Raw genomic sequence first — 56,693 nt, 5'->3', positions numbered from 1 at the left:
GCAGGTCGGCATCCGCACGACGATCACCAAGGTCTCGGACGAGAGCTACTTCAAGGACCACATCGCCGCCGGCGACTACGACCTCGCCCTGTACTCCTGGCCGTCCTCCGCCTTCCCGGCCACGGACGCCCGGCCCGTCTACGCCAAGCCGGTCCCGGCGGCGGACGGCTCGGTGAACGTCGAGCAGAACTACACGCGGGTCGGTACGGACCAGGTCGACCAGCTCTTCGACGAGGCCGCGACCACACTGGACGAGGACGAGGCACGCGACCTGATCAGAAAGGCCGACTCCCGCATCTGGGCCGCCGCCGGCTCGATCCCGCTCTACCAGCGCCCGCAGCTGATGGGGGCCCGGAAGAACCTGGTCAACGCGGGGGCGTTCGGATTCCAGACGCCGGTCTACGAGGACATGGGCTTCCTGAAGAAGGGGGCGAAGGTCTCGGCGAGCCCGTCCGGTCACTGAGACCCCGTGGCCCTGGGGAAGCCGCTTCCCTCGGGGCCACGTAACATGGGGTGAGGCCGTGGCATGTCAAGCCCGGCAGGGCCCGCGTCACACGGACGTACCTAGAGGGCCTTCCTCACACTCCGGGAGTACGTCGCAATATGGCCACGCGCCACGACATCCGCAACGTCGCCATCGTCGCCCACGTCGACCACGGCAAGACGACCATCGTCGACGGCATGCTGAAGCAGGCCGGTGCCTTCGCCGCCCACCAGCTCGACCAGGTCGACGACCGCGTCATGGACTCGAACGACCTGGAGCGTGAGAAGGGCATCACGATCCTCGCCAAGAACACGGCGGTGAAGTACCACCCCAAGGACGGCGGGGACCCGATCACGATCAACATCATCGACACCCCCGGCCACGCCGACTTCGGCGGCGAGGTCGAGCGCGGTCTGTCGATGGTCGACGGTGTCGTGCTGCTCGTCGACGCCTCCGAGGGCCCGCTGCCGCAGACCCGCTTCGTGCTGCGCAAGGCGCTGCAGCAGCGCCTGCCCGTCATCCTGTGCATCAACAAGACGGACCGCCCGGACTCCCGCATCGACGAGGTCGTCAACGAGACCTACGACCTCTTCCTCGACCTGGACGCGGACGAGGAGCAGATCGAGTTCCCGATCGTCTACGCCTGCGGCCGTGACGGCATCGCCTCGCTGACCAAGCCGGACGACGGCACGGTCCCGGCCGACAGCGACAGCCTGGAGCCGTTCTTCTCCACGATCCTGGAGCACATCCCGGCCCCGACGTACGACGAGGACGCGCCGCTCCAGGCCCACGTCACCAACCTCGACGCCGACAACTTCCTCGGCCGTATCGCGCTGCTCCGCGTCGAGCAGGGCGAGCTGCGCAAGGGCCAGACCGTCGCCTGGATCAAGCGCGACGGGTCCATCAGCAACGTCCGCATCTCCGAGCTGATGATGACCGAGGCCCTCACCCGCAAGCCCGCCGAGGTGGCCGGCCCCGGTGACATCTGCGCGGTCGCCGGTATCCCGGACATCATGATCGGCGAGACCCTGGCCGACACCGAGAACCCGGTCCCGCTGCCGCTGATCACGGTCGACGAGCCGGCGATCTCCATGGTCATCGGTACGAACACCTCGCCGCTGGTCGGCCGGGGCGGCACCGGCAAGGGCGCCGACGCGAAGTCGGCCGTCAAGGACCGCAAGGTCACCGCCCGCCAGGTGAAGGACCGCCTGGACCGCGAGCTGATCGGTAACGTCTCGCTGCGCGTCCTGGAGACCGAGCGTCCGGACGCCTGGGAGGTCCAGGGCCGTGGTGAGCTGGCGCTCGCCATCCTGGTCGAGACCATGCGCCGGGAGGGCTACGAGCTGACCGTCGGCAAGCCCCAGGTCGTCACCAAGGAAGTCGACGGCAAGGTCTACGAGCCGGTCGAGCGCATGACGATCGACGTGCCCGAGGAGCACATGGGCGCCGTCACGCAGCTCATGGGCGTCCGCAAGGGCCGGATGGACAACATGTCCAACCACGGCTCGGGCTGGGTCCGCATGGAGTTCGTGGTGCCCTCGCGCGGTCTCATCGGCTTCCGTACCGAGTTCCTGACCCAGACCCGCGGCACCGGCATCGGCCACTCCATCCACGAGGGCCACGAGCCCTGGTTCGGCACGCTGCAGACCCGCAACAACGGCTCCCTGGTCGCCGACCGCGCCGGTGCCGTCACCGCGTTCGCGATGACGAACCTCCAGGAGCGCGGCGTGCTCTTCGTGGAGCCGGGCACCGAGGTGTACGAGGGCATGATCGTCGGTGAGAACTCCCGCTCCGACGACATGGACGTCAACATCACCAAGGAGAAGAAGCTCACCAACATGCGGTCGTCCACGGCCGATGTGGCCGAGTCGATCGTGCCGCCGCGCAAGCTCTCGCTGGAGCAGTCGCTGGAGTTCTGCCGCGACGACGAGTGCGTCGAGGTGACCCCGGAGGCCGTTCGCATCCGCAAGGTCAACCTCGACCAGCGTGAGCGGGCCCGCGCCGCGAGCCGCGCCAAGCACGGCTGATCCACGGCCTGTTGAGCCCGGGTGCCCCCCATGGTGGGGGCATCCGGGCTTTTTGCAACCCGTTTTCGGGAGTCGTTTGTCCGACATGCGGAGATCGCTGCCCGATAGCCATGTAACAAGTCCGTTTCGCGCATTCTTCCAGCGAACAGTTTGTCCAGATTTTGGAAGGAGTAGGCGTGAGCTGTGACTGAATTGAGATCTACGGGCAGTGGTCGGTGGTCGACCCATGGCAGATAGTTAGCCGCGTAGCGCTCGGGTCAATGGGTCTCGCGCTGTGGGGACAGCGCCGACTCACGAGCACCAGGGGGTGTCTGACCCTCCGTCAGGGGTGTCGGAGGGAAGACGGAAACCCTCTCTTGTTGGTGAACACGTGAAGTCATGAGGAGGGAACCCCCAGCAACTACGCGCGTCCGACTGCGGTCACGCGCGTCCTTGGAGTACGCGGGCACCTCTCACACTCATACCTGTGAACGGACAAACCGTGACAAGTCCTATCGACATAGAGGGCGGCGGGGCTTCGGCCGTCGTCGACGGCGAACCAGGGCCGGAGACGAGGAGCGAGGCCGTCAAACTCGCAGGCCGGTCCCCCGGCCAGCTGATGTGGCTGCGCTTCAAGCGCGACCGCACGGGCGTGATCTGCGCGGTGGTGGTGATCGGCTACTTCGTCGTCGCCCTGCTCGCACCGCTGCTCGCGAAGCTGCCGGGCACCGATCCGTACACCCTGTACGGCCAGGACCCCACCTACGCCGACAAGCCCCTCCTCGATGAATTCGGGCTTCCGCTCGGCTACTTGGGGGGAGTCTCGGGCGACCACTGGTTCGGCGTCGAGCCGCAGTACGGCCGCGACCTCTACGCCATGCTGCTGTACGGCATGCGCACCTCGCTGTACATGGCGCTCGGCATCACCGTCCTCATCATGGTCACCGGTGTCGTGATCGGCCTGATCGGCGGGTACTTCGGCGGTCGTACGGACTACTGGATCGGCCGTGGCACCGACTTCTTCCTCTCCTTCCCGCAACAGCTGTTCTTCATCGCCTTCATGCCCGTCGTGACGTCGTTCTTCGTGGATCCGCGCGAGGCGACGCCGACCTACTTCCGCGCCCTGGCCATGCTCATCGTGCTGTGGCTGCTGGGCTGGATGGGCATGGCCCGGCTGGTGCGGTCCACCGTACTGTCCCTGCGCGAACGGGAGTTCGTGGAGGCGGCGAAGGTCTCGGGCGCCTCGCCGTGGCGGATCGTGCGCAAGGAGATCCTGCCCAACGTCGTCACCCCGATCCTGGTGCAGTTCACGTACCAACTGCCCAACACCATCCTCAGCATCGCCTTCCTGTCCTTCGCCGGCGTCGGCTTCGTCGAGCCCACGCCCGACTGGGGACGCCTCTTCGCCGCCGGCGCCCGGTACGCCGAGCAGGACCCGGCCTTCATGTTCTTCCCCGGGGTGGCGCTGGTGATCTTCGTCCTGTGCTTCAACCTCCTCGGGGACTCCGTACGGGACGCGTTCGACCCCAAGTCCGGGCGCTAGACCGTCCGTTGGGTGGGGGGTGGCTGCCGCCCCCGCCGGCCCGCCCGGCCGGCGCCCGGCAGATCTCACGGATAACAACCGACAGGTAGGTGGATTCGCCTCATGATGTCTCATCGCGCCCGCGGAGCCCGCGCCGTAGTGATCGCCCTCGCGGCCGGCTCCCTGGTTCTCACGGCCTGCTCGAAGAACGAGGGCGGCAAATCCGGCAAGGACTCCAAGAAGGACCAGAAGGAAGCGGCGGTCCAGTCGAAGGCGGTCACCTATGTCGACGCCGCGGGATCGACCGGCCCCGCCAAGGACGTGCCCGGCGCCAAGCCCGGCGGCACGATCACGGTCTACCAGGAGCAGGGCCTGTCCCACCTGGACCCCGGCCAGATCTACGTCTCCGACGCCGGCCAGGTCGCCAACCTGCTCTTCCGCAGACTGACCCAGTTCCAGGAGGACGACAAGGGCAACGTGTCGGTCGTCGGTGACCTCGCCACCGACTCCGGCAAGGCCTCCGACGGCGGCAAGACCTGGACCTTCACACTGAAGGACGGCATCAAGGACGAGAGCGGCAACGCCATCACCTCGGCCGACATCCGGCACACCGTCGAGCGTCAGTACGCGAAGTTCATCTTCGACGGCCCGACCTATCTGCAGACCTGGCTGAGCGGCGCCGACTACCGCAAGGCCCTGCCCGGCGGCGGCTTCGACGGCAAGCACCTGCCGGCCTCGGTCCTGGACACCCCGGACGACAAGACGGTGGTCTTCCACTTCGACCAGCCGCGTCCGGACCTGCCGCAGACCCTCGCCATGGCCGGCTACGCCGTCGTCCCGGCGAAGGGCGACACCAAGGAGAAGTACGAGAAGAAGCCGGTCGCCACCGGCCCGTACAAGATCGCCGAGAACAAGGTCGGCAAGAACCTGAAGCTGGTGAAGAACACCAACTGGGACCCGAAGACCGACTCCGTGCGCCACCAGTACGTCGACGGTTTCGACATCCAGTTCGGCGTCACCGAGTCCACCCAGACCAAGCGCCTGATCGCGGACGAGGGCGACAACAAGAACGCCATCCAGCTCACCGGCGGCGTCGAGGCCACCCAGATCCAGGACGTCCTGGGCAACCCGGACGCCAGCAAGCGCACGGTCAAGGGCTACCAGCCGTACGTCATGACGCTGACCTTCAACCTCGACCGGGTCAAGGACAAGAAGGTGCGCGAGGCCGTCACCTACGCGGTCAACTCCAAGTCGCTGATCGCCGGCGAGGGCGGCGCCTACGGCGGTGACGTCGCGCCGAACTACTTCGCGCCGACGCTGCCCGGCTACGAGCCGGCCTACGACCCCTACGGCCGGCTGAAGACCCCGCAGGGCAACATCGCCAAGGCCAAGGAGATCCTCAAGAGCGTCCCGGCCGCCGAGAAGAAGGTCGTCTTCGCCTACGCCAACAGCGAGCAGGGCCAGCGGCGCAAGGTCGCCATCGAGGACGCGCTGACCAAGGTCGGTTTCGACGTCGTCGCCAAGGAGGTCGACGCGGCGAGCTACTACGAGCAGGTCGGCAAGCTCAAGAACCCGTACGACATGTACATAACCGGCTGGGGCCAGGACTGGCCGTCCCCGGGCACGGTCGTCACGCCGATCTACGACGGCTCGCAGGTCTTCGACGGCTCCTCGAACTACTCGCACGTCAAGGACCCGAAGGTCGACGCCCTCATCAAGACGGCGCTGACCCAGCAGCCGGCCGAGGCCGCCAAGACCTGGAAGGAAGCCCAGCACTACCTGCTGGAGAACGTCATCCCGGCGGCTCCGCTGTGGTACACGAAGCAGTTCCAGATCTCCGGCTCCAACGTGGGCGGTACCCGCTACGGCTCGGTGTCCAGCCTCGTCGACATCACCCGGCTGTACCTGAAGTCGTGACCCGCGGCCGATGACGGGGGCGCGCTCCACAACGAGCGCGCCCCCCGAGTCCGAGCGCACCCCACCCACCGTCTCCGCAGAGGAGCAGCCAGCCCGCCATGCTTCAGTTCATCATCCGGCGCACGGTCGGCGCCTTCGTCACGCTCTTCCTCATCGGGGCGGCGACGTTCTTCCTGTTCGTGGCCGCACCCTCCGACTACGCCTCCCTCGCCTGCGGCAAGGACTGCTCGGGTCAGCGGCTGGCGGACATCCGGGAAGCCCTCGGCCTCAACCTGCCCCTGGCCCAGCAGTTCTGGGACTTCATGTCCGGCATCGTGACGGGCCGCGACTTCCCGACCGGCCACTGCTCGGCCCCCTGCCTGGGCGTGTCGTTCTACTCGGGGGACATGGTCTGGAGCACCATCCTGGACCGTTTCCCGCTGACCCTCACCCTGACCGCGGGTGGTGCGATCGTCTTCCTCGTCCTCGGGGTCGGCGCGGGCATGCTCGCCGCCTACCGGCGCGGGACGATGGTGGACAAGGTCGCCACCGGCGCGTCCATGGTGCTGAGTTCCTTCCAGATCTACTTCCTCGGCCCCATCGTGCTGACGATCCTCGTCTACAGCACCGGCCTGATGGAGGACCCCAAGTACGTGCCCCTCACCCAGGACCCGGTCGGCTGGTTCGTCGGGATGTCGATCCCGGTCTGTGTGATGGCCACGATCTTCACCGCGCAGTACACCCGTATGGCGCGCTCGTCGATGATCGAGCAGCTCGCCGAGGACCATGTGCGCACCGCCCGGGCCAAGGGCATGTCACGCAAGTACGTCTTCCTGCGCTACGCCTGGCGCGGCTCGCTCATCCCGATCGTCACCGTGCTCGGCATCGACGTCAGCTCCATGCTGGGCGGGGCCGTCGTCACCGAACTGACCTTCTCCCTCCAGGGGATCGGCCGGCTCGCCGTGGACGGCGCGGTCAACAAGGACCTGCCGCTGACGATGGGGGTCATGCTGTTCGGTGCCTTCTTCATCCTGGTCATCAACATCCTGACGGACATCACCTACGCGTGGATCGACCCCCGCATCCGGCTCTCCTGATCCGGCTCTCCTAGGAAGAACCAACCATCGTGACCACAGTGACCAAGGCCGAGGGCGCACCGGCCCCGACCGGGCCGGAGGGATTCCTCTCGGTGCGCGATCTCCAGGTGACGTTCTCCACCGAGGACGGCCCCGTCAAGGCCGTCGACGGACTCTCCTTCGACCTGCACCGCGGGAGGACCCTCGGCATCGTGGGCGAGTCGGGTTCGGGAAAGTCGGTCACCAACCTGACGATCCTCGGGCTGCACGACCCGTTGTTCACCACGATCGACGGCGAGATCGTCCTCGACGGCAAGGAACTCATCACCGCCACCGAGAAGGAGCTGGAGCGGCTGCGCGGCAACCGGGTGGCGATGATCTTCCAGGATCCGCTCACCGCGCTGTCGCCCTTCTACACGATCGGCCGGCAGATCGCCGAGCCGTTCATGAAGCACACGGGCGCCTCGAAGCGGGCCGCCTGGGAGCGTGCCGTGGAGATGCTCGCCAAGGTCGGCATCCCCAACCCCAAGGAGCGCGCCCGGGACTACCCGCACCAGTTCTCCGGCGGTATGCGCCAGCGCGCGATGATCGCCATGGCGCTGGTCTGCGATCCGGACCTGCTGATCGCCGACGAGCCGACCACGGCGCTGGACGTGACCGTGCAGGCGCAGATCCTGGACCTGCTCAAGGACCTCCAGCGGGAGTTCGGCACGGCGATCGTCTTCATCACCCACGATCTCGGTGTCATCGCCGACATGGCCGACGACATCATGGTCATGTACGCGGGCCGGGCGGTGGAACGCGGAACCGTCGACGACGTCCTGCGCTCCCCCCGGCACCCGTACACCTGGGGCCTGCTGAACTCCATGCCGCGGCTGGACTCCGACCTCGGCACCCCGCTGTCCCCGATCCCGGGCACTCCGCCCTCGCTGCTGACCCCGCCGACCGGCTGCCGCTTCCATCCCCGGTGCACCTTCCGGGACCGGGTCGGCGGCGACCGCTGCGTCACCGAGCGCCCCCTGCTGGCGCCGGACCGCTCCTCGGCGTGCCATCTCAGCGCGGAGCAGAAACGAACCATCTTCGTCGAAGAGATCAGGCCCCGGCTGGGCTAGGAGGACACCGTCATGAAAGAGGACCTGGTCCTCCCCGCCACCCGCGCGACCGGTGACGACGCGGCGCCCGAGCCGCTGCTCAAGGTCTCGGGGCTGGTCAAGCACTTCCCGGTCAAGGGCGGCTTCCCCATCCGCCGTACGGTCGGCGCGGTCCAGGCCGTCGACGGCCTCGACCTGACCGTGCACGCGGGGGAGAGCTTCGGCCTGGTCGGCGAGTCGGGCTGCGGCAAGTCGACCACCGGCCGGCTCATCACCCGCCTGCTGGAGCCGACCCGCGGCACGATCACCTACCGCGGCCGGGACATCAGCCACGCGAACCGCAAGCAACTCGCCCCGATCCGCTCCGAGATCCAGATGATCTTCCAGGACCCGTACTCGTCGCTGAACCCGCGGCAGACGGTCGGCAAGATCATCTCCGGCCCCATGGAGATCAACGGCATCAACCCGGAGGGCGGCCGGGAGAAACGCGTCCGCGAACTCCTCGACATCGTCGGCCTGAACCCCGAGCACTACAACCGCTTCCCGCACGAGTTCTCCGGCGGCCAGCGCCAGCGCATCGGCGTGGCCCGCGCGCTCGCCCTGGAACCGAAGCTGATCGTCGCCGACGAGCCGGTCTCCGCCCTGGACGTCTCCATCCAGGCCCAGGTCGTCAACCTGCTCCAGCAGGTCCAGAAGGAACTCGGCATCGCGTTCCTCTTCATCGCCCACGACCTGGCGGTGGTCCGCCACTTCTCCCAGCGCGTGGCGGTCATGTACCTGGGCAAGATCATCGAGGTCGGCGACCGCGACTCCATCTACACCCGCCCCCGCCACCCCTACACCCACGCCCTGCTGTCCGCCGTCCCCGAGGTGACCCTCGCGGAGGAGGAGACTCCCGCCCGCGAGCGCATCCGCCTCGCCGGCGACGTACCGTCCCCCATCTCCCCACCTTCCGGCTGCCGCTTCCGCACCCGCTGCTGGAAGGCACAGGACAAGTGCGCGGCGGAGGAGCCCCCACTGATCCAGCTCTCCGGCAACCGCGCCGACCACCTGACGGCCTGCCACTTCCCGGAGGACCCGACCACGGAGGCCCGCGACGAGGACATCGTCCTGGACCCGGCACTGACGGCACTGGAGGAAGCGGCGGCGACGGACACGGAGGCCGCGCGGGAAGGATGACGGACCTACGGCGACGGACGTGAGACCCGGCCCGGCCGGCCGCCCGACGGGAGGACGGCCCCGGGCCGGACGCGTTCCGCCTGTGCTTCGCGCCGACGCTCGTACACCGTCACCCGCCGGCCGCGGACCCGCCGGTCCGCCACCGCGGTGAAGTACTGCCGCAGGACCGCGGTCTTGGCCTTGTCCCGGTCCGCCGACACCCGCGGCGCCACCTCCGGTACATCGCTGACCAGCAGGATCCTCCGCTGAGCCAGCATCGCGGCCCGTATCCGGTCCGGACCGGCCTCCTCGCCCTTCAGCGTCCCGGACTCCACGGGATCCCGCACCAACGCGATGTCCCGCAGGCCGGCGAAGTCGTCGGGGGAGACCTGGGCGGTGTCGCGCCGGTCCGCCGGCAGGAAGACCACCGCGTCCCCGGCCCGCTTCAGCTTCCGGACGTCCCCGGCCACCGCCAGGACGTCGTCGACGCGGCTGGCCGGGGACCGCACGGCCAGCGACTGCGGCAACAGTGCCGCCAGCGCCAGCGCGGTCGCCAGCGGAACGATCCATGCCGAGGCGCGCGGGAACCGAGGGCGCGCCGCTCGCACCGCCGCCCCCAGGACCGCGCCGATCAGCAGGGCGAGGCCCAGCATGCTGAACAGGACGTAGCGGCTCTGGTACAGGGGGTGGACCAGGGAGATGCCGATGAGGGCGAGCTGCGGCACCGCGAGCAGCGGCAGTCCGACGGCCGCCGCCGACAGCCGGCCCGCCCGCGGCCGGTCCAGCAGGGCCCCGGCGCCGCCGAGCACCAGCAGCACCGCCGGACCGATCACCATGTGCCAGGTGAGCGGCGGGATCCAGGCCACCTGGTGGGACTGGGTCCGGCTGAACAGGATCAACGGCAGGGCGCCGACGACCGCGGCCGTCGCGGCCACCGCCCAGCGCGCCCGTATCGCCCGGCCGGCCTTCGTCCACACCAGGGTCACCAGGTGCGCGGGCAGGATGAGCAGCGACAGCCAGTTCAGCAGCGCGCACACCAGGACGGCGCCCCCGTACGCCACCCAGCGCACGGTACGGCCCCCTCCCTGGAGCACGGTGACGAGGAGCAGGGTGGAGATCCCGGCGCCCGCGGCCACGAGTGCGTACGGGCGGCCGTCCTGGAGCGAGAACTGCACAGCGGGAAGGAGCCCGAACGCCAGGCCCGCACCGAGGCCGGCCCGGACACCGCCCAGCCGGCGGCCGACGACCGCGACACAGGCCGCCGCCACCGCCATGGCCAGTACGGAGGGCAGCCTCAGGGTCGTGATGCTCGCTCCGAGGCACGAGAACAGGGCGTGCATCAGCAGGTAGTAGAGCCCGTGCACGGCGTCGACCTGCCCCAGCATGTGCCACAGCTCGGGGACCGACCGCCGGGCCGCCATCCAGGTCGCGGCCTCGTCCCGCCACATACTCCGCTGCCGGGACAGGCCCCACAGTCCGAGACCGAGGGTCCAGCAGAACGGGATCAGCCATACGGGCAGGCGGAACTGGCGGACGGATACGCGTAAGGGCATGGCGAAGTGGGGGACCTTGAGGTGAGGGGGTGCGCGGGAACGGGCGTGCTGAACATGACGGCCCTTCAAGGCTTCGCACGCAGGTCCCCAAAACCTACGCCACGACCACAATCGTCAACCAGCGATCACTTGCATGATCACCATCACGCCCCGCGTGCGGAACCTCCGCCCCGCCTAGGCCTTCCGCGCCACCGTGATGATCTCGGGGGAGGTGACTCCGAGCGGCCCCCGCGCCCAGTCCCCGTACTGTTCGGCGACCGTCAGGCCGGCCTCTTCGAGGAAGCCCTCCAGCGTCCCGGCGTCCAGGAAGCGCAGGACGCTGTGGTTGACCCGGGGGGCGGGCCAGGCGGGGCCGGCGTAGGTCTCCGTGAAGTGGATCCGGCCGTGGTCCAGGCCCGTGCCCTGCACCTCGTGCCACACCCGCACGGGGGTGCCGTCGGCGGTGGTGATCTCGTGGACCCGGTCCGGGGTCCAGCGTTCCCAGGCGCGGGCGGCGGGGTTGCGGGTCTCGAAGACGAAACGGCCGCCGTCGCGGAGCGCCGAGCGGGCGGCGTGCAGACAGGTCCGGATGTCGTCGTCCGTCAGCAGCTCCTGGAAGGCGTGGCCGGTCATGACGACGAGGTCGAAGTCCTGCTGCCATTGCCGGACCCGTACGTCGCCGAGGACCCACTCGACGTCCGGGCGTGCCCGCCGCGCCTGGACGAGCATCGCGGCGGCCGGATCGAGGCCCATCAGCCGCCCCTGATGCCCCTCGGCCCGGGCCCGTCGCAGTAACTGACCGGTGCCGCAGCCGATGTCCAGCACGGACCCGGCCTCCCGCAGCAGGCCGAGGTAGAAGTCGTCACCCGGTCCCCAGGGGTTGAGGCTGTCGTACAGCGCGGCGAGCGAGAGATCGGCAAAGACGTGATCCACCACCGCGGCAGTCTGACACACGATGCTGAACGGGGTGTCAGGAACAGCGCATCAAAGAGTGAAGGCCCGCGCCGGGGTGGGCGCGGGCCCTCGTCCCCTGGACCGGACGTTCATGGGCTCGGGTCAATGGGCCGGTGAAAGTCCGCTCCACAAGGGGGCGGCTGACGGAAAGGGGTGTGTCAGGCCGCCGCCTCGGGGTCCTTGGAGAGGCGCGGAGCGGGGACGGTGTCGGCCGTCTCCGGGTAGTGGCAGGCGGTCAGGTGACCCGGCCTGTTGCCCTCGGCCTGCACCAGCGGCGGTGCCTCCGTCGCGCACTTCTCGGTCGCCTTCCAGCAGCGGGTGCGGAAGCGGCAGCCGGAGGGCGGGTTGATCGGCGACGGCACGTCACCGGTCAGGCGGATGCGCTCCCGCGGCTCCTCGTCCACCGTGGCCTCGGGCACGGCGGACAGCAGGGCCCGCGTGTAGGGGTGGCGCGGGTTGCCGTACAGATCCTCGCGGTCGGCGATCTCGACGATCTTACCCAGGTACATGACCGCGACGCGCTGGGAGAAGTGCCGCACGATCGCCAGGTCGTGGGCGATGAAGACGAACGCGATGCCGAGGTCCCGCTGCACCTGCTGGAGCAGGTTCACGACCTGGGCCTGGATCGAGACGTCCAGGGCCGAGACCGGCTCGTCGGCGACGATCAGCTTCGGTTCCAGGGCGAGCGCGCGGGCCACGCCGATGCGCTGGCGCTGGCCGCCGGAGAACTCGTGCGGGAAGCGGTTGAAGTGCTCCGGGTTGAGACCGACGATCTCCAGCAGCTCGCGGACGCGCTTCTCGCGGCCCCCGGCCGGGTTGATGTCGTTGATCTCCATCGGACCGGAGATGATCTTGCCGACCGTCTGCCGCGGGTTCAGCGAGGCGTACGGGTCCTGGAAGATCATCTGGATCTCGGAGCGGATCGGCGCCAGCTCCTTGCGGCCGGCATGCGTGATGTCCTGGCCGCGGTAGGTGACCTTGCCGCCGGTCGGCTCCAGCAGGCGCGTGATCAGCCGGCCGGTGGTCGACTTGCCACAGCCCGACTCGCCGACCAGGCCGAGGCTCTCGCCCTCGGCGACCTGGAAGTCCAGGCCGTCGACGGCCTGGACGGCGCCGACCGTCCGCCGGATGGGGAAGCCGCCCTTGATCGGGAAGTGCTTGGTGAGCCCGGAGACGTCCAGGAGGGGGGTGGTGCTGCTCATGGTGGTGAAGTCCCGTCTGATTCCGTCAGTGGGTGCGGGCGGCGGCGTAGTCGGTGAACAACTCGCGCTTCTGCTCCGGCGTCAGATGGCAGGCCGCGGCCCGCCCGTCCACGATCTCCAGCGCCGGCCGCTCGCCGGAGCACCGACCGCCGGACACCTTGTCGGCGAACGCGCAGCGGGGGTGGAAGCGGCAGCCGGACGGCGGGTTGAGCAGCGAGGGCGGCGAGCCGGGGATCGGCGACAGCGGTACGTCGACCGGCCCGTCCAGCGCCGGCATCGAACCGAGCAGACCCAGCGTGTACGGGTGCTGCGGAGTCTGCAGCACCTCCTTCTTGGTGCCGCGCTCCACGCACCGGCCGCCGTACATCACCAGCACGTCGTCCGCGATGTCCGCGATGACGCCCAGGTCGTGCGTGATGAAGATGATCGCGGTGCCGAACTCCTGCTGGAGGTCCTTCAGGAGGTCCATGATCTGCGCCTGGACCGTCACGTCGAGGGCCGTGGTCGGCTCGTCGGCGATCAGCAGCTCGGGGTCGCAGACCAGCGCCATGGCGATCATCGCGCGCTGGCGCATACCGCCGGAGAACTGGTGCGGGTAGTCGTCCACGCGGACGTCCGGCTGCGGGATGCCGACCCGGCGCAGCATCTCGACGGCGCGGGCCCGGGCCTCCTTCTTGGAGCAGCCGGTGTGCTTCCGGTACGTCTCGCCGATCTGCGCGCCGATGGTGTGGTACGGCGACAGCGAGGCCAGCGCGTCCTGGAAGATCATCGACATCTTGTTGCCGCGGAGCCGCTCCAGCTCCTTCTCGGTGGCGGTGATCAGCTCCTTGTCGTCGAGCAGGATCTCGCCGTCGAGGGCGGTGTTGCGCGGGTCGTGCAGGCCGAGGATCGCCATGTTGGTGACGGACTTGCCCGAGCCGGACTCACCGACGATGCCGAGGGTCTTGCCCTTCTCCAGCTCGAAGGAGAGGCCGTCGACGGCCTTGACGATGCCGTCCTCGGTGGAGAAGTGCACCTTGAGGTCGCGCACGGAGAGGAAGGGGGTGCTCATGGGTCTCTCTCCTTATGCGAGGCGCACGCGCGGGTCGATCAGGGCGTAGACGGCGTCCACGATGATGTTGAAGACGACGATCGCGCCGGCGGCGACCAGGACGACGCCGAGCAGCACCGGCAGGTCGTTGTTCTGGACCGCCTTCACCGAGAGCATGCCGAGGCCCTGGAGGCTGAAGGTCGACTCGGTGATGATCGCGCCGCCGAGCAGCACACCGAGGTCGAGGCCGAAGATGGTGATGATCGGGCCCATGGCACCGCGCCAGGCGAACCGGAAGAACACCGTGCGGCGGGACAGGCCCTTGGCGCGGGCTGTGCGGACGTAGTCCTGGGTGAGTGTCTCCACCATCTGCGAGCGCGTCATACGCGTGTAGTTGGCGGTGAAGATCAGCGACAGCACCAGCCACGGCACCAGCAGGCCGGAGAACCACTTGGCCGGGTTGTCCGTGAAGGGCGTATAGCTGGCCCGGTCCAGCAGGTGCAGCTGGTCGACCAGGAGGTAGGTGGCGAAGACGCCGACGACGTAGATCTGCATCGAGGACGCGACCAGCGAGGCGGAGCTGGCGATCTTGTCCAGCGCCTTGCCCTGCTTGACGGCGGCCAGCATGCCGGTGCCGACACCGAAGAGCAGGAAGACCACGGCAGCACCCAGGGAGAGGGAGATCGTGGTGGGGAAGCGGTCCAGGATGGTGTCCAGCACCGGCTCGCGGCTCTGGAACGAGAAGCCCAGGCACGGCGCGTCACAGTGTCCGAACGAGCTGTAGTCCCGCCCCACGAACAGGCCCTTGAGCCATTCCCAGTACTGCACGGGGAGCGGGTCGTTGATCGCCAGGTTCTTCTTCACCAGCGCCAGGGTCTCTGGGGTGCAGACCTTACCGCAGGCGATGCGGGCGGGGTCGCGCGGAGCGGCGTAGAACAGGACGAACACCAGGGCGCTGATGATCAGCAGGATCACAGCGGCGCCGAGGATCCGGCGGACGAGGAAGCGGAACATGGCAGTTGGGATTTCCTGACGGATGCCGTAGGGGGGTCAGACGGCGGGGCGGCACCGGGCCGCCCCGCCTAGGGGGCCGTACGTCAGGCCTTGACGAAGGTCTTGTACAGCAGGGTCGCGGAGAAGTTCGGGTCGAACTGTGCGCCACCGACCTTGTTGCCGAAGACGTAGAAGCGACGCTGGTACGTCTCCGGGATCAGCGGAGCGACCTCCTCCATGATCCGCTTGTCCAGCGCGGCCCACTCCTTGCCGGCCTTCTGCTGGTCGGGGATGACCGCGTTCTTCTTGATGGCCTCGTTCAGCCAGTCGACGTTGGTCTGCGACACGTTGTTCTTGCCGTTGCCGATGGCGTCGCCGTCGAGGAGCGGCTGGATCATCGTGAAGGCGGTCGGCCAGTCCGGGGACCAGCCGCCCCACATCACGTCGTAGCTGTTGTCAACCTGCTGGACCTGGTCGTAGTACGCCGTGGACTCGAGCGGCTTGATGACCGGGGTGAAGCCGGCGGCCTTCAGCGCGTTCTCGATGACGACCTTGGTCTTGTTGTAGGTCGGGTCGTTCGGGAAGGCGTAGACGATCTTCTGGCCCTCCTTGCCGGCCTCCTTCAGCAGCTTCTTCGCGGCCTCGGGGTCGCCCTGCGGCTTCTTCAGCTTGTTGTACACATCGGTCTTCTCGTAGCCGATGATGTCGGGGCTGAGGACCGAGGTCGCGAAGTCACCGGCGGACGGGCCGCCGTAGATCTGCCGGATCTGCTGCAGCGGCCAGGCGTGGATGAGGGCCTGACGGACCTTGAGGTCCGTGACGCGCTTGGTGTTGATCCAGTAGAAGTAGCTGCCGGTGAGCAGGCCGTTGAAGCTGCGCTTCTTCAGGTCGGGGTCGGTGAGGACCTTCTGGATGCGCTCGGCCGGGACGCCCTTGTAGATGGAGACACCGTAGGCGTCGTTGCCCTGGGAGGCGATCAGGCGGTCGACCGAGTCCAGCGTCTCGACACCGAAGGTGAACTCGAAGCCGTCCGGGTAGGCGTTGCGGATCGAGTCGGTCTTCGGGTCCCAGTTCTTGTTCCGGATCAGCACCATCGACTTGTCGGTGGTGTGGGCCTTGATCTTGTACGGGCCGGAGGAGACCGGCTTCTTGTCGTACTTCTCCTTGGTGTCCTGCTTCACCGGCACGGGGGCGTAGGAGTGCATCGCCAGGGTGAAGTTGAAGTCCGGCTTGGACTCGGCCAGCTTGAAGGTGATCGTCCGCTTCGCCTTGTCGGTGACGATCGAGTCGAGGTGCTTGCCCTTGTACGGGCCCTCGTACCCGTCACGCCACTTGCCGCCCTTGCCGGTCAGCGCGCGCTGGGCGTAGTCGGCACCCTCGGTGATGAACGGCGCCCAGGAACGCTCGAAGCCGTGGCGGACGTCCTCGACGGTCAGCTCGCTGCCGTCCTCCCACTTCAGACCCTCCTTCAGCGTGAAGGTCCAGGTCTTGTTGTCGTCGGAGGCCTTGCCGGTGTCGGTGGCCAGGTCGCCGACCAGCTTCTGCTTGCCGGACGCGTCGATCTTGTAGCCGGTCAGGCAGCGGTGCAGCAGCAGCGCGACGGTGGAGTTGTACGCGTAGTAGATGCGCTGCGGGTCGAGGTGCGAGAAGTCGTCCGGGGCCAGGCCGTAGATCGTGCCGCCCGTCTTCGCGCCGGGGATCTCCGGGGCCGGGCCGGTGGAGTCGGCCTCGGTGCCGACGGTGACCTTGGCGCCGGTGTACTCCGTGGCGCCGGCGCTCGGGGTGCCGCCGTTGCCGCCGCTGTCACCGCTGCTGCACGCGGACAGCACCGTCGAGCCGGCGGCCGCGACAGAGGTGGCGATCAAGAAGTTTCTGCGGGAAAAGGACATGGCTGGCCTGTTCTGCTGGAGGAACGAAGTGGTGCTGGACCCCGGCCGGGCCCCGTCGCCGTGGCCGGGGATGGAGCGTCAGCGCTTGGTCTTGGGGTCCAGAGCGTCGCGGACCGAGTCGCCGAGGAGGTTGAAGGCGACGACGAAGATCACCATGGACAGGCCCGGGAAGAGCATGAAGGTGATGTCGTCCTGGTAGACCTTGGCGCCGTTCTGGATCATCACGCCCCAGTCGGGGGTGGGATCCGTGAGACCGACGCCGACGAAGGCGAGGCCCGCTTCCGCAGTGACGTACGTGGGGAGCAGAAGCGTGGACTGGATCAGGATCGGCGTCCACAGGTTGGGCAGCAGTTCCTTGAAGATGATCCGGGCACGGGAGGCGCCGGTGACCTTGGCCGCCTCGACGAACTCCCGCTCGCGCAGGGCGAGGACCTCGCCGCGCAGCAGACGGGCGATGGAGGCCCAGCCGAAGGCCGTCATCACGAGGATGAGGCTGGTGACGGTCAGCCAGACCGGGGTGTTCTCCTCGGGCGAGACGAAGATCGCCAGGACCACCGGCCAGAAGGCGATGAAGAAGAGGGTCTGCGGGAACGCCAGCAGGATGTCGATCACCCGGCCGACGAAGTAGTCCGTCTTGCCACCCAGGTAGCCGGCTGTGATGCCGATGACCACGCCCAGCAGGGTGGTCAGCAGGGCGGCCACGGTCGCGATCAGCAGGGAGTTGCGGATGCCGTAGAGCAGGAACGTGAAGACGTCCCGTCCGAGCTGCGGCTCGATGCCGAACCAGAAGTCGGAGCTGATGCCGCCGTTGGGCTTGACCGGGTAGTTGAACTCGTTCAGCAGGCCCGGGATGTTCATGCCGTAGGTGGTGTACGGGTCCTTGCCGTACAGCTTGGCTATGAGCGGCGCCAGGATGCCGATGGCGAAGAAGAAGATCACCACAAAGGCGGATATGACGCCCGTCCGGTCCCGCTTGAAGCGGGTCCAGGCCAGCCGTCCCGGAGAGCGGCTTTCGCTGCCCTTGGGGGTGCCGGGCTTCGCCGATGCGGCGCTGTCTTCGTCGGTCACCTCGAGTGGGGTGGCCGGGGAAGGGGTTGCGGGGGTCATGATGCTCCGTGCCTTGTGGGTCAAGGCTCCGCAGGGCGCTCCCCTACGGGCTACGCCGGACTTTTTCAACGCAATTCATTCAAGGTCAATAAATTCTCGACCGCCTTGGTTGTCTCTTTACCTTCTTTACTCGCTCTTGATCAATCCGTAGCTACGCGGGTAGCGCGCCGTAATCAATCCGTGCTTCACATCGGACCAATTGGGCGAAACGGGCAAGGAGTTCGATATGCGGACGGTGGAGTGTCGAAATGCGTACATCGCCACGTCCCAATCCAACGTTTCGGCATCGTTGTCCGAAGATCTATTGCGCCGGACACCCAAGATCATCCGGGTGCCGGCCGGACTGTGCCTGCATTCGGATGACGTGTCCCTCTAAAGGCGGCTCAATCGGGCAGCGCGGATGAGCTGTGCGCGGTATGTGTCGATATCGACCGAACATCGCTCAAGGCTCACGGAGGAGGCACGCCATGCGTGGACCCACGCCCGCCCGATGGGCCGCCGGTGCGACGGCGATGGCGCTCGCGGCCACCGGCTGCGGGGGCGTCGGCTCAGCCGGCGGCAACGGCGGCGCCGTGCTCAGCTCCTCCTGGGGAGATCCGCAGAACCCGCTGGAGCCGGCCAACACCAATGAGGTGCAGGGCGGCAAGGTCCTCGACATGATCTTCCGGGGCCTGAAGAAGTACGACCCGAGGACCGGCAAGGCCCAGGACTGGCTGGCCCGGTCCATCGAGACCAGGGACTCGCGGAACTTCACCGTCCGGATCAAGCGCGGCTGGACCTTCTCCAACGGCGAGAAGGTGACCGCCCGCTCCTTCGTGGACGCCTGGAACTACGGGGCGAGCCTGAGGAACAACCAGAAGAACGCCTACTTCTTCGGCTACATCGAGGGGTACGACAAGGTCCACCCCGACAGCGGCGCACAGAGCGCCGACACCCTGTCCGGACTGAAGGTGCTCGACGACCACACCTTCACCGTCCGGCTGAACCAGAAGTTCTCCGGCTTCCCCGACACCCTCGGCTACGCGGCCTTCGCCCCGCTGCCCCGGGCGTTCTTCACCGACCACGCGGCCTGGGTGCGCAGGCCGGTCGGCAACGGCCCCTACACCATCGAGTCCTATACGAAGGGCTCGCAGATGTACCTGCGGAAGTGGGACGGCTACCCCGGTCCGGACAAGGCGCGGAACGACGGAGTGACCCTCCTCGTCTACACCGACAGCAACACCGCCTACACCGACCTGCTGGCCGGCAACCTCGACCTCGTCGACGACATCCCCGCCGCACAGCTGAAGAACGTCAAGGGCGACCTGGGCGACCGCTACATCAACACCCCCGCGGGCATCATCCAGACCCTCGCCTTCCCCTACTACGACAAGGCCTGGGACAAGCCCGGCTCGGCGAAGGTCCGCACCGGCCTGTCCATGGCGATCAACCGCAGGCAGATCACCCAGACGATCTTCCGGAAGACCCGGACCCCGGCCACCGACTGGACCTCCCCGGTCCTCGGCACGGACGGCGGCTTCAAGGCCGGCCTGTGCGGCAGGGCGTGCGACTACGACCCCGCCCGGGCGAAGAAGCTGATCGAGGAGGGCGGCGGGATCCCCGGCGGCCGGCTCACCATCACGTACAACGCCGACACCGGCTCGCACCGGCAGTGGATCGACGCGGTGTGCAACTCCATCAACAACGCGCTCGGCGACGACAGGGCCTGCGTCGGCAACCCGGTCGGCACCTTCGCCGACTTCCGCAACCAGCTCGGACAGCACAAGATGACCGGTCCGTTCCGGGCGGGCTGGCAGATGGACTACCCGCTCATCCAGAACTTTCTCCAGCCGCTCTACTACACGGGCGCCTCCTCCAACGACGGCAAGTGGTCCGACAAGGAGTTCGACCGGCTCGTCGACCGGGCCAACGCCGAGACGGACACCGCCAAGGCGATCGCAGGCTTCCAGCAGGCCGAGAAGGTCGTGCGGGACAACATGGCCGCCATCCCGCTCTGGTACCAGAACGGCAACGCCGGCTACTCCGAGCGGCTGTCCCACGTGGCGCTCAACCCCTTCAGCGTCCCCGTCTACAACGAGATCAAGGTCGGCTGAGCCGGCATGGGGCGCTACGTCCTGCGGCGGCTCCTCCAGATGGTCCCCGTGTTCGTCGGGGCCACGCTGCTGATCTTCCTGATGGTGAACGTGATGGGCGATCCCGTCGCCGGCCTGTGCGGGGAGCGGGCCTGCGACCCGGCGACGGCCGCCCAGCTGAAGCGGGAGTTCGGCCTCGACAAGCCGCTGTGGCAGCAATACCTCACCTACATGGGGAAGGTCTTCACCGGCGACTTCGGTACGGCCTTCAACGGGCAGCCGGTCACCGAGTTGATGGCGACGGCGTTCCCGGTCACCGTCCGGCTGACCGTCGTGGCCGTCCTCTTCGAGATCGCCGTCGGCATCACGCTGGGTGTCGTGACCGGGCTGCGGCGCGGCCGGCCCGTCGACACCGGGGTGCTGCTGGCCACCCTGGTGGTGATCTCCGTCCCGACCTTCGTCACCGGTCTGCTGCTGCAACTGCTGCTCGGCATCAAGTGGCAGTGGATCCGGCCCTCGGTCCGCGGCGGCACGTTCGACGAGCTGATCGTCCCCGGCCTGGTCCTCGCCTCCGTCTCGCTCGCCTACGTCACCCGGCTGACCCGGACCTCCATCGCGGAGAACAAACGGTCCGACTACGTCCGCACGGCCATCGCCAAGGGCCTGCCCCGGCACCGGGTCGTCACCCGGCACCTGCTGCGCAACTCCCTCATCCCCGTGGTCACCTTCATCGGCACCGACATCGGCGCGCTGATGGGCGGCGCCATCGTCACCGAGCGGATCTTCAACATCCACGGCGTCGGCTACCAGCTCTACCAGGGCATCCTGCGCCAGAACACCCAGACGGTCGTCGGCTTCGTGACCGTCCTCGTCCTCGTCTTCCTGGTCGCCAACCTCCTCGTCGACCTGCTGTACGCCGTACTCGACCCGAGGATCCGCTATGCCTGAGCAGCCGTACGAGCCCGAGCGCGCGATCGCCGGCACCGGCATGGGCGGCGCGATGGACCTCGGCGCGAGCGAGGCGGTCACGCTGGAGCCGACACCGGCCGGACCCGGCGTCCCGCGCCCGGTGGACCGACCCCGCTCGCTGTGGTCCGACGCCTGGCGGGACCTGCGCCGCAACCCGGTCTTCCTGCTCTCCGCGCTGGTCATCCTCTTCCTGGTCCTCATCTCCCTGTGGCCCTCGGCGATCGCCTCCGGCAGCCCCCTGACGTGCGATCTGGCCAAGGCCCAGGACGGCTCGGCACCGGGCGCCCCGTTCGGGTACGACGGCCAGGGCTGCAACGTCTACACACGCACCGTCTACGGCGCCCGTACGTCCGTCACGGTCGGCCTGTGCGCCACGCTCGGGGTGGCCCTGCTCGGGTCGGTGCTCGGCGGACTCGCGGGCTACTTCGGCGGGATCTGGGACTCGGTGCTGTCCCGGGTCACCGACATCTTCTTCGCCATCCCGGTCGTCCTCGGCGGTCTCGTCCTCCTCTCCGTGGTGACCAGCAATACGGTCTGGCCGGTCATCGGGTTCATGGTGCTGCTCGGCTGGCCGCAGATCTCCCGGATCGCGCGCGGCTCGGTCATCACCGCCAAGCAGAACGACTACGTCCAGGCCGCCCGCGCCCTCGGCGCCTCCGACGCCCGCATCCTGCTGAGGCACATCGCCCCGAACGCCGTGGCACCGGTGATCGTCGTCGCGACCATCGCGCTCGGCACCTACATCGCCCTGGAGGCGACCCTGTCCTACCTCGGCGTCGGCCTCAAACCGCCCAGCGTCTCCTGGGGCATCGACATCTCCGCCGCCTCCCCCTACGTCCGTAACGCCCCGCACGCCCTGCTGTGGCCCTCGGGCGCCCTGGCCATCACGGTCCTGGCCTTCATCATGCTCGGCGACGCGGTCCGCGACGCCCTCGACCCGAAGCTGAGGTGATGGTGCCGTGCTGCTCGAAGTGCGGGATCTGCACGTGGAGTTCCGGAGCCGGGACGGGGTCGCGCACGTCGTCGACGGGGTCGGCTACAGCGTGGACGCGGGGGAGACGCTCGCCGTGCTCGGTGAGTCCGGGTCGGGCAAGTCCGTCACCGCGCAGGCCGTGATGGGGATCCTGGACATGCCGCCGGGGCGGATCACCGGCGGGGAGATCCTGTTCCGGGGGCAGGACCTGCTGAAGCTGAAGGGGGAGGAGCGGCGGAGGATCCGGGGCGCCGGAATGGCGATGATCTTCCAGGACGCGCTGTCCGCCCTCAACCCCGTCATGACCGTCGGCGACCAGCTGGGGGAGATGTTCGTCGTCCACCGGGGGATGTCCAGGAAGGCCGCGCGGGCCAGGGCCGTCGAGCTGATGGAGCGGGTACGCATCCCGGCCGCGGCCCAGCGGGTGCGGGACTACCCCCACCAGTTCTCCGGCGGTATGCGCCAGCGCATCATGATCGCCATGGCGCTGGCCCTGGAACCGGCGCTCATCATCGCCGACGAGCCGACCACCGCCCTGGACGTCACCGTCCAGGCCCAGGTCATGGACCTGCTCGCGGAGTTGCGGCGCGAGTACCGCATGGGGCTCATCCTCATCACCCACGACCTGGGTGTCGTCGCGGACGTCGCCGACCGGATCGCGGTGATGTACGCGGGGAAGATCGTCGAGTCCGCGCCCGTGCACGACATCTACAAGAGCCCTGCCCACCCCTACACCCGCGGCCTGCTGGACTCCGTCCCCCGCCTGGACCGGAAGGGGCGGGAGCTGTACGCCATCAAGGGCCTCCCGCCGAACCTCATGCGCGTCCCGCCGGGCTGCTCCTTCCACCCCCGCTGCCCGATGGCCCAGGACGTGTGCCGCACCGACGAACCCCCGCTGTACGAGGTGTCCGACCGCCGGGGCAGCGCCTGCCACTTCTGGCGGGAGTGCCTCGATGGCTGAGCCCCTCCTCGAGGTGAGCGGCCTCGTCAAGCACTACCCGCTGACCCGTGGCGTCCTCTTCAAGAAGCAGATCGGATCGGTGAAGGCGGTCGACGGCGTCGACTTCACCCTCGGCCGCGGCGAGACCCTGGGCATCGTGGGCGAGTCCGGCTGCGGCAAGTCGACGGTCGCGAAGCTGCTCTGCAACCTGGAGCGCCCGACGGCCGGCGCGATCCGGTTCAAGGGCGAGGACATCACCCGGCTGTCCGGCCGGGCCCTGAAGGCCGTGCGCCGCAACATCCAGATGGTCTTCCAGGACCCGTACACCTCGCTCAACCCCCGGATGACGGTCGGCGACATCGTCGGGGAGCCGTACGACATCCACCCCGAGGCGGCCCCGAAGGGCGACCGGCGCCGCCGGGTGCGAGAGCTGCTGGACGTGGTCGGCCTCGACCCCGAGTACGTCAACCGCTACCCCCACCAGTTCTCCGGCGGCCAGCGGCAGCGCATCGGCATCGCCCGGGGACTGGCGCTGCGCCCCGAGATCATCGTCGCCGACGAACCGGTCTCCGCGCTGGACGTCTCCGTCCAGGCCCAGGTGATCAACCTGCTGGCCCGGCTCCAGTCGGAGTTCGACCTGTCGTACGTCTTCATCGCGCACGACCTGTCCGTCGTCCGGCACATCGCGGACCGGGTCGGGGTCATGTACCTGGGCCGGATCGTGGAGATCGGACGGGACACCGAGATCTACGACCACCCGACCCACCCCTACACGCAGGCCCTGCTCTCCGCCGTGCCGGTGCCCGACCCCGAGGCCCGGGAACGCCGCGAGCGGATCATCCTCGCCGGGGACGTGCCCTCGCCGACGAACATCCCCTCCGGCTGCCGGTTCCGCACCCGCTGCTGGAAGGCGCAGCAGCGCTGCGTCGTGGAGGTCCCGGCGCTGGCGGTCCCCGAGGTCTTCCGGGGTACGTCCGGTCCCGCGGCCCACGCCTCGGCGTGCCACTTCGCGGAGGAGGCCGTGGTGCTCGGGCGCCCCGCGCCGGGCGCACCGGCCGAGGAGCCGCGGCCGAACGGCAACGGGCCGGGATGACATGGCGCATCCCGGCCCGCTTCACGGCACCCGCACGGCCGTACGCTGATCAGCGTCCCGTGTCCGTATATCGGTACCGCTTCCGTGGAGTTGCCTGTTTGTTAACGCACTTCACGGGCGTCCGGCCGGGTGAGGGAGCGCCGGAGGAAGTCCAGCTGGAGCAGGAGCAGGTTCTCGGCGACCGTCTCCTGCGGGGTCATGTGGGTGACCCCGGACAGCGGCAGCACCTCGTGCGGGCGGCCGGCGGCCAGCAGGGCGGAGGAGAGGCGCAGGGAGTGGGCGACGACCACGTTGTCGTCCGCAAGGCCGTGGACGACCATCATCGGGCGGTGCGGCTCGGCCGGGTCGACCAGGCCCGCGTCGCCGACCACCGAGTTGCGGCGGTAGACCTCCGGCTGCTCGCCCGGGTCGCCGAGGTAGCGCTCCTGGTAGTGGGTGTCGTACAGCCGCAGGTCGGTGACGGGCGCGCCGACCACCGCCGCGTGGAAGACGTCCGGGCGGCGCAGCACGGCCAGCGCCGCGAGATAGCCGCCGAAGGACCAGCCCCGGATCGCCACCCGGTCCAGGTCCAGCGGGTAGCGCTCGGCGAGCGCGTGCAGCGCGTCGACCTGGTCCTGGAGCACCACGGCCGCCAGGTCGTCCCGGATCGCCTTCTCCCAGGCCGGCGAGTGGCCCGGGGTGCCCCGGCCGTCGGCGACGATCACCGCGAAGCCCTGGTCGGCGAACCACTGGGAGGTGAGGTGGGCGTTGTGCGCGGCCACCACCCGCTGGCCGTGCGGACCGCCGTAGGGGTCCAGGAGTACCGGCAGGGGAGTGTCACCGGGGTAGTCCCGTGGCATAAGCACGGCGCACGGAATTCGGCGTGCGCCCCCCTGGGTGAGCGTCACGCGCGGGGACAGACCAGGATCTTCCGCGTGCGACCGGACAGTGGTCGCGGGTTTTCCGTCGCACAGCACCTGGGCCCGGGCGCCCGGCCGGTCCAGCGCGGCGGAGACGAGGACGGTCACGCCCCCGGAGCGCACCGCCGTGTGCACGCCCGGCTCCTGCGACAGGCGTTCCATGCCGAGTTCGTTCACCCGGTACACATGGACTTCGCCAATTTCCGGCGCCTCGGCCTCCGTGCCCGCCGAGGCGGAAACGAGTACGTCGTCCGAACCCACGTCCAGGACCGCGCGGATGTGCAACTGACCGCTGGTCAGGGGCCGTTCGCCGACCGTCAGGACCCGTGCGCCACCCTCGTCCGCGATCCGGACAAGCTGCCCGGAGGGGCTCCAGCAGGGCACACCGGCGAACAGTTCCAGCCAAGTTGGATCTTCATCGGCGTGCACCATCCGGGTGGCCCCCGTGTCCGGGTCCACCGCCAGGTACAGCTGGCTGCGCTGATCCCGCGCCTGCACGAGGAGCAGTGGCGCACCCCCCTCTGACCAGTGCACACGCGCCAGATAGGGGTAGCGCGCCCGGTCCCAGGCCACCTCCGTGCGCGTCCCGTCCAGGCCGCAGACGTACAGCCGTACGTCCGCGTTCGGCGTACCCGCCGCCGGATAGCGGATGTTGAGTGGCTCACGCTCCGGGTGGGCGGGATCCGCGATCCACCACTGCCGTACCGGCGTGTCGTCCACGCGCGCCACGAGCAGCCGGTCCGACCCCGGCGCCCACCAGAACCCCCGCGAACGCCCCATCTCCTCGGCCGCGATGAACTCCGCGAGACCGTAGGTGATCTCCGCCGACTCCGGCTCGGCCAGCGCCCGGTCGCCCTCCGCCTCGGCGCCCACCACGCGCAGCGCGCCCTGGGCGACGTACGCGATGTGCCGCCCGTCGGGGGACGGGCGGGGGTCGATCACCGGCCCGGGGACGTGGAGTTCACGCGCCGTGCCGGCCCGCAGCTCCGCCGTGAAGAGCCGCCCTGACAAGGCGAAAGACGCCAACTCCACGGCGCTGTCGGTGGCGTAGCCGACGATGCCGGCGGCGCCCTCGCGGCTGCGCTCCCGGCGCGCCCGCTCCTCGGCCGACAGCTCTTCGGAGGCGCCTTGGAGGAGCACGCGCGGATCGGCGGCCAGGCGCTCGGTGCCGTCCGGAAGATCCAGTACCCACAGGGAGTTGGCCCGGTCGGTGCCGGAGCCGGAACGCAGGAACGCGACACGCGAACCGTCGGGTGCCACGGTGAACGCACGCGGCGCGCCGAGCGTGAACCGCTGGGTCCGGGCGTGCCGACGGGGGAAGGAGTCAGCCTCGGTCGTCATACCCCGACCATATTGGCCATGCGCCCCCTTGTGCGGCCGTGCGCCGACCGATGCGCGAGTACGGATAGTTATGATCACTACCGCAGAGTGGGTATGAACCTGCTGGCGTCTGCATGGATTTGCTCAACTGATCTAGAACCCGCGTCCCTGGGATCTTTGGAGGTGAGCCGCCGTGGCACTCTCGATTTCGGCGGTGGTGCTGCTGGCGATCATCGTCTTCCTGTTGATCAAGAAGTCGGGGTTGAAGGGCGGCCATGCCGTCGTCTGCATCCTGCTCGGCTTCTACCTCGCCTCCTCCACCGTCGCACCCACGATCAGCGAGCTGACGACCAACGTCGCCAGCATGATCGGCAGCATCAAGTTCTGACGGCCGCCGTCACCGGGGGCGGGGCGGGGACCTCGTAGGGTGGGTCCCATGACGGATCTCCCTGACCGGCGTCTGCTCCTGGTGCACGCGCATCCGGACGACGAGTCGATCAACAACGGCGCGACCATGGCCAGGTACGCGGCCGAGGGTGCCCATGTGACCCTGGTCACCTGCACCCTGGGGGAGCGCGGCGAGGTCATCCCGCCGGAGCTGCGGCATCTGACGGGCCCCGCGCTGGGCGCCCACCGGCGCGGCGAGCTGAGTGCCGCCCTGGCCGCGCTCGGCGTCACGGACGGCCGGCTGCTCGGCGGCGCCGGGCGGTACGGCGACTCCGGGATGACGGGCCTCGCCGACAACGACGACCCCGGCTGCTTCTGGCAGGCCGACCTGGACGAGGCCGCCGGCCGGCTCGCCGACGTGATCCTGGAGGTCCGTCCGCAGGTCCTCGTGACGTACGACGACAACGGCGGCTACGGCCACCCGGACCACATCCAGGCCCACCGCGTCGCCATGCGCGCCGTCGACCTCGCGGCCGAGCGGGGCCACCGGATCGACAAGGTGTACTGGAACCGCGTCCCGCGCTCCGTCGCCGAAGCCGGATTCGCCCGCCTCCAGGACGAACTGTCCGCACTCCCGTTCGACAAGAGCGCGACCGTGGACGACGTGCCGGGCGTGGTCGACGACGCGCGGATCACCACCGCGATCGACGGCAGCGCGTACGCCGCCGCCAAGGCCGCCGCGATGCGCGCCCACGCCACCCAGATCGAGGTGGCCGAGCCGTACTTCGCGCTCTCCAACGAACTCGCCCAGCCGCTGTTCACCACCGAGTACTACGAGTTGGTGCGCGGGCAGGGGCTGCGCGGGGAGACCGACCTGTTCGCCGGCGTCCTCGCCGGCGCCGAGGAGGCGTCATGAGCGACGGCGGACCGGGCTCGATGCTCGCCCAGCCACTGCGCCCGCCCTCCGCGGGACGGGCCGCCGCCCACGTCGGCCTCTTCCTGCTCGGCGCGCTCGTGGGCCTCGCCGGGGCCCTGGTGCAGGCCGCCTGGTTCCCCGGCGGGCTGCTGCTCGCCCTCGCGGGCGCCGCCGGGGTCTTCCTCGGCGGTTCGTACGGCACCGCGAGCCGGAGCGGGGCGGTCGCGCCGGCGGCGGGCTGGATCGTGGCCGTCATCCTGCTCACCACCACGCGCCCGGAAGGCGACTTCCTGTTCGGCGCGGGCGGCGGCTCCTATCTCTTCCTGCTCGGCGGCATGGCCCTCGCTGTGATCTGCGCCACCGTTGGCGCCGGACGGCAACCCGGCGGCGGCCCCGCCCGACTTGGCAAGTGACGTACCACTTCGCCGTGCGACGCACGTGCGAGTCCGGTGTGGGTTTCCTCAGCGGTCATGGGATACGCGCCAGAAGTGGCCAGTATGGTGGTGCGCGCCGCCGAGCCGCCCGCGAGGTCGTAACGGGCGGTGGAGCCAACTGGGAGAACCTGCCTTGAGTCGTGAAACTGACACTCCGTCCACCGGGCCCAACGGGCGCGGCGGAGCCTCATACCCCTCCGGCACGCCGCCGTACGGGACCCCCATGGCTTCCGACGACGGTACGGACGCGGGCCGTTCGGGCACGCGGCCGGAGGAGAAGAAGACCGAGACCACGCTGACGACCCGGATCCGGATCAACATCCCCGGATCCCGGCCGATCCCGCCGGTCGTCGTGCGCAAGCCCGTCGGGGAGGGCGAGGGCACCGGCGACGAGGCGCCCGCCGCGGAGCCGCGGCCCGCGGCCGACCGGACGCCCGCCGCCCCGGCCGCCCCCGCTCAGACCCCGGCCGAGCCCGCCGCCCAGGCCGAGGAGAAGACCAGCGACTGGTTCGCGCCCCGCAAGTCCGGCGCCGGCAAGGGCGGTCCGGCCGGCGGCGGCACGAACGGGGCCGGGATCCCCGGCGGTTCCGCCGCTTCCGGCGCGCCGGGCCCCCGTACGGGTGGTCCGGGTGCGCCCGGCGCCGCCGGTACCCCCGGCGCACGCCCCGGCGGCGGCCGTCCCGGCGGTGTCGTCGGCTCCATGAGCGTGCCCGGCGGCCCTCGCTCCGGCGGGGGGACCTCCCAGGGCCTGCCCGGTGCCACCGGCGGCCCGGTCGCCCCGGGCCACGGCGGCGGCACGGGCTCCTTCGACGTGACCGAGGCGCTGACCGCGGGCCCGCTGGGCGGCGGCTCCCGCCCCGGCTCCGGCACGCCCGGCGAGCCCCGCCGGGACGACCTGCCGTACTTCTCGGAGAACGGCCCGGACAGCGCCGCGCAGAACACCCCGGGGACCGGCGGCCCGGACGGCTTCGGCGCAGGTACGGCGGGCGCGAGCGGTTCCGGCGGCTACGGCGGTACCCACGGCGGCCCCGGCGGCGCCAGCGGCTTCAACGGGCCCGGCGGTTCCGGCGGCCCCGGCAGCCCCCAGGGCCCGGCCGGCCCCACCAGCGGCCCCGTCACCGGCGACAGCAGCCTCGGCGGCTTCGGCGGCGAGCCCTTCGACGGCCCCGCGGGCGCCGGCTTCGGCGGCCAGAGCCGCCCGGCCGGCCCGGGCGGCCACGGCACCCTGCCCGCCCGCAGCGCGCTGGCGGACCTCGCCGATCTCGACGGACCGGCCGGACCCGCCGGTGCCGGTGTCCCCGGCGGCGCACCGGGGGCCGGGCTCGGCCCCGGCGGCGGCCTCAGCGACGACACCGCGATCCTCACCCCGCAGAAGCCGGCCCCGGAACCGGGCGCGCCCGGCTACCGCTCCCCGGCCGCCGACAACGTCTCCGGGCACACCGTCACCAGCGGCATCCCGGTCGTCCCCGGCGCGGGCAAGTCCCCCTTCGGCAGCCACGCCGACGGCCCGGCCGTGCCCGTGGCGCCCAAGCCCGAGCCGGCCCCCGCGCCCAAGGCGGCCAAGCCGAAGAAGAAGGGCCGCAGCAAGCTGGTGCTGCTCGGCGTCGGCGTGGTCGTCGTCGCGGCCGGTGCCTACGGCGCCGGACTGCTGATGAACCACACCGACGTGCCCAAGGGCACCACCGTGCTCGGCGTCGACATCGGCGGCGGCACCCGCGACGACGCCGTCAAGAAGCTGGACGACGCCTTCGGCAGCCGGGTGAACAAGCCGCTGAAGCTGTCCGTCGGCGGCAAGACGGTCTCCCTCACACCCCAGAAGGCGGGCCTGCAGTTCGACTACCAGGCCACCGTGAGCGAGGCCGCGAAGAGCGACTACAACCCGGTCCACGTCATCGGCTCGCTCTTCGGGCAGAAGCGCGTGGTCGAGCCGGTCATGCCGGTGGACGAGGAGAAGCTCCAGGCCGCCCTCCAGCAGTCCGGCGGCGGCTCGGGCTCGGTCACCGAGGGCACCATCACGTTCGAGGCCGGCAAGGCCGTGCCCGTCTACGGCAAGGCGGGCAAGGCCATCGACGCCGGCCGGTCCACCCAGGCGGTCGAGCAGGCGTACCGCACGCTGGTGGAGACGGACAGCGCGGCCCCGGTCACCGTGCCGAGCACCACCAAGCAGCCGACGGTCTCGAACGCCGAGGTCGACCGGATGATGAAGGAGTTCGCGCAGCCGGCGATGTCGGGCAGGGTGACCGTGCAGACGGACGCGGCCCACTCGGTCCCGCTGAGCCCGCAGAACTCGCTGTGGAAGTTCCTCAAGGTCACGGCCGTCGACGGCAAGCTGGTCGACAAGCCCGACCTGAACGCCCTGAAGCAGCTGTACGGCGGGGCGTTCGACGGGGTGCTGATCACCCGTGGCAACGGCAAGAAGACCGCCGTCACCCCCGAGGACGTCTACGCGTCCCTGCGCCCGGCGCTGATGAGCAAGACCAACCGGCTCGCGGTCATCGACACGAACCCGAGCTAGCCGTCACCGCACAGGGGGCGTCCTCCGCCGAGGGCGCCCCCTCGCCGTGTCCGTCACCCGATCCGCATGACATCTGTCATCCGGCACTCAGGACCGCCGACACTGCCGGGCCCGGGGCCCTCCCGGACAGCATGGACGCATGACGACGACAGCGGCACCGGCCACCACCGCCCCGGTGGTCGGGTTCGACCAGGTGACCAAGACGTACGGGAGCGTGCGGGCCGTCGACGGCCTCTCGCTCCGGCTGTACCCGGGCGAGACCGTCGCCCTCCTCGGCCCGAACGGGGCCGGCAAGTCCACCACCCTGGACCTGCTCCTCGGGCTCAAGCACGCCGACAGCGGCGCGGTGAGCCTGTTCGGCACCAGCCCGCGCGAGGCGATCGTCGCCGGCCGGGTCGGTGCCATGCTGCAGAGCGGCGGGCTGATGGACGGGGTCACCGTGGCCGAGCTGGTGAAGCTGGCCTGCTCGCTGCACCCGCGGCCGTACCCGGTGCCCGACGTGCTGGCCCGCGCGGGCATCGCCCAGATCGCCGACCGCAAGGTCGACAAGCTCTCCGGCGGCCAGGCCCAGCGGGTCCGGTTCGCCCTCGCCACCGCCGGCGACAGCGACCTGATCATCCTGGACGAGCCGACCACCGGCATGGACGTCTCCGCCCGCCAGGCCTTCTGGGCCACCATGCGGGAGCAGGCCGACCAGGGCCGTACGGTCCTCTTCGCCACCCACTACCTGGAAGAGGCCGACGCCATCGCCGACCGGGTCCTGGTGCTGCACCGCGGCCGGCTCCTCGCCGACGGCACCGCTGCCGAGATCAAGGCCAAGGCGGGTGCCCGGCGGGTCGCCTTCGACCTGGCGGGCGAGATCGACGAGGCGGCCCTGCGCGCCCTGCCGTTCCTCACCTCGATCGACGTGTCGGGCCAGACCGTCCGCATCCAGTCCTCCGACGCCGACGCGACCGTCCACGCCCTGTACGGCCTCGGCGTCTACCCCCGCAACCTCGAAGTCGCCGGGCTCGGCCTGGAGCAGGCCTTCGTCGCCATCACCGCCGCCGAGGAGGCGAAGCAGTCGTGAACAGTCTGATCAAGCTGGAGCTCACCCGCGCCCTGCGCAACCGCAAGTTCCTGTTCTTCTCCGTGGTCTACCCCTCGGCGCTGTTCCTGCTGATCGCGGGCAACGCCGACAACCACACCGAGGTCGACGGCACGGGCCTGACCCTGCCGACGTACATGATGGTCTCCATGGCCTCCTTCGGCGCCCTGACCGCCGTGCTCATGGGCAACAGCGAGCGCATCGCCAAGGAGCGCGAATGCGGCTGGGTACGGCAGCTGCGGCTGACCACACTGCCCGGGCGCGGCTACGTCCTCGCCAAGACCGCCAGCGCGGCCGTGGTCAGCCTGCCGTCCATCGTGATCGTGTTCGTGGTCGCCGCGCTGGTGAAGGACGTCCACCTCGACCCGTGGCAGTGGCTCGCCCTCAGCGGTGCGATCTGGGCCGGCAGCCTGGTCTTCGCCGCGCTCGGAGTCGCCATCGGCTACCTCGCCAGCGGTGACGCGGTCCGCCCGATCACCATGATCACCTACTTCGGCCTGTCCATGCTGGGCGGCCTCTGGATGCCGACGACCACCTTCCCGCACTGGTTGCAGAACATCGCCAAGTGGCTGCCCACGCACGCGTACGCTGCACTGGGACGGGCGATCGAGCAGAGCCAGGCGCCGCACACGACCGACATCGCCGTTCTCGCCGTCTACTTCGTCCTCTTCGCGGGCGGCGCGGCCTGGCTGTACCGGAAGGACACGCTGAAGGCGTGAGCACGATGACGGAAGACCGGCACGCCGGAACGCCGAAGCACACGCCCGTGGGCTGGCCGCCCCGCAACCGGCGCGAGCTGCTGGTCAAGACGCTGTGGATCGGGGTGTGGCTGGTCTTCCTCAGCTCGCCGGTCGACGACCTGGTGGGCGGCGGGCACTCCACCGGCGCCACCGCGGCCGGCTCGGTCGGCCTCGCGGTCTTCGTCGGGGTCTACCTGACGCTGGTCTTCCGCAACATCGGCCGGCCGTTCTCCCCGCGCGTCGTGCTCACGCTGGGCGGGATCCTCGGTGTGCTCGCCCCGGTCCTCGCCTACACCTTCGGCAGCGCCTGGCTGGGCCTCTTCGTCTACCTGTCGGTCGCCTGGGGGGCCACCCTGCCGCTGCGGGCGGCCTACTGGGCCATCCCCGCCTCCGGCGTGGTGATGTACCTGATCGGCCTGCACTCCGACGAGAAGGAGGCCCGGGGCCTGCTCCTGCTGGTCCTCCTCATCGGCTTCGCGATGACCGGCGTCGGCCAACTGGTGCGGACCACCATCGAGTTGCGCAAGGCGCGGGCCACCGTCGCCCAGCTCGCCGCCAACGAGGAACGGCTCCGCCTCGCCCGCGACCTGCACGACCTGCTCGGCCACTCCCTCTCCCTGATCACCCTGAAGAGCGAGCTGGCCGGGCGGATGCTGCCCGACCACCCCGACAAGGCGGCCCAGCAGGTCGCCGACATCGAACAGGTCAGCCGGCAGGCGCTGGTCGACGTCCGGGAGGCCGTCACCGGCTACCGGCGGCCCCGCCTCGCCGCCGAACTCGCCGGCACCCAGGTCGCCCTGACCGCCGCCGGGGTCACCGCCGAGGTGCCCGCCGAACCCGACCTCGCCGACGTGCCCGAGGAGGCCGAGTCCGCCCTCGCCTGGGCGCTGCGCGAGGCGGTCACCAACGTGGTCCGGCACAGCGGCGCCGACCGCTGCGTCGTCCGGCTGCTGCACCGCCAGACCCTGGACGGGCCGGTGCTCGAACTCTCCGTCGAGGACAACGGATCCGGCGGTTCCGGCAAGGGGCCCGGCAACGGACTCACCGGCCTGACCGAGCGCCTGGAGAAGGCCGGCGGCACCCTGGAGGCGGGCCGGGCGGGGCGCGGTTTCCGGCTGGTCGCCCGCGTGCCCACGGCCTCCGCGGCCGACGTAGGATCCGGTCCATGACGAGCACGATCAAGGTCCTGCTGGCCGAGGACCAGTCGATGGTCCGCGAGGCGCTGGCCGCGCTGATCGGCCTGGAGGACGACATCGAGGTCGTCGCCCAGGTCGCGCGCGGCGACGAGGTGCTCGCGGCCGTCGGCGCGCACGGCGTTGACGTGGCGCTGCTCGACATCGAGATGCCCGGCTGCACCGGCATCGAGGCCGCGGCCCGGGTGCGCCGGGAGTTCCCGCGGGTCAAGCTGGTCGTCCTCACCACCTTCGGCCGGCCCGGCTATCTGCGCAGCGCCATGGAGGCGGGCGCCGACGCCTTCCTCGTCAAGGACGCCCCGGCCGCCCAGCTCGCCGAGGCGATCCGCAAGGTCCTGTCCGGGGAGCGGGTCATCGACCCCACCCTGGCCGCCGCCGCGCTCGCCGAGGGCGCGAACCCGCTCACCGAGCGCGAACGCGAGGTGCTGCGCGCGGCGGCCGACGGCTCCACCAACGCCGAACTGGCCGAGGCCCTCCACCTCTCCCAGGGCACGGTCCGCAACTACCTGTCGACGGCCATCCAGAAGCTGGCGGTACGCAACCGGGCGGAGGCGGTCCGGATCGCCCGGGACAAGGGATGGCTTTGATCTAAGGGATGGCTGTGACCTAGTTGAGCTTGGCGCGCGCCGTGCTCGCCTCCTGCCGCACCTTCCGCGCCGCCGGCTCGTCCACCACCTCGATCAGGTCGGCGTAGTACTCCAGCTCCTGCGCACCCGCGACGAACTCCCCGCGCTGCACCAGCAGCTGCCCGTGCTCGTAGCGCAGCCGCGCCGGATGCGAGGGGATCAGCAGCGCCAGCTCCACGGCCCGCAGCGCCACGTCCGACCGCTCCGGCCGGGCCGCCGCCCACGCGCGGATGTTGTTGAGGATCCGCTGGACGACCTCCAGCGGCGCCGCCGGCTCCAGCATCGAGGGGTCCAGCGGCGCCCCCGTGGCGCCCACCACCAGCAGCTCGGCGTCCGTCCCGGTCAGCACGCGGCCCGCCTCGAAGGGATCGGCCAGCACCTGCTCCGCCGCCGCCCCGAACCCGACCACGAAGTGTCCCGGCAGCGCGACCCCGTACACCGGGGCACCCGCCCGGCGCGCGACCTCCAGCCACACCACCGACAGCAGGATCGGCAGCCCGCGCCGCCGCCGCAGCACCTCGTGCAGCAGGGAGGACTCCAGCCGCTGGTAGTCGCCCGGCGTCCCGTGGAACGCGTAACGGCCGCCGAGCAGCCGGTGTACGGCCTCCGCCCAGGCGTGCGGCCCGCCCGGCCGGTACGGCAGCTCGCCCGCGAGGCGGTCCAGCTCGGCCTGCGCGGCGTCGATGCCCGTCTCGTCCAGCGAGCCGTCGGTCTCCGCGCCGATCAGCAGGCACAGCGCCGACAGGTCCGGCCGCTCGGACCGGGCCTCCTCGGCGAACCGCCGGCGCAGCTCGGCGGAGCGCTCGGGCGGGGGCGGGTACGGCGGCGGCAGATACGGATGACGCATGGCAGGCTCATGCCCTTCCACGGCGGTTCCTACGACCGTCCGGGGCCGGAGGGCGTCCCCGGCTCCTCAGGTGCCCGGTAGTGGTGGTAGGCGTGGTGCGGGGTGAAGCCGAGCGCGCGGTACAGCGCCCGGCCGCCCTCGTTGTCCGCCTCCACCTGGAGCCAGGCCGCCGAGGCGCCCTCGTCCAGCGCCCGCCGGGCCAGCGCGGCCATCACCTCCGTGGCCAGCCCCTGCCGCCGCCGGCCGGGGTCCACCTCGACGGCGGCGAACCCGGCCCACCGCCCGTCCACGACACACCGCCCGATCGCCGCCGGCGGCTCCCCGTGCCCGGCGCCGGGCACGGACGCGAACCACACCGAGGGCCCCGACCCGAGCACCCGCAGGGCCACCTCGCTCACCCCCTTGCGCTGGTACCGCGCGAGCCATGCCTCGTCCGCCGTCCGGGACAGGACCACACCCGCGCCCTCGGCCCGGTCCGCGACCGGCGCCAGGGCACCGGTCCACAGCCCGGCGGTCACCTCCCGCACCCAGCCGCGCCGCTCCAGCTCCGCGCACAGCAGCTCCTGCGTGCCCTCAGCGCCGGTCGCGGTCTGCACATAGGCGGGCAGGCCACGCTCGCCGTACCAGCGTCGTACGGCCTCCAGGGCCGCGTCGAGCGGAAGACCGGGGTCACCGAGCGGCAGCACACTGTTGGCCCGCCGGGTGAAGCCCGCCCGTCGCCCGACCACCGCCCCTCCCGGACGCTCCCCCAGCGCCGAAAGCCTGGGGGCACCCCCATCGCGCGGCCCCACCTCGACGGCGGCCCGCAGCTCCCACTCGCCGAGCCGCTCGCTCTCCACCGGCCGCCACGCACGCGCGGCGATGCGCGCGAGCTCCGGGTACGTGGCGGCGGGCCCCCTGCGACGCGCCGGGGCGGCCGGCACGACCTTCCCCGCGACCAGCGCGGATTCCGGGATTCTCACCCTTTCGCCGTCCCGCCGTGTGATCATGAGCACGCCACCGTCCCAGGATGTGAGAACACCCACCGTGTCAGTGAACTTCTCGGGCCCGGCACCGGGTTCGCCCATGCGCCGTACAGATACCCGTTTCCCCACGTCAGCTGGGGTGATTCGGACTTCCAGGCGTCCTGTCGCCGAGATTTCCACTGGTCAGTTCACCCCTCCTGTTCGGATCATGCTCCGGAACGGAGATACTAGGGGCGGGCATCGACGACGCCGCGCTCCCGCGCGCCAGGCGGCGGGCCTGAGGAGGCCCGCCAGCGCCCTATCGAGGAGGAACGACAGCGTGACCTACGTCATCGCGCAGCCTTGTGTCGACGTGAAGGACAAGGCGTGCATCGAGGAGTGCCCGGTCGACTGCATTTACGAGGGCTCCCGGTCCTTGTACATCCACCCGGACGAATGCGTCGACTGTGGTGCCTGTGAGCCGGTCTGCCCGGTCGAGGCGATCTTCTACGAGGACGACGTCCCGGAGGAGTGGAAGGACTACTACAAGGCGAACGTCGAGTTCTTCGACGAGCTGGGCTCGCCCGGCGGCGCCAGCAAGCTGGGGCTGATCGAGCGCGACCACCCCTTCGTCGCCGCGCTGCCGCCGCAGGGCGAGTGACCGTCTGAGCGCCAAGCGGCCCAACCGCGCCGCCTCGGTCCCGTACGGCCCGATCACCCTGATCGGCGCCGTACGGGACCGAGGCGTTTGCCGCACCCGTACGAAAGTGAGCCACTGATCGTGTCCGCAGTCTCCGACCGCCTTCCCGACTTTCCCTGGGACAAGCTGGAGCCGTACAAGAAGACGGCCGCGGCCCACCCGGACGGCATCGTCGACCTCTCCGTCGGCACCCCGGTCGACCCGGTCCCCGAGCTGATCCAGAAGGCCCTGATCGACGCGGCCGACTCCCCGGGCTACCCGACCGTCTGGGGCACCCCCGCGCTGCGTGACGCGATCACCGGCTGGCTGGAGCGCCGCCTGGGCGCCCGCGGGGTCACCCACCGCCATGTCCTGCCGGTCGTCGGCTCCAAGGAGCTGGTGGCCTGGCTGCCGACCCAGCTCGGCCTCGGCCCCGGCGACAAGGTCGGCTACCCGCGCCTGGCCTACCCCACCTACGAGGTCGGCGCCCGCCTCGCCCGCGCCGACCACGAGGTCTACGACGACCCGCGCGAGCTGGACCCGTCGAACCTGAAGCTCCTCTGGCTGAACTCCCCGTCCAACCCCACGGGCAAGGTCCTCTCCCAGCAGGAGCTGACCGACATCGTCGCCTGGGCCCGCGCCCACGACGTCCTCGTCTTCTCCGACGAGTGCTACCTGGAGCTGGGCTGGGAGGCCGACCCGGTCTCGGTCCTGCACCCGGACGTCAACGGCGGCTCCTACGACGGCATCGTCGCCGTCCACTCCCTCTCCAAGCGCTCCAACCTGGCGGGCTACCGCGCGGCCTTCATCGCCGGCGACCCGGCCGTCCTGGGCCCGCTGCTGGAGATCCGCAAGCACGGCGGCATGATGACCTCCGCGCCGACGCAGGCCGCGGTCGTGGCGGCCCTCGGCGACGACGCCCACGTCCAGGTGCAGCGCGAGCGCTACGCGGCCCGCCGCGAGGCCCTCAGGGCCGCCCTCCTCGCCAAGGGCTTCCGCATCGAGCACAGCGAGGCGAGCCTCTACCTCTGGGCCACCCGCGACGAGTCCTGCTGGGAGACGGTGGCCCACCTGGCCGAGCTGGGCATCGTGGTGGCCCCGGGCGACTTCTACGGCGAGGCGGGCAAGAACCACGTACGCGTGGCCGTCACGGCGACGGACGAACGCGTACAGGCGGCGGTGGCCCGCCTGACGGCGTAGGGCCGCCCCCGCACACACAAGCCGGCGGGGCCAGGGAGAGGAACCCTGGACCCCGCCGGCGGTCACCGTCGGGCTCAGCCGAGCGGCAGGCCCTTGACCGGCAGGTTGGACGTCGGCAGTCCGCCCTTGGTCGCGCCGGAGGCCGCCTCCCCCAGGACACCCGCCGCGGTCCCGGCCGCGGCGCCCGCGGCCTGCTGCGCCGCGGGCGCGGCCTTCTTCAGGGCGCTGCCACCGGTCTTGCCCGCGGCGGGCACCGCCTGCTCGACCGCCTTGCCGCCGGTGTGGCCCGCGAGGGAGGTGACGTTCTGCGCGGCACCGTCGACGGTTCCGGCGACGTGCGTCGCGTCCGGCGTGGTCAGACCGCTCAGGTTCGGGGAGGCCGCCGGCAGGGTCGTGGCCGCACCGGCGGAGCCGGCCGCACCGACCCCGGCAGCCGCTCCCGCTGCGACGAGCAGCGCGGCACGGGCGATCCGGCGGGTCAGAGGGAGGGACATGATGCTCCATTCGACGGGAGAGAACGGTATGTGCGTCCGGGCTCGGATCCGGCTCGGACGCCGTGACTACCGCTCGAAGCCCCCGAAGGTTGCGGACGTCCCCGGTAAAGAATGGATAACGCATCGCATTATCGGGTGTGGAGAAAAACGGGCAAAGAGCGTCTTCCCGCGACTCCGCAGAATCCTTCCCGCCCTTGATTTCCAAGGGTTTCCACAACCGGCACGGCATTCGCCCGGACAGCCGCGCTTCCGGGTGCCGCACAACCCGCAGGGGTGATCCGCCGTACTACTGTCCGGCCACGATCCGGACCGCGCCCACGGACTTCTCCGCCCCGCCGGCCCCCTGTGAGGAGACGGTCCTCCACTCGCCGCCGCTGCCCGAGGTCCACTCCCGGCCCGCGTACGACACCCGCTCGATGTGCAGCGCCGAGGAGTTGGCGACCGCCCACTGCGCCAGCTGCCAGCCCCGCGCCCGCTCGTCGCGCCCGCTCGCGTCGGTCTTCGTGCCCTCGGGCACCGGGACGGTCACCGTCCGCCCGTGCGCGGTCGCGGTCACGCTCGGCGACGGAGACGGCGACGGCACGGGCGTCCCGCCCACCTCCGCACCGGTCTCCTGCAGCGCGTCCCGTCCGAAGTCCCGTACCAGCGCGGCCCGTACCGCGTCCGGACCGGTCGCCTCGGAGGTGCGCTGCGGGCGCCCGTCGCAGGTCAGCGTGGCCGCCGCCCGCCCGGTCAGCGCGGCGGCGAGCAGCGTGGCGTCCGGCTCGTGCTTGGCGTACGCCTCCGGGTAGCCGCTGCGCTGCACCCGCTGCGCGGCCACCGTCAGCGGCAGGCCGGTGTAGTTGGGCACCTTGTCCAGGTGCGCGTAGAAGATGCCCGCCGCGTACGCCGGGTCCATGATCTGCCGCTCGGTGCCCCAGCCCTGCGAGGGCCGCTGCTGGAACAGGCCCAGCGAGTCCCGGTCGCCGTGCTCGATGTTCCGCAGCCCCGACTCCTGCAGGGCGGTCGCCAGCGCGATCGTCACCGCCCGCTCGGGCATCCCGCGCCCGGTGCCGACGGCGGCGATCGTCGCCGCGTTCACCGCCTGCTCGGGCGTGAACTCGTACGACGCCCCGTCGCCGGAGGCCGAGACCACCGTGCAGCCGCGCGCTCCGCCGCCTCCGGTGACGTACTGCACCACGAGGTACGCGACGACGCCGCACAGGACCAACAGGGCCGCGGAGAAACGGAAGAGGCGACCGCGGCGCTTGGGACGGGTGGGGGACGGCTCTGACACGCGTACAAGGTACTGGAGCCCTGCCGGAGCCTCACGGCGGGTCCGGACACCCCCGGCGCGGCAGGGCGCGCGCTAGGGTCGGAGCCATGGCCGACACCTCGCTTGACCTCACGCTGGACGCCGCCGCGCTCACCGCGCAGCTCGTGGACTTCCCGTCCGAGAGCGGCACCGAGAAGCCGCTCGCGGACGCGATCGAGGCCGCCCTGCGCGCCCTGCCGCACCTGACGGTGGACCGGTACGGCAACAACGTGATCGCCCGCACGAACCTGGGCCGTGCCGAGCGCGTCATCCTGGCCGGCCACATCGACACCGTCCCGATCGCGGACAACGTGCCCTCCCGGCTCGACGGGGACGGGGTGCTGTGGGGCTGCGGCACCTGCGACATGAAGTCGGGCGTGGCGGTGCAGCTGCGCCTCGCGGCCACGGTCCCCGCCCCCAACCGCGACCTCACCTTCGTCTTCTACGACAACGAGGAGGTCGCCGCCGACCTCAACGGCCTGCGGCATGTCGCCGAGGCCCATCCGGAGTGGCTGGCGGGCGACTTCGCGGTCCTGCTGGAGCCCTCCGACGGCGAGGTCGAGGGCGGCTGCCAGGGCACGCTGCGGGTGCTGCTGAAGACCAAGGGCGAGCGGGCCCACTCGGCGCGTGGCTGGATGGGCTCCAACGCCATCCACGCGGCGGCCCCCATCCTGGCCCGCCTGGCGTCCTACGAGCCGCGCCGGCCGCTGATCGACGGCCTGGAGTACCGCGAGGGCCTGAACGCGGTGCGCATCGGCGGAGGAGTGGCCGGCAACGTCATCCCCGACGAGTGCGTGGTCACGGTCAACTTCCGCTACGCCCCCGACCGCACCGAGCAGGAGGCGATCGCGCACGTCCACGAGGTGTTCGCGGACTGCGGCGTGGAGGAGTTCGTGGTCGACGACCACAGCCCGGGCGCGCTGCCCGGCCTCTCCCACCCGGCCGCCGTGGCCTTCATCGAGGCGGTGGGCGGCACCCCGCGGCCCAAGTACGGCTGGACGGACGTCTCCCGCTTCTCCGCGCTCGGCGTCCCCGCGGTCAACTACGGCCCCGGGAACCCGCACTTGGCCCACAAGCGCGACGAGCGCGTGGACACCGCCAAGATCCTGGCGGGCGAGGAACGGCTGCGGAACTGGCTCACCGCGTAAGGACCCCGTTCGGCGCACGCACGGCGGACATGCGCTTGTCCCCCCTCCGTAACCCGGGTGGATCTAGTCTGAGATCGAACTACCGGCAAGCGGAGGGAGCGCACATGGCTACCGGCAACCCCGCGGGGAAGAAGCAGCCGCCGGACGAGCAGCGGCTCGGACCGGTCCTCCGACGGCGGTCCCAGGTCACCGCCAGTACGACCGACCAGCGGCTGCTGGACGCGGGAGGGCCCACGGACTGGGTCCACACGGACCCCTGGCGCGTGCTCCGCATCCAGTCGGAGTTCATCGAGGGCTTCGGCACCCTGGCCGAACTCCCTCCCGCGATCAGCGTGTTCGGCTCGGCGCGTACGCCCGTGGACTCGCCGGAGTACGAAGCGGGGGTGCGGCTCGGCCGGGGGCTCGTGGAAGCCGGCTGGGCGGTGATCACGGGCGGCGGCCCGGGCGCGATGGAGGCGGCCAACAAGGGTGCGTGCGAGGCGGGCGGGACCTCGGTCGGCCTCGGCATCGAGCTGCCCTTCGAGCAGGGGCTCAACCCCTACGTCGACATCGGGCTCAACTTCCGCTACTTCTTCGTCCGCAAGATGATGTTCGTGAAGTACGCGCAGGGCTTCGTGGTCCTGCCCGGCGGCCTCGGCACCCTCGACGAACTCTTCGAGGCCCTGACCCTGGTCCAGACCCAGAAGGTCACCCGCTTCCCGATCGTCCTGTTCGGCAGCGCCTACTGGGGCGGCCTGGCGGCCTGGCTCAAGGACACCGTGGTCGCCCAGGGCAAGGCGGCGGAGAAGGACCTGCTCCTGTTCCACGTGACCGACGACGTGGAGGAAGCGGTGGCCCTGGTCTCCAAGGAAGCGGGCCGCTGAGCGGGCACATCGGGCACGCCCGCGGCTGAAGGGTCTACGCCAGCCCCCTGCGCGCCACCGCGGGGGGACGGTGTCCGGCGATGGATGCCACCATGTCGAGGACCTGACGGGTCTCGGCGACCTCGTGCACCCGGTACACCTGTGCGCCGAGCCACGCCGACACGGCCGTGGTGGCCAGCGTGCCGATGAGTCGTTCCTTCACCGGCCGGTCGAGCGTCTCGCCCACGAAGTCCTTGTTGGACAGCGACACCAGCACCGGCCACCCCGTGGCCACCATCTCGTCCAGCCGGCGCGTCGCCTCCAGGCTGTGCCGCGTGTTCTTCCCGAAGTCGTGCCCGGGGTCGATGAGGACCGACTCGCGCGGCACACCCAGCGCCACCGCCCGCTCGGCCAGCCCCAGCGTCACCTCCAGGATGTCGTCCACGACGTCGTCGTACGTCACCCGGTGCGGGCGGGTACGCGGCTGCGCACCCCCCGCGTGCGTGCACACCAGCCCCGCCCCGTACCGCGCCGCCACCTCCGCGAGCCCCGGGTCGACCCCGCCCCACGCGTCGTTCAGCAGATCCGCGCCCGCCTCGCACACGGCCTCGCCGACCTCGGCCCGCCAGGTGTCCACGCTGATGATCACATCGGGGAACCGGCGCCGTACCTCCGCGACGAAACCGACCGTCCGGCGCGCTTCCTCCTCCGCCGTGACCTCCTCGCCGGGACCGGCCTTGACCCCGCCGATGTCGATGATCGCGGCACCCTCGGCCACCGCCTGCTCCACGCGCGCCAGGGCCGGCTCGTCGCGGAAGGTGGCTCCTCGGTCGTAGAAGGAGTCCGGCGTCCGGTTCACGATCGCCATGATCACCGGCTCGTGCGGCCCGAATTCCCGCCTGCCCAGCCTGAGCATCCGCTGTGACCTCTCCTAGTACGTCCCGCAGTACGGCCGCCTGTGACCCTAACTGTCAGACTCGCATGGCACGATCGGAGCCTGACAGATTCAGCTTCCGGCACAGCGTCCGGGACGAGCGTGGGGACCCTAAGGCGATGGTGATGTTCTTGTTCCTGGTCGTCGCGCTGGCCGTCGTGGTCGCCGCGGTGACCCTGGCCGTGGTGGGCGGCGGGCAGAACGCCCCGCTGCCCGAGGTGGCGCCCGAGCGGCTCCAGGACCCGCTGCCCACGGACCGCCCGGTGGGCCACGCGGACGTGGAGAGCCTGCGCTTCCCGGTGACCCCGCGCGGCTACCGCATGGCGGACGTCGACGACGCGCTCGGCCGGCTCGCCGCCGAACTGGCGGAGCGCGACGCCCGTATCGCCGACCTGGAGTCGGCGCTGGCCGGCGCCAGAGCCGCCGCCGCGCACGTCCATCACGTACAGACGGACAAGAGCGAGGGCCCGGAGGACCAGCGATGACGACAGGAGCGGCGATCGCCGGACCGGACGGCGCCCTGCGCTGCCCCTGGGCCCTGTCCACCGACGACTACGTGGCGTACCACGACGAGGAGTGGGGCCGCGGGGTCCACGGCGACGACGCCCTCTTCGAGCGGCTCAGCCTGGAGGCCTTCCAGTCGGGCCTGTCCTGGATCACGATCCTGCGCCGCCGCCCGGGCTTCCGCGCGGCCTTCGCCGGCTTCCGCATCGAGAAGGTCGCCGCCTTCACCGACGCCGACCGTGACCGCCTGCTGGCCGACCCGGGCATCATCCGCAACCGGGCCAAGATCGACGCCACGCTCGCCAACGCGCGCGTGCTCGCCGACTGGGCCGAGGGCGACCTGGACGCTCTGATCTGGTCCCACGCCCCCGACCCGGACGGCCGCCCGGCGCCGAAGACCCTCGCCGACGTCCCGGCGGTCACCCCGGAGTCCACGGCCCTGTCCAAGGCCCTGAAGAAGCGGGGCCTGAGATTCGTCGGCCCGACGACCGCCTACGCACTGATGCAGGCGTGCGGCCTGGTCAACGACCACCTGGAGACCTGCGTGGCGAGAAGCGCCCCCTGAGGGGCGCCGCCGGCTACCGCCCCAGGTACTTCGGCTTCTCCTTGTTCACGAACGCCTGCACCGCGATCGCGTGGTCCTCGGACTGCCCGGCCCGCGCCTGCAGCTCGTCCTCCTTCTCCAGCGTCTCGTCGAGGGAGTGCGTCAGCCCGTAGGCCACCGCCTCCTTGATCGCCGCGTACGCCACCGTCGGCCCCTCGGCCAGCGCCCGCGCCACCTTCTCCGCCTCGGCGCGCAGCTCGGCGGAGGGGACGACCCGGTTGGCGATGCCCAGTTCCAGCGCGTCCTGGGCGCTGATGCTGCGCGGGAAGAGCAGCAGGTCGGTGGCGCGGCTCGGGCCGATCACCCGGGGCAGCGTCCAGGAGATGCCGGAGTCGGCGGTCAGGGCCACGCCCGCGAACGACGTGTTGAAGGCGGCGGTGTCGGCGACCAGCCGGTAGTCCGCGGCGAGCGCGAAGCCGAACCCGGCGCCGGCGGCGACGCCGTTCACCGCCGCGACCACCGGCTTCGGCGCCCCGGCGAGCGCCCGGGCGATCGGGTTGTAGTGCTCCTTGACCGTGCTCATCGTCTGCCCGGCCCCGGTCTCCCGGTCACTGGCCAGCAGCCCGATGTGCTCCTTGAGGTCCTGGCCCACGCAGAACGCCCGGTCCCCGGCGGCGGTCAGCAGGATCGCCCGTACGGCGGTGTCGCCAGCCGCCGATTCCGCCGCCTCCCGGAGGGCGACCTTGGTCGCGATGTTCAGCGCGTTCATCGCCTCGGGGCGGTTCAGCGTGATCGTCGCGAGTCCGTCGCTCACCTCGTAGAGCACGGTGTCGGCCATGGCGTATCCCCTCCGGTGTCGCGGCTGGTGACGTACCGCTCAGTACGTCCATGTCTGAGGACAGCATGGCGGAGATCGCCGTCCAAGGGCCGGACCGGACATGTGACCTGCGTCAAAGAAAACGGGAGCCGAGCCGGCCGGTGGATCTTCGCGTGGTGGCGCAGTATCGCAGGCACATCGCCGAATTGGGTGGTTTTGCTCGCGCGCGTTGCCCAAGCGATGCCGACTGATGTTGGTCATCGGGTCCTGCGATGCGGGATAATGGCTGGGAAGCAATGTGTTCGATGCCGGTGTCGCGTGTCCGTTTCGGATGACGGGTGCCCTCTGGGGGCCGTCGGCAGACGATGAGCTGGTTTCAGGAAGGGGAACGAGCATGGCGGCCATGAAGCCGCGGACGGGTGATGGCCCGCTCGAGGTGACCAAGGAGGGGCGGGGCATCGTCATGCGCGTTCCGCTCGAAGGCGGCGGTCGACTCGTCGTCGAGCTGACCCCTGACGAGGCCGAGGCGCTCGGCGACGCCCTCAAGAAGGTCGTCGTCTGACGTCCCAGCTGTCCGGACCTTCCGGCTGCCCCGGCATCGTACGCGGTGCCGGGGCAGCCGCGTTTTCAGGGGGCCGTCGTGTTTCCGGGGCCCGTCGCGGCCGGGGTCACCGCTTGACGGCGCACAGCAGCCCGTCGCCGACCGGCAGCAGCGACGGCACCATCTCCTGGCTCTCCCGTACGGTGCGCAGCAGCTCGCGCAGCCGCAGCACCTCGGTCGGCTGCGGCCCCGAGTCGACCGTACGGCCGTTGGCGAAGACCCCTTCGAAGACCACCAGGCCGCCCGGTCGCAGCAGGCGCAACGATTCAGCGAGGTAGTCCGGGTACTCCAGCCGGTCCCCGTCGCAGAAGACGAGGTCGTAGCCGGCGTCGGCGAGCCGCGGCAGTACGTCCAGGGCGCGGCCGGGGATGAACCGGGCCCGGTTGCTGGCGAAGCCGCAGACGCGGAAGGCCTGCCGGGCGAACTGCTGGTGGTCCGGCTCCGGGTCCACCGTGGTGAGCACCCCGTCCGGCCGCATCCCGTGCAGCAGATGGATTCCGGACACCCCGCAGCCCGTGCCGATCTCCGCGACGGCCTTCGCGTCCACGGAGGCGGCGAGCAGTCGCAGCGCGGCGCCCGTGCTGGGCGACACCGAGCGCAGCCCTGCCTCGCGGGCCCGGTCACGGGCCCAGTGCAGCGCTTCGTCCTCGGCGACAAAGGCGTCGGCGAACGCCCAGCTCGTCTGCCGGTTGCCGGTAATGACCCTCTCCTGTCCCCGTGGTTGCCTGGGCGTGACTGTATCCGTTGGCGGCGGGAACCCGCAGATGGGACTGGGCGTTTAGAGAGTTGAGCCGGTGGCCCGGGACGCGACGGGGGGTAAGAGGTGGATCAGGACGCCGAGCACATGCTGACGCAGCTGTATGAGCCGTATCAGCACAGATCAAATTCTCGTAAAACCGCTTATCCGGTCCTAACGGGCGAGGTGGCTATGGTAGGGGCTCCACTGGACACCACCAGAGCCGACAGGGGAGGTGCGGCTGCGCCCGGGGATCGGGGCGGAGTGCTGCGGCGCTTCCTCGGGTCGGCGGGCAGGCCGAAATCCGTGACCGACACCGCTGCTGACCGCCACGCCGCCGGTCCCGCCGCAGGCGAGACCCAGACCGCGACCTTCTCCACCGACGCGGACGGGCAGGCGTGGACTCCGCCCACGTGGGACGAGATCGTCAGCACGCACAGCGCCAGGGTCTACCGACTCGCGTACCGCCTGACGGGCAACCAGCACGACGCCGAGGACCTCACCCAGGAGGTCTTCGTCCGTGTCTTCCGTTCCCTGTCGACGTACTCGCCGGGCACCTTCGAGGGCTGGCTGCACCGCATCACCACGAACCTCTTCCTGGACATGGTCCGGCGCAAGCAGCGCATCCGCTTCGACGCCCTCGGGGAGGACGCGGCCGAGCGCCTGGCCAGCCGTGAGCCCACCCCGCAGCAGCTCTTCAACGACGCGCACTTCGACGCCGACGTCCAGCAGGCCCTCGACACCCTGGCGCCCGAGTTCCGCGCCGCCGTCGTCCTGTGCGACATCGAAGGGCTGTCGTACGAGGAGATCGCCGCCACCCTCGGCGTGAAGCTCGGCACGGTCCGCTCCCGGATCCACCGCGGCCGGTCCCAGCTCCGCAAGGCCCTGGCGCACCGCTCCCCGGAGGCTCGTGCGGCCGAGCGGCGCTCCTTCCTGGCCCGTGTCCCCGCTCTGGGGGGAGGGGGCGCGACCGCGTGACCGGATCACGGCCGAAACCTGTCGAGGAGGCACACCTCGCAGAGCAGCACCTGGGAGACCGGCTCTCCGCCCTGGTGGACGGGGAGCTGGGTCATGAGACGCGCGAGCGGGTCCTCGCGCACCTGGCCACCTGCGCCCGGTGCAAGGCGGAGGCGGACGCCCAGCGCGCGCTGAAGAACGTGTTCGCGGAGGCGGCCCCGCCGTCGCCCTCGGCGAGCTTCCTGGCCCGCCTCCAGGGCCTCCCCGGGGGAGGTGACCTGGACGGCGGCGGCACGCCGCCGCCCGGGGGCGGCTTCCTCGGCGGCGGCCCCGCCTCACAGCCCTCCGGCGTCTTCGGCGTGAGGCGCGGCGACCGCCTCCCGTTCGGATACGTCCCCGCCGGCCCGCACGGCCTTGTCCCCGCGGACCGCGTCCCCGCGCCCGAGGACCGCGGCTTCCGCATCCATCCCGTCGGCCGCCCGGACGACGGCCGCTCCGGCTCGCGCGGACTGCGCTTCGCGGTCGCCGCCGCCGGCGCGGTGTCGCTGGCCGCGGTCGCCCTCGGCGGCGTGACCAGCGCCTTCCCCGGCGACCTGACCACGGACGCCCGCGGCGGCTCCGGTGCCGGCAGCAATGTGACCCCCACCCGCTCGGCCGGCACCGGCGGAGGCGGGGGTGCCGCCACGCCGGACAGCCAGCGCCGCCGGCCGGTCGGGCCGCTGCTCGCCCAGGGCGGCGGGCTGCTCGGGCCGGTCCCGGTGGCGCCGACCACCCTGTCCGCGCCGCTGCTGCCCGGCGTCCCGTCCGTGAACACCGGGCAGACCCAGACCGGCGCGGTACGGGGCCTGACCGCGCCCGTGTTCGCCGGTGCGGCTGCCGTCTCCCCGCTGATACGCCCGCTCGACGAGACCGTGGCCCTCCCGCTCACCGACTCCGTTCCCCTGTCCGCCCCCGTCCCCGACACCAACCCGGCTCCCTCCGTCCCCGCCACGCCCCGGCAGTCGCCCTGACCGGCCACTGCGCCCCGGCCCGCGAACCTGGTTGAATCCTGTGAGGCCGTGCCCGTGGTGCTGATCCGGGGCGGTGGACGATGTCCCGTGGCCGCGGCAGCGCGCGGTCACGGCCCAGCCGTGGGGAGAGCATGAACGAGGGGAACCGTGTCCCGCCGGTGGACGGACCGGAGGGAGCGGCGGGGGTGGCACCGGCCGACCCGACAGTCGGGACCGACGGCGACTTCGAGCTGGCCAAGCCGTCGCCGGTGCCGTCGGCCGGTACGGGAGAGGCCGCAGCGGCCGAGGAGACCACATGGACGCCTCCTGCCGAACGGCCCAAGCCGCTGCACGACCCCGACCCGTACAGCACCCCGCCGTACGGCGAACCGGGCCCCTGGGCACCCGCACCGCCGGTACAGCACCCGACGGCTGCGCCGGCACACGAGACGTCGGTACGGGCGGCCACACCGGCACACGGCACGTCGGCTGCGCCGGCCCACGGGCCGGCCGTGCCCGAGGTCGGGGCTGCGCCGGCTCATGGCGCAGCCGTGCCCGCGCCCACGGCCCCCGTCCCTGCGCTCGCGGCTCCCACGTCTGAGGCCTCCCTGCCCGCGCCCGCAGCCCCTGTACCGGCGCCCGGGGCCTCCGTCCCGGCGCCTGCGACCTCTGTGCCCGCGCCCGCGTCGGCCCCGCCCGCCCTCCACGAGCCGGAGCCCGCGCCCGCGTCGGCCCCGCCCACCGCCCACGTGCCGGGGCCCGCGGCGCCCGGGGCCTCCGTACCCGCGCCCGCCCCTCACCACGTACCCGGGCCCGCGACAGCCCCCGCGTCGGACGTGCCCGGAGCCCCGCCCGCCGAGTCCGTTCCGCAGGATGGTGGCGACCCCTGGGGGCGCTACGACCCCTGGGCCGTCGGTTCCGACAAGGAGCAGGCGCTTGTGCACGGGCCGTTGCAGCAGACCGGTGCCGGTGTGCCGACCGTCGGCCAGCGCAACAGGCGCGGGCGGCGGCTCCTGCTCGTGTGGACCCTCGTCGTCGCCGTCGTCTCCGCGGGCATCGGCGGAGCCGTCGGCGCCTACGTCGAGCGCGAGGGCCTCGGCGACGGCATACGGCTGCCGCAGGCCGGGAGCGTGCCGGCCGGCCGGGCACCGGACAGCGTGGCCGGGATCGCCGCCCGCGCCCTGCCCAGCGTGGTCACGCTGCACGTCCGGGGGGCCGACGAGGCGGGCACCGGCACCGGCTTCGTACTCGACGCGCAGGGGCACATCCTCACCAACAACCACGTCGTCGAGCCCGCCGGGTCGGACGGCGAGATATCCGTGACGTTCAGCAGCGGCGAGACCGTCAAGGCCAAGGTCGTCGGCCGGGACAGCGGCTACGACCTCGCCGTCGTCCAGGTGCACGGCGTGCACGGACTCACCCCGCTGCCGCTCGGGAACTCGGACGACGTGAAGGTCGGCGACCCCGTCGTCGCCATCGGCGCCCCCTTCGACCTCGCCAACACGGTCACCTCCGGCATCATCAGCGCCAAGGAACGGCCCATCACGGCGGGCGGGGAGAAGAGCGACGGCAGCGATGTGTCGTACGTCGACGCGCTGCAGACCGACGCCCCCATCAACCCGGGCAACTCCGGCGGCCCGCTGCTCGACTCCCGGGCCCAGGTCATCGGCATCAACTCGGCCATCCGCTCCGCCGGCAGCGGCTCCGATTCCGCCGGCTCCCAGTCCGGCTCCATCGGCCTCGGCTTCGCCATCCCCGTCAACCAGGCCAAGCGCGTCGCCGAGGAGCTGATCAACAACGGTCATGCCACGCATCCGGTGATCGGCGTCACCCTTGACATGGGGTACAGCGGCGACGGCGCCCGCATCGACAGCAAGAGCGCGAACGGCGGCCCCGCCGTCACCCGGGGCGGCCCCGGCGAGCGGGCCGGACTCAAGGCGGGCGACGTCATCACCGCGGTGGGCGGCGAGCGCGTGCACAACGGTGAGGAGCTGATCGTCAAGATCCGCGCCCACCGGCCGGGCGACCGGTTGCGGCTGACGGTCGAACGGGGCGGCACCGCGCGGGAGGTGTCACTCGTGCTGGGCGCGTCGGAGCAGAACTGACAGAAGTCTCACCTCGGGACGGTACCGGTCGGACAGGAACGCCGGGTACCGTTGAGCGACCGAGGACATCGCAAGGAGCGTCAGGTGTTCAATGACATAGGGCCACTGGAGCTGGTGACCATCATCGTGCTCGCCGTGCTCGTCTTCGGTCCGGACAAGCTCCCGAAGGTCATCCAGGACGTGACGCGCACGATCCGGAAGATCCGCGAGTTCTCGGACAGTGCCAAGCAGGACATCCGCAATGAACTGGGTCCCGAGTTCAAGGACTTCGAGTTCGAGGATCTCAACCCCAAGACGTTCATCCGCAAGCAGCTGGACAACGACGAGCTGGGGCTCAAGGAGATCCGCAACGGCTTCGACCTGAAGAAGGAGATGGCCGAGGTCACGGACGCGGTCAACAGCCGTGACAGCGAGACGTCGCCGTCTTCCTCGTCCTCCTCGTCTTCCTCGTCCTCCGCCGGGCGCATCGACATGACCAAGAAGCCCGAGACGCCCGGCAACGACGAGCGCCCGCCCTTCGACGCGGACGCCACCTGAGCACTGCCTCGCCGGCCCGGCACCGCCCTTCTTGCCGACACGCGCACGCGGGCGTACGCCGCGCACGTGACGCGTTTCATAACGCACACCCGTCGCACACGGCCTGAACAGGCCGTTCGTGCGACCCACGCATCCAGCGCCTGCCCTGCCGCTCTCAGCAGTGTGGATATGCTGCCGAGTTGTTGTGCGGACCGGACGCGTACGCCCGAAGGGGGGCGGGCCACCCCGGTCCGACGAGATCGAGGAGGCGTCCGGGCAGATGGAGACGACGAGTCGGGTGGGCGCGCAGGCGCCGGTCGCGGAGGGCGGACAGCAGCTCCCCTCCGCCTGGCGTGCGGTGGACGGCTACCTCCGGGCGCCCTTCCCGTGGTACGGGCTCGACGAGGCGTTCACGGGACCGCGCTGGCTGATGCAGGTCGGCGCGACGTCGGACGGTGCCGTCGAGCACGGTTCGATCGGGCACGGCGACGAGCCCTCGGTGCGGGCCGAGTCCGGCTCCGCCGGTGAGCAGCGGGAGAAGTTCGCGGTCGTGGTGACCGTCGCCGCGCAGCCGTCCCGGCGGAGCGCCGACGGTACGGGGCTGCTGGAGGCGACATCGGTGTCCTCGGCGGCGTGGCTGGCCGGGGTGGGACTGCTGACGTTCACCTGGCCCGGTCAGATGGACCACAGCCTGCGGGACGACTGGCTGGACCAGCAGACGGAGACGGCGTGGGCCCTCGCCGACGATCTTGAGGGACCCGAGTGGTCCCGGCTCTCCCTCCCGGTGGACGGGGCCGCGGCCTCCTTCCACTACCGGGAGTCCGAGTTCGGCTGGGTACTGGCCGGCACCACCGAGGCCGGAGTGCACCTGGGCGCCTACGGACGGGGGATGAGCGCGTACGGACTCGGCTTCGCGGTGATCAAGGACATCACCGCGTACGCCTGACCGGCGCGCTTCGGGGACCGCCGTGATCGGGCGGCGGTCCGGGGCCCGGCCTGTCAGCGGCTGGCCAGGTGCTGATAGATCAGGGTGGCTGCCCCGAGCTGGGTGAGAAGCCAGGCGATGTGCCCGGTAAGGCCCCGCAGCCGGTAGATGGACACCAGCAACGCGAGACGGCTGGGCGAGTACTGCCGCTCTTCGCTGAACGTGGTGGTGTCCGTCCAGAGGCTGGTGACCGTCAGGATGACGGCCATGAGCATGGAATAGAGCAGCAGGGTCACATAATCCGTGTCGGCGAACCGGAAGAGCAGGGCAGCCAGACAGGCCGGTACGGCAAAAGCGAAGGCCAGGCTCCACGCCCGGAAAGGACTGCGTCGGCCGGGGAGCAGGCGCCACAGCGCGCCGAGGGTGAAACCGGCGGCGGCCCACGCCGTCTGATAGGCGATGAACCCCGCGATGGCTTCCGGGACCGCGGTGGGCTCGTGGCTGAGTTGCATGAAGTACCAAGGGTCACGCATGTCCAGGTAGAGCAGGGCCATGCTGGCGGGAAGCCCGAAGCAGAAGGCCAGACGTGCGGCGTGTACCGCGTTGCCCCACCAGCTGCCTTCCGGCCCCCAGGCCAGGGCGGTGTCCAGAACGGAAATGTGGACGGGCGGAGTCGTCCTTCCGCATCCGGCCACCATCCACGCACGCAACTCGCGCTGATGCCGCTCCACCTGATCCCAGGTCATACTTGCGGTGCGCCCCTGGTCGAGCAACTGCGACTGGTGGTTGATGTTGCGACACTCATGAGCTTTGTCCATTATCTCCTTGCGTCGCTTCTTGCTCCTCAGCCTCTTCGTATAAAAGTTGTCGCCCACCTGGCTCAGTACCGACCACCGTCGCCCTGCGGCAAGCACCGCGAGCAGCGAGCCGACGCTCAGGAGGAGCCAGATGCTGTACTGGGCGCTGGTGCCGGCGGAATTGGCACCCCGCAGGCCTGCGGTGAAGGCGAAAACCGCCGCGATGAGCAGCACGTCGGGTCCTTCCGGACCCAGTGCGGCTCTTGCCCGCTTGCTGCTAAACGTTCGCCGTTTCACGGCACGCCAGTGCAACAGGGCGAAGAGCGCGAGACCCGCCAGGACCCAGCTATAGGTGAAGATCCAGGTGAGGTCGGTGAACGAGAATTCCGCCAGGTATCTGCTGACGTGTTCCCCGTGTTTCGCTTCACCGCTCTGACCGACGAGCCAGGCAGTCCTGCGCCACTGGTTCTCCTCCACCCAGCAGAAGCACCCGAACAGTCCCGCAGCGACCGCTCCGAGCAGCACGGAGACGATCGCGACGCAACGAAACGGCGCATCGTCCCACGCCTCGGTCCATTCGGCGGGGGGTAGATCTCCCTCGCGCGCGAAACGCCATGCCCACGCGGCCATGGCCGCCAGCCACAGCCACACGGTCGCCAGGCCCATGAGTACGTAGCCGAACGTCCCGAACGCGCTCGGCGCCTCCTTCGACACCAGATCGGGCGGCAGGCCGAACAACTCGGGATCCAGGACCACCAGCAGCCCGAACGCCGCGACCGGCAAGGTCACGGTCACCACGGCGTCCACCTGGCGACGTCGGCTTCCTTCGGCGCTGCCGGGCTCGCCGGTCCCGATGTCCGGGGCCACGAGCGGCGCACCGCCGAGCCAGGGGCGAGCGACAAGGGTCAGGGCCAGACCTGCGGAAATGTAGATGAGAGCGCGCTTTTGAGGGCTGATGTGCTGCTGGGCGTTGAGTAGAATCAGCATCAGGGCGACTGCCCCGCTGAGCACGGCCCACTGCAGAACGGCCTGTACGGGGCTGTCCTTGCGCGCGCTGAACGCCGAGGACGGCTGTGCCTGTTGCGCGCGAAGCGCGGCCAGTGCAATGACACCTGAAGCGGACAGCCACCAGGCCCCGATACCGACCTTGCTCCAATATGATTTGTCGAAGCTCAGGAGCAAAGAACGCTGCCAGGAGAGATGGACTTCGAATCCGATGCGGGTGGGCGGGTAATTCTCCCATACCAGCGTATTTTGATCGGGGGATGATGCAACTTTCGAGTTGTCTTGGGATTTTAAGCCGCCCATGTCCGCCTCGACGTGTCGCCAGTCGGCGTCCTTCAGCGTCGATGAGGGAAGGGAAACCTTCCATGTCTGGCCTCGATCCCACTCGATCTTCCATGGGCCGAGGCGGATTGTTTCGTAATTCTTGATCCAGGCGAAAGAGCTGTATCGCACGGTAACGCCATCGCTCGCGGCGGTAACCGTCGGGTCATGGGTGCGCCACTCTCCCATACGCGGCGATTTCTCCGAACCGCGCAGCAGACAACGCATTGCGGTCAGATACTTTGTGGACTCCTTGCCGGAGGTCAGCCGGCTCGCCAGAGGCCACCCGCCCGGAGGGAGCACGACCGTCATGTCCGAATAGATTTTGACAAATTTCTTTCCCTGTTGATCGAATCGGATCGTGGCGTCCACCCGACTGGTTTCGAGCTGATTTTCCGCACATTCGGGACTGCTGCTCTGCCACGCTTCCGCAGAAGGGCAGTCCCACCACATCGCGGCCGCAGCAATCAGCAGCAAAAGCCACCACCGCCGGATCCCCTTCATCGCCCCGACACCTCCTCCCGGGGAATTTATAGGCACCTTGTGCGGGGCGCTTCCGGACGCGCGGAAGGAAGTTCGACGCTCCACTCCATCGGGTGCTTTCCGTGGAATTGCAGGAAAGAATTCAGTGGCTGATAATGGAATCCGATGACCGTCAGCTACGTGACGGAGGCGTCATGACTCGCTTCGAGGAAGCCGAGGGGCTGGGCCCTCAGGACGCGGAGTTCGTCCGGGATGTGGTGGCGGTGCTGGCCAAGCACGGGAATCTGAACCGCTTCGGCCTGTGTCTGCTGCACGACCACTTCCCGCTCGCCGCGGACGAGGTGCTGGTGGAGACGAACGACTCGAAAGCCCGCACGCTCCACGTCCACGTGGAGAAGGCGGACCGGACACGGCACGCCAAGGCGTCTCAGTGGCGGTTCGCGCCGGACTGTCAAGAGATCCTGCTGTGCACCACGCTCGACCTCTGCCCGGGCGCCGCACAGGGAGAAGGGGCGCCGTCCGTGACAGACGACGCCCCTCGCTGAAAGCTCTGAAAGCTCTGAAAGCTCTCAGAACTTGTTCTTCGGCGTGAGCCCCAGCGACAGTCCCGACAGGCCCCGCTGACGCCCTCCCAGCTTCCCCGCGATCGCGCGCAGCGCGGACCCCGCCGGGGAGTCCGGGTCGGTCAGGACCACCGGCTTGCCCTCGTCGCCGCCCTCGCGCAGGCGGACGTCGATCGGGATGTTGCCGAGGACCGGGACGCTCGTACCCGTCGTACGCGTCAGGCCGTCGGCGACCAGCTGGCCGCCGCCCGTGCCGAAGACGTCGACCATCTCGCCGCAGTGCGGGCAGGGCAGGCCGGACATGTTCTCGACCACGCCGACGATCTTCTGGTGGGTCTGGACGGCGATGGAGCCGGCTCGCTCGGCCACCTCGGCCGCGGCCTGCTGCGGGGTCGTCACGACCAGGATCTCGGCGTTCGGGATCAGCTGGGCCACGGAGATCGCGATGTCGCCCGTGCCCGGCGGCAGGTCCAGCAGCAGGACGTCCAGGTCGCCCCAGTACACGTCCGCGAGGAACTGCTGGAGCGCGCGGTGCAGCATCGGGCCGCGCCAGACGACCGGCGCGTTGCCCGGTGTGAACATGCCGATGGAGATGACCTTCACGCCGTTCGCGGACGGCGGCATGATCATGTTCTCGACCTGGGTGGGGCGGCCGTCGGCGCCGAGCATGCGCGGCACGCTGTGGCCGTAGATGTCGGCGTCCACGACACCGACCTTCAGGCCGTCGGCCGCCATCGCCGCCGCCAGGTTCACCGTCACCGAGGACTTGCCGACGCCGCCCTTGCCGGAGGCGACCGCGTAGACCCGGGTGAGGTTGCCCGGCTTGGCGAAGGGCACCTCGCGCTCGGCCTGGCCGCCGCGCAGGGCCGCCGCCAGCTCCTTGCGCTGCTCGTCGCTCATCACGTCCAGGGTGACGTCGACGCGGGTGACGCCCTCGACCCGGGAGACCGCCTCGGTGACGCGCTGCGTGATGGTGTCGCGCATCGGGCAGCCGGACACCGTCAGGTACACGGTGACCGCGACCGCTCCGTCCTCGCCGATCTCCACCGATTTGACCATCCCGAGTTCGGTGATCGGGCGGTTGATCTCGGGGTCGTTCACCGTCGCCAGTGCCTCGCGCACCGCGTCTTCCGTAGCCATAAGCACGATGGTACGGCGCCCCGAGGGGCGTCCGGGATGCCCCTCAGCGGTCGTCTGTGTCACGTCCTGGCGGGCGTTCTGCCCGTTCCGCCGGGAATACGACGTGCCCGGGGTGGCCGTCGTGGCGGCGTCGTTCCTCCAGTTCCTTCACCAGGTCCTGCAGTTCCGAGCGGATCCAGTCGCGGGTGGCCACCTCGCCCAGGCCGGTGCGCAGCGCGGCGACCTCCCGGGTCAGGTACTCGGTGTCGGCGATGGACCGCTCGTTCTGCTTGCGGTCCTGCTCCAGGTTGACCCGGTCCCGGTCGTCCTGCCTGTTCTGCGCGAGCAGGATCAGCGGGGCCGCGTAGGAGGCCTGGAGCGACAGCATCAGCGTCAGGAAGATGAACGGGTAGTTGTCGAAGCGCAGATTCGGCGGCGCGGTGACGTTCCACAGCACCCACAGGATGATGACGACCGTCATCCAGACGATGAAGCGTCCCGTGCCCAGGAACCGGGCGATCTTCTCCGACAGCCGGCCGAAGGCCTCCGGGTCCCACTCGGGCAGGATCCGGCGGCGCGGCGGGCGCGGCTGGTCCAGCCGGGGCGCCCGGGGCCGGCCGGCGGCCGTGGCGCCCGCCGGATGGCGCTCACGGGTCGCGGTGTCGCGCTCAGGAGCCATGCGTGGGCGCCTCCTCTCCTTCGTCGAGGTGGAACTCCGTCTCCCGCCAGTCCTCGGGCAGCATGTGGTCCAGTACGTCGTCCACGGTCACCGCGCCCAGCAGCGAGCCGGACTCGTCGAGCACGGGAGCGGCGACCATGTCGTACGCGGCGAAGAACCCGGCGACGACGGGGAGCGCGTCGTCGGGGCCCAGGGACTGCGGGTCCTCGTCGATGAGCGCGCTGACCAGGGTGTACGGGGGGTCGCGCAGCAGCCGCTGGAAGTGGACGGTGCCCAGGTACTTGCCGGTCGGGGTCTCGTCGGGCGGGCGGCAGACGTAGACCTGGGCGGCGAGGGCGGGGGAGAGGTCCGGGTTGCGGACCCGGGCGAGCGCGTCGGCGACGGTGGCGTCGGGTCGCAGCACGATGGGCTCCGTCGTCATCAGACCGCCGGCCGTGTGCTCCTCGTACGACATCAGGCGGCGCATGTCGGCCGCGTCGGCTGGCTGCATCAGGCTCAGCAGCCGCTCCTTGTCGTCCTCGGGCAGTTCGGAGAGCAGGTCGGCCG

General features: G+C 70.6%; 53 protein-coding genes (1 of these 53 running past the window's edge). 34 read left to right on the top strand and 19 right to left on the bottom strand.

From position 1 onward, the window contains the following. From ABZ937_RS37890 to ABZ937_RS37860, 7 genes are all read left to right on the top strand, one after another. Positions 1-463 carry the end of an ABC transporter family substrate-binding protein gene (locus ABZ937_RS37890; protein ID WP_361699049.1) on the top strand. 1,694 nt of this gene lie to the left of the window's left edge, so the window shows 463 of its 2,157 coding nt (coding positions 1,695-2,157); its start codon lies off the left edge, out of view; it ends in the stop codon at positions 461-463. A gap of 140 nt (positions 464-603) precedes the next feature. Next, the gene (typA, locus tag ABZ937_RS37885) at positions 604-2,511 is read left to right on the top strand and encodes a translational GTPase TypA (protein WP_361699047.1); all 1,908 of its coding nucleotides are present in this window, start codon (positions 604-606) and stop codon (positions 2,509-2,511) included. Positions 2,512-2,992: 481 nt separating this feature from the next. Next, positions 2,993-4,033: an ABC transporter permease gene (locus ABZ937_RS37880; protein ID WP_361699045.1), complete on the top strand. Its 1,041-nt coding sequence runs from the start codon at positions 2,993-2,995 to the stop codon at positions 4,031-4,033. A gap of 102 nt (positions 4,034-4,135) precedes the next feature. Continuing rightward, positions 4,136-5,929 (top strand): ABC transporter substrate-binding protein, encoded by a 1,794-nt coding sequence (locus ABZ937_RS37875; RefSeq protein ID WP_361699043.1) that lies wholly within the window; start codon positions 4,136-4,138, stop codon positions 5,927-5,929. A gap of 98 nt (positions 5,930-6,027) precedes the next feature. Next, positions 6,028-7,005, top strand: a complete 978-nt coding sequence (locus tag ABZ937_RS37870; protein ID WP_361699041.1) for an ABC transporter permease — start codon at positions 6,028-6,030, stop codon at positions 7,003-7,005. A 29-nt stretch (positions 7,006-7,034) separates the two neighbouring features. Beyond that, on the top strand, positions 7,035-8,096 hold the full coding sequence (locus ABZ937_RS37865) for an ABC transporter ATP-binding protein (RefSeq protein ID WP_361699039.1): 1,062 nt from the start codon (positions 7,035-7,037) through the stop codon (positions 8,094-8,096). Positions 8,097-8,108: 12 nt separating this feature from the next. Next, positions 8,109-9,254, top strand: a complete 1,146-nt coding sequence (locus ABZ937_RS37860) for a dipeptide ABC transporter ATP-binding protein (RefSeq protein WP_361699037.1) — start codon at positions 8,109-8,111, stop codon at positions 9,252-9,254. 5 nt (positions 9,255-9,259) lie between these two features. Here the strand turns inward: ABZ937_RS37860 and ABZ937_RS37855 are convergent, their stop codons facing one another. From ABZ937_RS37855 to ABZ937_RS37825, 7 genes are all read right to left on the bottom strand, one after another. Then, positions 9,260-10,786: a glycosyltransferase family 39 protein gene (locus tag ABZ937_RS37855; protein WP_361699035.1), complete on the bottom strand. Its 1,527-nt coding sequence runs from the start codon at positions 10,784-10,786 to the stop codon at positions 9,260-9,262. Positions 10,787-10,960: 174 nt separating this feature from the next. Next, positions 10,961-11,701 carry a class I SAM-dependent methyltransferase gene (locus tag ABZ937_RS37850; protein ID WP_361699033.1) on the bottom strand — a complete coding sequence of 247 codons (741 nt, stop codon included), beginning with the start codon at positions 11,699-11,701 and terminating at the stop codon, positions 10,961-10,963. 176 nt (positions 11,702-11,877) lie between these two features. Further along, positions 11,878-12,921, bottom strand: coding sequence for a dipeptide ABC transporter ATP-binding protein (locus ABZ937_RS37845; protein WP_361699031.1), 1,044 nt, complete (start codon positions 12,919-12,921; stop codon positions 11,878-11,880). Positions 12,922-12,946: 25 nt separating this feature from the next. Further along, positions 12,947-13,972 carry an ABC transporter ATP-binding protein gene (locus tag ABZ937_RS37840; RefSeq protein WP_361699029.1) on the bottom strand — a complete coding sequence of 342 codons (1,026 nt, stop codon included), beginning with the start codon at positions 13,970-13,972 and terminating at the stop codon, positions 12,947-12,949. A gap of 12 nt (positions 13,973-13,984) precedes the next feature. Continuing rightward, complete coding sequence (locus tag ABZ937_RS37835; RefSeq protein WP_361699027.1) at positions 13,985-14,965, bottom strand: ABC transporter permease; 981 nt, start codon at positions 14,963-14,965, stop codon at positions 13,985-13,987. Positions 14,966-15,048: 83 nt separating this feature from the next. Further along, positions 15,049-16,833, bottom strand: coding sequence for an ABC transporter substrate-binding protein (locus ABZ937_RS37830; protein ID WP_361699025.1), 1,785 nt, complete (start codon positions 16,831-16,833; stop codon positions 15,049-15,051). A gap of 78 nt (positions 16,834-16,911) precedes the next feature. Further along, the gene (locus ABZ937_RS37825; protein ID WP_361699023.1) at positions 16,912-17,940 is read right to left on the bottom strand and encodes an ABC transporter permease; all 1,029 of its coding nucleotides are present in this window, start codon (positions 17,938-17,940) and stop codon (positions 16,912-16,914) included. Positions 17,941-18,407: 467 nt separating this feature from the next. Here ABZ937_RS37825 and ABZ937_RS37820 point away from each other — a divergent pair, with 467 nt between their 5' ends. Genes ABZ937_RS37820 through ABZ937_RS37800 form a run of 5 tightly spaced genes read left to right on the top strand, consistent with a single transcriptional unit; the run spans position 18,408 to position 23,987 of the window. Then, positions 18,408-20,033, top strand: coding sequence for an ABC transporter substrate-binding protein (locus tag ABZ937_RS37820; protein ID WP_361699021.1), 1,626 nt, complete (start codon positions 18,408-18,410; stop codon positions 20,031-20,033). Between the two features lie 6 nt (positions 20,034-20,039). Continuing rightward, the gene (locus tag ABZ937_RS37815; protein WP_361699019.1) at positions 20,040-20,960 is read left to right on the top strand and encodes an ABC transporter permease; all 921 of its coding nucleotides are present in this window, start codon (positions 20,040-20,042) and stop codon (positions 20,958-20,960) included. After that, a complete protein-coding gene (locus ABZ937_RS37810; protein ID WP_361699017.1) occupies positions 20,953-21,933 on the top strand; it encodes an ABC transporter permease in 981 nt (326 codons plus the stop codon). Before ABZ937_RS37815 ends, ABZ937_RS37810 begins: the two co-directional genes overlap by 8 nt. Before the next feature lie 7 nt (positions 21,934-21,940). Continuing rightward, positions 21,941-22,915, top strand: coding sequence for an ABC transporter ATP-binding protein (locus ABZ937_RS37805; protein WP_361699015.1), 975 nt, complete (start codon positions 21,941-21,943; stop codon positions 22,913-22,915). Then, positions 22,908-23,987, top strand: a complete 1,080-nt coding sequence (locus ABZ937_RS37800) for a dipeptide ABC transporter ATP-binding protein (protein WP_361699013.1) — start codon at positions 22,908-22,910, stop codon at positions 23,985-23,987. Before ABZ937_RS37805 ends, ABZ937_RS37800 begins: the two co-directional genes overlap by 8 nt. A 101-nt stretch (positions 23,988-24,088) precedes the next feature. On the opposite strand, the gene ABZ937_RS37795 is transcribed toward ABZ937_RS37800, so the two are convergent. After that, entirely contained in the window at positions 24,089-26,227 is a 2,139-nt protein-coding gene (locus ABZ937_RS37795; protein ID WP_361699011.1) for a prolyl oligopeptidase family serine peptidase, read from the bottom strand. Between the two features lie 172 nt (positions 26,228-26,399). On the opposite strand from ABZ937_RS37795, the gene ABZ937_RS37790 reads away from it, so the two are divergent. From ABZ937_RS37790 to ABZ937_RS37755, 8 genes are all read left to right on the top strand, one after another. Continuing rightward, on the top strand, positions 26,400-26,594 hold the full coding sequence (locus ABZ937_RS37790) for a hypothetical protein (RefSeq protein WP_030649813.1): 195 nt from the start codon (positions 26,400-26,402) through the stop codon (positions 26,592-26,594). Positions 26,595-26,642: 48 nt separating this feature from the next. Then, positions 26,643-27,509, top strand: a complete 867-nt coding sequence (gene mshB, locus ABZ937_RS37785) for an N-acetyl-1-D-myo-inositol-2-amino-2-deoxy-alpha-D-glucopyranoside deacetylase (protein WP_361699009.1) — start codon at positions 26,643-26,645, stop codon at positions 27,507-27,509. Continuing rightward, the gene (locus tag ABZ937_RS37780) at positions 27,506-27,922 is read left to right on the top strand and encodes a DUF6113 family protein (protein ID WP_361699007.1); all 417 of its coding nucleotides are present in this window, start codon (positions 27,506-27,508) and stop codon (positions 27,920-27,922) included. Before mshB ends, ABZ937_RS37780 begins: the two co-directional genes overlap by 4 nt. Before the next feature lie 154 nt (positions 27,923-28,076). Beyond that, a complete protein-coding gene (locus ABZ937_RS37775) occupies positions 28,077-30,458 on the top strand; it encodes a hypothetical protein (RefSeq protein WP_361699005.1) in 2,382 nt (793 codons plus the stop codon). A 139-nt stretch (positions 30,459-30,597) separates the two neighbouring features. Further along, the gene (locus ABZ937_RS37770) at positions 30,598-31,527 is read left to right on the top strand and encodes an ABC transporter ATP-binding protein (protein WP_361699003.1); all 930 of its coding nucleotides are present in this window, start codon (positions 30,598-30,600) and stop codon (positions 31,525-31,527) included. After that, positions 31,524-32,264, top strand: coding sequence for an ABC transporter permease (locus tag ABZ937_RS37765; protein ID WP_361699001.1), 741 nt, complete (start codon positions 31,524-31,526; stop codon positions 32,262-32,264). Before ABZ937_RS37770 ends, ABZ937_RS37765 begins: the two co-directional genes overlap by 4 nt. Positions 32,265-32,269: 5 nt before the next feature. After that, positions 32,270-33,454 (top strand): histidine kinase, encoded by a 1,185-nt coding sequence (locus ABZ937_RS37760; protein WP_361699076.1) that lies wholly within the window; start codon positions 32,270-32,272, stop codon positions 33,452-33,454. Beyond that, positions 33,451-34,065: a response regulator transcription factor gene (locus ABZ937_RS37755; protein ID WP_361698999.1), complete on the top strand. Its 615-nt coding sequence runs from the start codon at positions 33,451-33,453 to the stop codon at positions 34,063-34,065. The genes ABZ937_RS37760 and ABZ937_RS37755 overlap by 4 nt, the downstream gene beginning before the upstream one ends. Positions 34,066-34,084: 19 nt before the next feature. Here ABZ937_RS37755 and ABZ937_RS37750 read toward each other — a convergent pair whose 3' ends face one another. Both ABZ937_RS37750 and ABZ937_RS37745 read right to left on the bottom strand, forming a co-directional pair. Beyond that, positions 34,085-34,951: a transglutaminase-like domain-containing protein gene (locus ABZ937_RS37750; RefSeq protein WP_361698997.1), complete on the bottom strand. Its 867-nt coding sequence runs from the start codon at positions 34,949-34,951 to the stop codon at positions 34,085-34,087. 29 nt (positions 34,952-34,980) lie between these two features. Beyond that, positions 34,981-36,096 carry a GNAT family N-acetyltransferase gene (locus tag ABZ937_RS37745; RefSeq protein WP_361698995.1) on the bottom strand — a complete coding sequence of 372 codons (1,116 nt, stop codon included), beginning with the start codon at positions 36,094-36,096 and terminating at the stop codon, positions 34,981-34,983. 139 nt (positions 36,097-36,235) lie between these two features. Between ABZ937_RS37745 and fdxA the strand changes: the two genes are divergently transcribed. Together fdxA and ABZ937_RS37735 are read left to right on the top strand one after the other, a co-directional pair. Next, positions 36,236-36,556: a ferredoxin gene (gene fdxA / locus ABZ937_RS37740; RefSeq protein WP_023546973.1), complete on the top strand. Its 321-nt coding sequence runs from the start codon at positions 36,236-36,238 to the stop codon at positions 36,554-36,556. Positions 36,557-36,676: 120 nt separating this feature from the next. After that, complete coding sequence (locus tag ABZ937_RS37735) at positions 36,677-37,774, top strand: bifunctional succinyldiaminopimelate transaminase/glutamate-prephenate aminotransferase (protein WP_361698992.1); 1,098 nt, start codon at positions 36,677-36,679, stop codon at positions 37,772-37,774. Positions 37,775-37,848: 74 nt separating this feature from the next. On the opposite strand, the gene ABZ937_RS37730 is transcribed toward ABZ937_RS37735, so the two are convergent. Beyond that, entirely contained in the window at positions 37,849-38,268 is a 420-nt protein-coding gene (locus tag ABZ937_RS37730) for an ATP-binding protein (RefSeq protein ID WP_361698990.1), read from the bottom strand. A gap of 286 nt (positions 38,269-38,554) precedes the next feature. Beyond that, positions 38,555-39,544, bottom strand: a complete 990-nt coding sequence (locus tag ABZ937_RS37725; RefSeq protein ID WP_361698988.1) for a heavy metal transporter — start codon at positions 39,542-39,544, stop codon at positions 38,555-38,557. Between the two features lie 86 nt (positions 39,545-39,630). Between ABZ937_RS37725 and dapE the strand changes: the two genes are divergently transcribed. After that, entirely contained in the window at positions 39,631-40,710 is a 1,080-nt protein-coding gene (dapE, locus tag ABZ937_RS37720) for a succinyl-diaminopimelate desuccinylase (protein WP_361698986.1), read from the top strand. 104 nt (positions 40,711-40,814) lie between these two features. Then, on the top strand, positions 40,815-41,573 hold the full coding sequence (locus ABZ937_RS37715) for a TIGR00730 family Rossman fold protein (RefSeq protein ID WP_361698984.1): 759 nt from the start codon (positions 40,815-40,817) through the stop codon (positions 41,571-41,573). Between the two features lie 34 nt (positions 41,574-41,607). On the opposite strand, the gene folP is transcribed toward ABZ937_RS37715, so the two are convergent. Then, positions 41,608-42,468, bottom strand: coding sequence for a dihydropteroate synthase (gene folP, locus ABZ937_RS37710; protein WP_361698982.1), 861 nt, complete (start codon positions 42,466-42,468; stop codon positions 41,608-41,610). Between the two features lie 137 nt (positions 42,469-42,605). Between folP and ABZ937_RS37705 the strand changes: the two genes are divergently transcribed. Then, positions 42,606-42,971: a DivIVA domain-containing protein gene (locus ABZ937_RS37705; RefSeq protein WP_361698980.1), complete on the top strand. Its 366-nt coding sequence runs from the start codon at positions 42,606-42,608 to the stop codon at positions 42,969-42,971. After that, positions 42,968-43,555 carry a DNA-3-methyladenine glycosylase I gene (locus ABZ937_RS37700; protein ID WP_361698978.1) on the top strand — a complete coding sequence of 196 codons (588 nt, stop codon included), beginning with the start codon at positions 42,968-42,970 and terminating at the stop codon, positions 43,553-43,555. Before ABZ937_RS37705 ends, ABZ937_RS37700 begins: the two co-directional genes overlap by 4 nt. Positions 43,556-43,568: 13 nt before the next feature. On the opposite strand, the gene ABZ937_RS37695 is transcribed toward ABZ937_RS37700, so the two are convergent. Further along, positions 43,569-44,372 carry an enoyl-CoA hydratase-related protein gene (locus ABZ937_RS37695; RefSeq protein WP_361698976.1) on the bottom strand — a complete coding sequence of 268 codons (804 nt, stop codon included), beginning with the start codon at positions 44,370-44,372 and terminating at the stop codon, positions 43,569-43,571. A gap of 65 nt (positions 44,373-44,437) precedes the next feature. On the opposite strand from ABZ937_RS37695, the gene ABZ937_RS37690 reads away from it, so the two are divergent. Beyond that, the gene (locus tag ABZ937_RS37690) at positions 44,438-44,602 is read left to right on the top strand and encodes a hypothetical protein (protein ID WP_361698974.1); all 165 of its coding nucleotides are present in this window, start codon (positions 44,438-44,440) and stop codon (positions 44,600-44,602) included. A gap of 143 nt (positions 44,603-44,745) precedes the next feature. Further along, a complete protein-coding gene (locus tag ABZ937_RS37685) occupies positions 44,746-44,913 on the top strand; it encodes a DUF3117 domain-containing protein (RefSeq protein WP_018544333.1) in 168 nt (55 codons plus the stop codon). 106 nt (positions 44,914-45,019) lie between these two features. On the opposite strand, the gene ABZ937_RS37680 is transcribed toward ABZ937_RS37685, so the two are convergent. Then, on the bottom strand, positions 45,020-45,718 hold the full coding sequence (locus tag ABZ937_RS37680) for an O-methyltransferase (protein WP_361699074.1): 699 nt from the start codon (positions 45,716-45,718) through the stop codon (positions 45,020-45,022). 234 nt (positions 45,719-45,952) lie between these two features. Here ABZ937_RS37680 and sigE point away from each other — a divergent pair, with 234 nt between their 5' ends. From sigE to ABZ937_RS37655, 5 genes are all read left to right on the top strand, one after another. Next, positions 45,953-46,666 (top strand): RNA polymerase sigma factor SigE, encoded by a 714-nt coding sequence (sigE, locus tag ABZ937_RS37675; RefSeq protein WP_361698972.1) that lies wholly within the window; start codon positions 45,953-45,955, stop codon positions 46,664-46,666. Beyond that, a complete protein-coding gene (locus ABZ937_RS37670; protein WP_361698970.1) occupies positions 46,663-47,655 on the top strand; it encodes a zf-HC2 domain-containing protein in 993 nt (330 codons plus the stop codon). The genes sigE and ABZ937_RS37670 overlap by 4 nt, the downstream gene beginning before the upstream one ends. 131 nt (positions 47,656-47,786) lie before the next feature. Then, complete coding sequence (locus ABZ937_RS37665; RefSeq protein ID WP_361698968.1) at positions 47,787-49,739, top strand: trypsin-like peptidase domain-containing protein; 1,953 nt, start codon at positions 47,787-47,789, stop codon at positions 49,737-49,739. An 84-nt stretch (positions 49,740-49,823) separates the two neighbouring features. After that, positions 49,824-50,276, top strand: a complete 453-nt coding sequence (locus ABZ937_RS37660; RefSeq protein WP_361698966.1) for a sec-independent translocase — start codon at positions 49,824-49,826, stop codon at positions 50,274-50,276. 259 nt (positions 50,277-50,535) lie between these two features. Continuing rightward, positions 50,536-51,201 (top strand): hypothetical protein, encoded by a 666-nt coding sequence (locus ABZ937_RS37655; RefSeq protein WP_361698964.1) that lies wholly within the window; start codon positions 50,536-50,538, stop codon positions 51,199-51,201. A gap of 53 nt (positions 51,202-51,254) precedes the next feature. Here the strand turns inward: ABZ937_RS37655 and ABZ937_RS37650 are convergent, their stop codons facing one another. After that, entirely contained in the window at positions 51,255-53,807 is a 2,553-nt protein-coding gene (locus tag ABZ937_RS37650; RefSeq protein ID WP_361698962.1) for a DUF6185 family protein, read from the bottom strand. 173 nt (positions 53,808-53,980) lie between these two features. Here ABZ937_RS37650 and ABZ937_RS37645 point away from each other — a divergent pair, with 173 nt between their 5' ends. Then, on the top strand, positions 53,981-54,331 hold the full coding sequence (locus ABZ937_RS37645; RefSeq protein WP_361698960.1) for a hypothetical protein: 351 nt from the start codon (positions 53,981-53,983) through the stop codon (positions 54,329-54,331). Positions 54,332-54,355: 24 nt separating this feature from the next. Here the strand turns inward: ABZ937_RS37645 and ABZ937_RS37640 are convergent, their stop codons facing one another. From ABZ937_RS37640 to ABZ937_RS37630, 3 genes are all read right to left on the bottom strand, one after another. Next, positions 54,356-55,489 carry an Mrp/NBP35 family ATP-binding protein gene (locus ABZ937_RS37640; RefSeq protein WP_361698958.1) on the bottom strand — a complete coding sequence of 378 codons (1,134 nt, stop codon included), beginning with the start codon at positions 55,487-55,489 and terminating at the stop codon, positions 54,356-54,358. 43 nt (positions 55,490-55,532) lie between these two features. Next, positions 55,533-56,147, bottom strand: a complete 615-nt coding sequence (locus tag ABZ937_RS37635) for a DUF1003 domain-containing protein (RefSeq protein ID WP_361698956.1) — start codon at positions 56,145-56,147, stop codon at positions 55,533-55,535. Continuing rightward, positions 56,137-56,693, bottom strand: a 557-nt coding sequence (locus ABZ937_RS37630) for a magnesium transporter (RefSeq protein WP_361698954.1), incomplete at its 5' end; no start/stop codon positions are given. The genes ABZ937_RS37630 and ABZ937_RS37635, both read right to left, overlap by 11 nt.

The organism is Streptomyces sp. NPDC046727 (assembly GCF_040645635.1).
GTDB lineage: Bacteria > Actinomycetota > Actinomycetes > Streptomycetales > Streptomycetaceae > Streptomyces.
The sequence above is the reverse complement of the archived record's forward strand: the minus strand, read 5'-3'. Positions and strand labels throughout refer to the sequence as shown.

Coding starts and splice junctions, on each gene's coding strand:
- typA (WP_361699047.1), top strand. CDS start 604: ATGGCCACGCGCCACGACATCCGCAACGTCGCCATCGTCGCCCACGTC.
- ABZ937_RS37875 (WP_361699043.1), top strand. CDS start 4,136: ATGATGTCTCATCGCGCCCGCGGAGCCCGCGCCGTAGTGATCGCCCTC.
- ABZ937_RS37870 (WP_361699041.1), top strand. CDS start 6,028: ATGCTTCAGTTCATCATCCGGCGCACGGTCGGCGCCTTCGTCACGCTC.
- ABZ937_RS37860 (WP_361699037.1), top strand. CDS start 8,109: ATGAAAGAGGACCTGGTCCTCCCCGCCACCCGCGCGACCGGTGACGAC.
- ABZ937_RS37855 (WP_361699035.1), bottom strand. CDS start 10,786: ATGCCCTTACGCGTATCCGTCCGCCAGTTCCGCCTGCCCGTATGGCTG.
- ABZ937_RS37845 (WP_361699031.1), bottom strand. CDS start 12,921: ATGAGCAGCACCACCCCCCTCCTGGACGTCTCCGGGCTCACCAAGCAC.
- ABZ937_RS37840 (WP_361699029.1), bottom strand. CDS start 13,972: ATGAGCACCCCCTTCCTCTCCGTGCGCGACCTCAAGGTGCACTTCTCC.
- ABZ937_RS37835 (WP_361699027.1), bottom strand. CDS start 14,965: ATGTTCCGCTTCCTCGTCCGCCGGATCCTCGGCGCCGCTGTGATCCTG.
- ABZ937_RS37830 (WP_361699025.1), bottom strand. CDS start 16,833: ATGTCCTTTTCCCGCAGAAACTTCTTGATCGCCACCTCTGTCGCGGCC.
- ABZ937_RS37825 (WP_361699023.1), bottom strand. CDS start 17,940: ATGACCCCCGCAACCCCTTCCCCGGCCACCCCACTCGAGGTGACCGAC.
- ABZ937_RS37820 (WP_361699021.1), top strand. CDS start 18,408: ATGCGTGGACCCACGCCCGCCCGATGGGCCGCCGGTGCGACGGCGATG.
- ABZ937_RS37815 (WP_361699019.1), top strand. CDS start 20,040: ATGGGGCGCTACGTCCTGCGGCGGCTCCTCCAGATGGTCCCCGTGTTC.
- ABZ937_RS37810 (WP_361699017.1), top strand. CDS start 20,953: ATGCCTGAGCAGCCGTACGAGCCCGAGCGCGCGATCGCCGGCACCGGC.
- ABZ937_RS37800 (WP_361699013.1), top strand. CDS start 22,908: ATGGCTGAGCCCCTCCTCGAGGTGAGCGGCCTCGTCAAGCACTACCCG.
- ABZ937_RS37795 (WP_361699011.1), bottom strand. CDS start 26,227: ATGACGACCGAGGCTGACTCCTTCCCCCGTCGGCACGCCCGGACCCAG.
- mshB (WP_361699009.1), top strand. CDS start 26,643: ATGACGGATCTCCCTGACCGGCGTCTGCTCCTGGTGCACGCGCATCCG.
- ABZ937_RS37780 (WP_361699007.1), top strand. CDS start 27,506: ATGAGCGACGGCGGACCGGGCTCGATGCTCGCCCAGCCACTGCGCCCG.
- ABZ937_RS37770 (WP_361699003.1), top strand. CDS start 30,598: ATGACGACGACAGCGGCACCGGCCACCACCGCCCCGGTGGTCGGGTTC.
- ABZ937_RS37760 (WP_361699076.1), top strand. CDS start 32,270: ATGACGGAAGACCGGCACGCCGGAACGCCGAAGCACACGCCCGTGGGC.
- ABZ937_RS37755 (WP_361698999.1), top strand. CDS start 33,451: ATGACGAGCACGATCAAGGTCCTGCTGGCCGAGGACCAGTCGATGGTC.
- ABZ937_RS37750 (WP_361698997.1), bottom strand. CDS start 34,951: ATGCGTCATCCGTATCTGCCGCCGCCGTACCCGCCCCCGCCCGAGCGC.
- ABZ937_RS37730 (WP_361698990.1), bottom strand. CDS start 38,268: ATGTCCCTCCCTCTGACCCGCCGGATCGCCCGTGCCGCGCTGCTCGTC.
- dapE (WP_361698986.1), top strand. CDS start 39,631: ATGGCCGACACCTCGCTTGACCTCACGCTGGACGCCGCCGCGCTCACC.
- ABZ937_RS37715 (WP_361698984.1), top strand. CDS start 40,815: ATGGCTACCGGCAACCCCGCGGGGAAGAAGCAGCCGCCGGACGAGCAG.
- folP (WP_361698982.1), bottom strand. CDS start 42,468: ATGCTCAGGCTGGGCAGGCGGGAATTCGGGCCGCACGAGCCGGTGATC.
- ABZ937_RS37705 (WP_361698980.1), top strand. CDS start 42,606: ATGGTGATGTTCTTGTTCCTGGTCGTCGCGCTGGCCGTCGTGGTCGCC.
- ABZ937_RS37700 (WP_361698978.1), top strand. CDS start 42,968: ATGACGACAGGAGCGGCGATCGCCGGACCGGACGGCGCCCTGCGCTGC.
- ABZ937_RS37695 (WP_361698976.1), bottom strand. CDS start 44,372: ATGGCCGACACCGTGCTCTACGAGGTGAGCGACGGACTCGCGACGATC.
- ABZ937_RS37690 (WP_361698974.1), top strand. CDS start 44,438: ATGGCGGAGATCGCCGTCCAAGGGCCGGACCGGACATGTGACCTGCGT.
- ABZ937_RS37685 (WP_018544333.1), top strand. CDS start 44,746: ATGGCGGCCATGAAGCCGCGGACGGGTGATGGCCCGCTCGAGGTGACC.
- ABZ937_RS37665 (WP_361698968.1), top strand. CDS start 47,787: ATGAACGAGGGGAACCGTGTCCCGCCGGTGGACGGACCGGAGGGAGCG.
- ABZ937_RS37655 (WP_361698964.1), top strand. CDS start 50,536: ATGGAGACGACGAGTCGGGTGGGCGCGCAGGCGCCGGTCGCGGAGGGC.
- ABZ937_RS37650 (WP_361698962.1), bottom strand. CDS start 53,807: ATGAAGGGGATCCGGCGGTGGTGGCTTTTGCTGCTGATTGCTGCGGCC.
- ABZ937_RS37645 (WP_361698960.1), top strand. CDS start 53,981: ATGACTCGCTTCGAGGAAGCCGAGGGGCTGGGCCCTCAGGACGCGGAG.
- ABZ937_RS37640 (WP_361698958.1), bottom strand. CDS start 55,489: ATGGCTACGGAAGACGCGGTGCGCGAGGCACTGGCGACGGTGAACGAC.
- ABZ937_RS37635 (WP_361698956.1), bottom strand. CDS start 56,147: ATGGCTCCTGAGCGCGACACCGCGACCCGTGAGCGCCATCCGGCGGGC.